The organism is Halorubrum distributum JCM 13561 (genome assembly GCF_000337395.1).
GTDB lineage: Archaea > Halobacteriota > Halobacteria > Halobacteriales > Haloferacaceae > Halorubrum > Halorubrum distributum.
This window is the reverse complement of sequence record NZ_AOJF01000023.1, coordinates 1-55,680: the sequence shown is the minus strand read 5'-3', so window position 1 is coordinate 55,680 and position 55,680 is coordinate 1. Positions and strand designations below refer to the sequence as shown.

The 55,680-nt window shown below is 69.1% G+C and carries 53 protein-coding genes and 2 tRNA genes (1 of these 55 only partly in view); 26 read left to right on the top strand and 29 right to left on the bottom strand.

Features of this window, described 5'->3' with window-relative positions; genetic code table 11:
* A protein-coding gene (locus tag C470_RS02640; protein ID WP_008365091.1) for a saccharopine dehydrogenase family protein crosses the window boundary here: on the top strand, positions 1–941 show its 3' portion. 325 nt of this gene lie to the left of the window's left edge; only the last 941 of its 1,266 coding nucleotides appear in the window; its start codon lies off the left edge, out of view; the stop codon is at positions 939–941.
* A 98-nt stretch (positions 942–1,039) separates the two neighbouring features.
* Here C470_RS02640 and C470_RS02635 read toward each other — a convergent pair whose 3' ends face one another.
* From C470_RS02635 to C470_RS02615, 5 genes are all read right to left on the bottom strand, one after another.
* Positions 1,040–1,960, bottom strand: coding sequence for an NAD(P)/FAD-dependent oxidoreductase (locus C470_RS02635; RefSeq protein WP_008365089.1), 921 nt, complete (start codon positions 1,958–1,960; stop codon positions 1,040–1,042).
* A gap of 246 nt (positions 1,961–2,206) precedes the next feature.
* Complete coding sequence (locus C470_RS02630; protein WP_008365087.1) at positions 2,207–3,112, bottom strand: 4Fe-4S binding protein; 906 nt, start codon at positions 3,110–3,112, stop codon at positions 2,207–2,209.
* Positions 3,113–3,238: 126 nt separating this feature from the next.
* On the bottom strand, positions 3,239–3,967 hold the full coding sequence (locus C470_RS02625; RefSeq protein WP_008365086.1) for a type 1 glutamine amidotransferase: 729 nt from the start codon (positions 3,965–3,967) through the stop codon (positions 3,239–3,241).
* Positions 3,968–4,098: 131 nt separating this feature from the next.
* The gene (locus tag C470_RS02620) at positions 4,099–5,103 is read right to left on the bottom strand and encodes an arsenic resistance protein (RefSeq protein WP_008365083.1); all 1,005 of its coding nucleotides are present in this window, start codon (positions 5,101–5,103) and stop codon (positions 4,099–4,101) included.
* Between the two features lie 458 nt (positions 5,104–5,561).
* Positions 5,562–6,533: a phosphoadenosine phosphosulfate reductase family protein gene (locus tag C470_RS02615; protein WP_008365082.1), complete on the bottom strand. Its 972-nt coding sequence runs from the start codon at positions 6,531–6,533 to the stop codon at positions 5,562–5,564.
* 137 nt (positions 6,534–6,670) lie between these two features.
* Between C470_RS02615 and C470_RS02610 the strand changes: the two genes are divergently transcribed.
* Positions 6,671–8,014: an alkaline phosphatase family protein gene (locus tag C470_RS02610; RefSeq protein WP_008365080.1), complete on the top strand. Its 1,344-nt coding sequence runs from the start codon at positions 6,671–6,673 to the stop codon at positions 8,012–8,014.
* A 36-nt stretch (positions 8,015–8,050) separates the two neighbouring features.
* Here C470_RS02610 and C470_RS16270 read toward each other — a convergent pair whose 3' ends face one another.
* The 5 genes from C470_RS16270 to C470_RS02590 all read right to left on the bottom strand — a co-directional run bounded on the left by C470_RS16270 (position 8,051) and on the right by C470_RS02590 (position 12,171).
* On the bottom strand, positions 8,051–8,218 hold the full coding sequence (locus C470_RS16270) for a hypothetical protein (RefSeq protein WP_008365079.1): 168 nt from the start codon (positions 8,216–8,218) through the stop codon (positions 8,051–8,053).
* Between the two features lie 134 nt (positions 8,219–8,352).
* Positions 8,353–9,417, bottom strand: a complete 1,065-nt coding sequence (locus C470_RS02605; protein ID WP_008365077.1) for a hypothetical protein — start codon at positions 9,415–9,417, stop codon at positions 8,353–8,355.
* On the bottom strand, positions 9,414–10,496 hold the full coding sequence (locus C470_RS02600) for a M48 family metalloprotease (RefSeq protein ID WP_008365075.1): 1,083 nt from the start codon (positions 10,494–10,496) through the stop codon (positions 9,414–9,416). Before C470_RS02600 ends, C470_RS02605 begins: the two co-directional genes overlap by 4 nt.
* Positions 10,497–10,521: 25 nt before the next feature.
* On the bottom strand, positions 10,522–11,289 hold the full coding sequence (locus tag C470_RS02595) for a hypothetical protein (RefSeq protein WP_008365073.1): 768 nt from the start codon (positions 11,287–11,289) through the stop codon (positions 10,522–10,524).
* Positions 11,290–11,313: 24 nt separating this feature from the next.
* Positions 11,314–12,171 carry a DUF7847 domain-containing protein gene (locus tag C470_RS02590; protein ID WP_008365071.1) on the bottom strand — a complete coding sequence of 286 codons (858 nt, stop codon included), beginning with the start codon at positions 12,169–12,171 and terminating at the stop codon, positions 11,314–11,316.
* Positions 12,172–12,259: 88 nt separating this feature from the next.
* Between C470_RS02590 and C470_RS02585 the strand changes: the two genes are divergently transcribed.
* From C470_RS02585 to C470_RS02575, 3 genes are all read left to right on the top strand, one after another.
* Positions 12,260–12,817 carry a TIGR04206 family protein gene (locus C470_RS02585; protein ID WP_004596069.1) on the top strand — a complete coding sequence of 186 codons (558 nt, stop codon included), beginning with the start codon at positions 12,260–12,262 and terminating at the stop codon, positions 12,815–12,817.
* A gap of 90 nt (positions 12,818–12,907) precedes the next feature.
* Entirely contained in the window at positions 12,908–13,840 is a 933-nt protein-coding gene (locus C470_RS02580) for a ZIP family metal transporter (RefSeq protein WP_008365068.1), read from the top strand.
* A gap of 39 nt (positions 13,841–13,879) precedes the next feature.
* The gene (locus tag C470_RS02575; protein ID WP_008365066.1) at positions 13,880–14,098 is read left to right on the top strand and encodes a hypothetical protein; all 219 of its coding nucleotides are present in this window, start codon (positions 13,880–13,882) and stop codon (positions 14,096–14,098) included.
* Positions 14,099–14,125: 27 nt separating this feature from the next.
* Here the strand turns inward: C470_RS02575 and aroC are convergent, their stop codons facing one another.
* A complete protein-coding gene (gene aroC, locus C470_RS02570; RefSeq protein ID WP_008365065.1) occupies positions 14,126–15,313 on the bottom strand; it encodes a chorismate synthase in 1,188 nt (395 codons plus the stop codon).
* Positions 15,314–15,518: 205 nt separating this feature from the next.
* On the opposite strand from aroC, the gene C470_RS02565 reads away from it, so the two are divergent.
* From C470_RS02565 to C470_RS02540, 6 genes are all read left to right on the top strand, one after another.
* On the top strand, positions 15,519–15,740 hold the full coding sequence (locus C470_RS02565; protein WP_004596061.1) for a hypothetical protein: 222 nt from the start codon (positions 15,519–15,521) through the stop codon (positions 15,738–15,740).
* 326 nt (positions 15,741–16,066) lie between these two features.
* Positions 16,067–18,772 (top strand): hypothetical protein, encoded by a 2,706-nt coding sequence (locus C470_RS02560; protein WP_008365063.1) that lies wholly within the window; start codon positions 16,067–16,069, stop codon positions 18,770–18,772.
* A 227-nt stretch (positions 18,773–18,999) separates the two neighbouring features.
* Positions 19,000–19,776 carry an enoyl-CoA hydratase/isomerase family protein gene (locus C470_RS02555; protein WP_008365062.1) on the top strand — a complete coding sequence of 259 codons (777 nt, stop codon included), beginning with the start codon at positions 19,000–19,002 and terminating at the stop codon, positions 19,774–19,776.
* Between the two features lie 501 nt (positions 19,777–20,277).
* On the top strand, positions 20,278–20,847 hold the full coding sequence (gene hpt, locus C470_RS02550; protein WP_008365060.1) for a hypoxanthine/guanine phosphoribosyltransferase: 570 nt from the start codon (positions 20,278–20,280) through the stop codon (positions 20,845–20,847).
* A gap of 316 nt (positions 20,848–21,163) precedes the next feature.
* Complete coding sequence (locus C470_RS02545; protein ID WP_004599793.1) at positions 21,164–21,388, top strand: hypothetical protein; 225 nt, start codon at positions 21,164–21,166, stop codon at positions 21,386–21,388.
* Positions 21,389–21,492: 104 nt separating this feature from the next.
* Positions 21,493–22,170 (top strand): DJ-1/PfpI family protein, encoded by a 678-nt coding sequence (locus C470_RS02540; RefSeq protein ID WP_008365058.1) that lies wholly within the window; start codon positions 21,493–21,495, stop codon positions 22,168–22,170.
* A gap of 25 nt (positions 22,171–22,195) precedes the next feature.
* Here C470_RS02540 and C470_RS02535 read toward each other — a convergent pair whose 3' ends face one another.
* Positions 22,196–22,504, bottom strand: coding sequence for a transcriptional regulator (locus tag C470_RS02535; protein ID WP_008365056.1), 309 nt, complete (start codon positions 22,502–22,504; stop codon positions 22,196–22,198).
* 130 nt (positions 22,505–22,634) lie between these two features.
* On the opposite strand from C470_RS02535, the gene C470_RS02530 reads away from it, so the two are divergent.
* Complete coding sequence (locus C470_RS02530) at positions 22,635–23,609, top strand: sugar phosphate nucleotidyltransferase (protein ID WP_008365054.1); 975 nt, start codon at positions 22,635–22,637, stop codon at positions 23,607–23,609.
* A gap of 30 nt (positions 23,610–23,639) precedes the next feature.
* On the opposite strand, the gene C470_RS02525 is transcribed toward C470_RS02530, so the two are convergent.
* A complete protein-coding gene (locus C470_RS02525) occupies positions 23,640–23,861 on the bottom strand; it encodes a hypothetical protein (protein ID WP_008365052.1) in 222 nt (73 codons plus the stop codon).
* A gap of 63 nt (positions 23,862–23,924) precedes the next feature.
* On the bottom strand, positions 23,925–25,391 hold the full coding sequence (locus C470_RS02520; protein ID WP_008365050.1) for a DHH family phosphoesterase: 1,467 nt from the start codon (positions 25,389–25,391) through the stop codon (positions 23,925–23,927).
* 210 nt (positions 25,392–25,601) lie between these two features.
* Here C470_RS02520 and C470_RS02515 point away from each other — a divergent pair.
* Both C470_RS02515 and C470_RS02510 read left to right on the top strand, forming a co-directional pair.
* Positions 25,602–25,675, top strand: a tRNA-Lys gene (locus C470_RS02515).
* An 81-nt stretch (positions 25,676–25,756) separates the two neighbouring features.
* Positions 25,757–26,494, top strand: coding sequence for an SDR family oxidoreductase (locus tag C470_RS02510; protein ID WP_008365047.1), 738 nt, complete (start codon positions 25,757–25,759; stop codon positions 26,492–26,494).
* 66 nt (positions 26,495–26,560) lie between these two features.
* Here the strand turns inward: C470_RS02510 and C470_RS16350 are convergent, their stop codons facing one another.
* Entirely contained in the window at positions 26,561–26,689 is a 129-nt protein-coding gene (locus C470_RS16350; protein WP_008365046.1) for a hypothetical protein, read from the bottom strand.
* Positions 26,690–26,787: 98 nt separating this feature from the next.
* On the opposite strand from C470_RS16350, the gene C470_RS02505 reads away from it, so the two are divergent.
* A complete protein-coding gene (locus C470_RS02505) occupies positions 26,788–28,080 on the top strand; it encodes an MFS transporter (protein WP_008365043.1) in 1,293 nt (430 codons plus the stop codon).
* Positions 28,081–28,115: 35 nt separating this feature from the next.
* Here the strand turns inward: C470_RS02505 and C470_RS02500 are convergent, their stop codons facing one another.
* The 3 genes from C470_RS02500 to C470_RS02490 form a co-directional block, all read right to left on the bottom strand.
* Complete coding sequence (locus tag C470_RS02500; RefSeq protein ID WP_008365042.1) at positions 28,116–28,835, bottom strand: class I SAM-dependent methyltransferase; 720 nt, start codon at positions 28,833–28,835, stop codon at positions 28,116–28,118.
* A 151-nt stretch (positions 28,836–28,986) separates the two neighbouring features.
* Entirely contained in the window at positions 28,987–30,096 is a 1,110-nt protein-coding gene (locus C470_RS02495; protein WP_004596019.1) for a guanosine monophosphate reductase, read from the bottom strand.
* Between the two features lie 78 nt (positions 30,097–30,174).
* Positions 30,175–31,341: a pyridoxal-phosphate-dependent aminotransferase family protein gene (locus C470_RS02490; protein WP_004596017.1), complete on the bottom strand. Its 1,167-nt coding sequence runs from the start codon at positions 31,339–31,341 to the stop codon at positions 30,175–30,177.
* Positions 31,342–31,515: 174 nt separating this feature from the next.
* Between C470_RS02490 and C470_RS02485 the strand changes: the two genes are divergently transcribed.
* Entirely contained in the window at positions 31,516–33,051 is a 1,536-nt protein-coding gene (locus C470_RS02485) for a sensor histidine kinase (protein WP_008365040.1), read from the top strand.
* A 63-nt stretch (positions 33,052–33,114) separates the two neighbouring features.
* On the opposite strand, the gene thrS is transcribed toward C470_RS02485, so the two are convergent.
* On the bottom strand, positions 33,115–35,091 hold the full coding sequence (gene thrS / locus C470_RS02480; protein WP_008365038.1) for a threonine--tRNA ligase: 1,977 nt from the start codon (positions 35,089–35,091) through the stop codon (positions 33,115–33,117).
* Positions 35,092–35,392: 301 nt separating this feature from the next.
* Between thrS and C470_RS02475 the strand changes: the two genes are divergently transcribed.
* Positions 35,393–36,373: a PLP-dependent cysteine synthase family protein gene (locus tag C470_RS02475; protein ID WP_008365036.1), complete on the top strand. Its 981-nt coding sequence runs from the start codon at positions 35,393–35,395 to the stop codon at positions 36,371–36,373.
* A 27-nt stretch (positions 36,374–36,400) separates the two neighbouring features.
* Here the strand turns inward: C470_RS02475 and C470_RS02470 are convergent, their stop codons facing one another.
* Both C470_RS02470 and C470_RS02465 read right to left on the bottom strand, forming a co-directional pair.
* A complete protein-coding gene (locus tag C470_RS02470; RefSeq protein ID WP_008365034.1) occupies positions 36,401–36,823 on the bottom strand; it encodes a CoA-binding protein in 423 nt (140 codons plus the stop codon).
* A gap of 82 nt (positions 36,824–36,905) precedes the next feature.
* The gene (locus C470_RS02465; protein WP_004596008.1) at positions 36,906–37,505 is read right to left on the bottom strand and encodes an RAD55 family ATPase; all 600 of its coding nucleotides are present in this window, start codon (positions 37,503–37,505) and stop codon (positions 36,906–36,908) included.
* A 332-nt stretch (positions 37,506–37,837) separates the two neighbouring features.
* Between C470_RS02465 and C470_RS02460 the strand changes: the two genes are divergently transcribed.
* From C470_RS02460 to C470_RS15525, 3 genes are all read left to right on the top strand, one after another.
* Positions 37,838–37,912, top strand: a tRNA-Arg gene (locus C470_RS02460).
* A gap of 140 nt (positions 37,913–38,052) precedes the next feature.
* Positions 38,053–38,232, top strand: coding sequence for a hypothetical protein (locus C470_RS02455; RefSeq protein ID WP_008365033.1), 180 nt, complete (start codon positions 38,053–38,055; stop codon positions 38,230–38,232).
* 462 nt (positions 38,233–38,694) lie between these two features.
* Entirely contained in the window at positions 38,695–39,354 is a 660-nt protein-coding gene (locus tag C470_RS15525; RefSeq protein WP_152418622.1) for a hypothetical protein, read from the top strand.
* An 80-nt stretch (positions 39,355–39,434) separates the two neighbouring features.
* Here the strand turns inward: C470_RS15525 and C470_RS02450 are convergent, their stop codons facing one another.
* Both C470_RS02450 and C470_RS15200 read right to left on the bottom strand, forming a co-directional pair.
* Positions 39,435–39,743 carry a hypothetical protein gene (locus C470_RS02450; protein WP_008365030.1) on the bottom strand — a complete coding sequence of 103 codons (309 nt, stop codon included), beginning with the start codon at positions 39,741–39,743 and terminating at the stop codon, positions 39,435–39,437.
* Positions 39,744–39,911: 168 nt separating this feature from the next.
* Positions 39,912–40,319, bottom strand: a complete 408-nt coding sequence (locus C470_RS15200; RefSeq protein WP_008365028.1) for a type IV pilin — start codon at positions 40,317–40,319, stop codon at positions 39,912–39,914.
* 203 nt (positions 40,320–40,522) lie between these two features.
* Here C470_RS15200 and C470_RS02445 point away from each other — a divergent pair, with 203 nt between their 5' ends.
* A complete protein-coding gene (locus C470_RS02445; RefSeq protein ID WP_008365026.1) occupies positions 40,523–41,299 on the top strand; it encodes a hypothetical protein in 777 nt (258 codons plus the stop codon).
* 22 nt (positions 41,300–41,321) lie between these two features.
* On the opposite strand, the gene C470_RS02440 is transcribed toward C470_RS02445, so the two are convergent.
* The gene (locus C470_RS02440; protein ID WP_008365024.1) at positions 41,322–42,704 is read right to left on the bottom strand and encodes an ATP-binding protein; all 1,383 of its coding nucleotides are present in this window, start codon (positions 42,702–42,704) and stop codon (positions 41,322–41,324) included.
* A gap of 96 nt (positions 42,705–42,800) precedes the next feature.
* Here C470_RS02440 and C470_RS02435 point away from each other — a divergent pair, with 96 nt between their 5' ends.
* From C470_RS02435 to C470_RS02420, 4 genes are all read left to right on the top strand, one after another.
* Positions 42,801–44,042 (top strand): hypothetical protein, encoded by a 1,242-nt coding sequence (locus C470_RS02435; protein ID WP_008365022.1) that lies wholly within the window; start codon positions 42,801–42,803, stop codon positions 44,040–44,042.
* Between the two features lie 46 nt (positions 44,043–44,088).
* Positions 44,089–46,707, top strand: a complete 2,619-nt coding sequence (locus C470_RS02430) for a PD-(D/E)XK nuclease family protein (RefSeq protein WP_008365020.1) — start codon at positions 44,089–44,091, stop codon at positions 46,705–46,707.
* Entirely contained in the window at positions 46,704–49,607 is a 2,904-nt protein-coding gene (locus C470_RS02425; RefSeq protein ID WP_008365018.1) for a UvrD-helicase domain-containing protein, read from the top strand. The genes C470_RS02430 and C470_RS02425 overlap by 4 nt, the downstream gene beginning before the upstream one ends.
* A 166-nt stretch (positions 49,608–49,773) precedes the next feature.
* Complete coding sequence (locus C470_RS02420; RefSeq protein WP_008365015.1) at positions 49,774–51,138, top strand: MFS transporter; 1,365 nt, start codon at positions 49,774–49,776, stop codon at positions 51,136–51,138.
* A 41-nt stretch (positions 51,139–51,179) separates the two neighbouring features.
* Here the strand turns inward: C470_RS02420 and C470_RS02415 are convergent, their stop codons facing one another.
* The 3 genes from C470_RS02415 to C470_RS02405 all read right to left on the bottom strand — a co-directional run bounded on the left by C470_RS02415 (position 51,180) and on the right by C470_RS02405 (position 53,701).
* Entirely contained in the window at positions 51,180–52,286 is a 1,107-nt protein-coding gene (locus C470_RS02415; RefSeq protein WP_008365013.1) for a radical SAM protein, read from the bottom strand.
* A gap of 512 nt (positions 52,287–52,798) precedes the next feature.
* On the bottom strand, positions 52,799–53,035 hold the full coding sequence (locus C470_RS02410; protein ID WP_004595992.1) for a hypothetical protein: 237 nt from the start codon (positions 53,033–53,035) through the stop codon (positions 52,799–52,801).
* Positions 53,036–53,290: 255 nt separating this feature from the next.
* Entirely contained in the window at positions 53,291–53,701 is a 411-nt protein-coding gene (locus tag C470_RS02405) for a DUF2249 domain-containing protein (protein ID WP_008365011.1), read from the bottom strand.
* Between C470_RS02405 and C470_RS02400 the strand changes: the two genes are divergently transcribed.
* On the top strand, positions 53,700–54,440 hold the full coding sequence (locus C470_RS02400) for a helix-turn-helix domain-containing protein (RefSeq protein WP_004595988.1): 741 nt from the start codon (positions 53,700–53,702) through the stop codon (positions 54,438–54,440). The two genes, C470_RS02405 and C470_RS02400, sit on opposite strands and share 2 nt — an antisense overlap.
* 42 nt (positions 54,441–54,482) lie before the next feature.
* Here C470_RS02400 and C470_RS02395 read toward each other — a convergent pair whose 3' ends face one another.
* A complete protein-coding gene (locus C470_RS02395; protein ID WP_008365009.1) occupies positions 54,483–55,088 on the bottom strand; it encodes a nitrous oxide reductase accessory protein NosL in 606 nt (201 codons plus the stop codon).
* A gap of 38 nt (positions 55,089–55,126) precedes the next feature.
* On the bottom strand, positions 55,127–55,680 hold a 554-nt coding region (locus C470_RS02390; protein WP_008365007.1), incomplete at its 5' end, for an ABC transporter permease.

The following is a 55,680-nucleotide window of genomic DNA, read 5'->3' as shown; positions in this document are numbered from 1 at the left end:
CCGGTACCGACTACTGCGATCTCACCGGCGAGGTGAACTGGGTGCGCGAGACGGTCGACCGGTTCCACGAGGCCGCGGTCGAGTCCGGCGCCCGGATCGTCCACAGCTGCGGGTTCGACTCCGTCCCCGCCGACCTGGGCACGCTGCTCGTCCAGTCGTTCGCGAGGGAGAGCTACGGCGCGCCCTGTGAGACGGTCCGGATCTACCTCGACGGCGGCAGCGGAAGCGTCAGCGGCGGCACGCTGGCGAGCTTCGGCGAGCTGTTCGAGGCGGCCGCGACCGACCCGCTCGCCCGGGAGACGCTCCGGAACCCCTACTCGCTGGCGCCGCGCGACGAGCGGAGCGGCGTCGACCCCGGCGAACAGCGCCGGCCGCGGCGGGACGCGCTGCGGGGCGAGTGGACGGCCCCCTCGCCGATGGCGCCGGTGAACGAGCGCGTGGTGCGCCGGAGCAACGCGCTCCTCGGCTACCCGTGGGGGCGCGAGTTCCGGTGTACCGAGGTCGTCCCGACCGGCACCGGGCTGCGGGGCGCTGCGACGGCGAGCCTCGTCGCCGGCGGTCTCGGGGCGTTCACGGCCGCCATGTCCGTCGGTCCGCTGCGCTCGGCGCTCCGACGGCACGTCTTCCCCGACCCCGGTGAGGGGCCGACGCGGGAGGAAGCGGAAGCCGGGAGCTTCCTTATCCGACTTCTCGGGCGCGGCACGGGCGCTGACGGTCCCTTCACCGTCGAGGCCGAGTTCGGCACCGACCGCGACCCGGGCTACGGCGCGACCGCGCGGATGCTCGGCGAGTCGGCCGCGTGCCTGGCGCGCGGCGACGTCGACTCCCCCTTCGACGGCGGCGTGTTGACCCCGGCGTCGGGGATCGGGCTCCCGCTCGCGGAGCGGCTCCGCGAGGTCGGGTTCACCGCGTCTGTCGGGGAGGCGTCTGACGACCGCTGATCCGCTGATCCGAGCGTCGGCTCGGAACCCCCGTCTGCCCCACACCGCTGGGGACACAGAGCCGATGGGCCCGGGCCACCCCTCGGCCAGTAAGCCGGTCAGGCCGGCTGCGAGTCCAGCTTCTTGTAGTCGATGTAGTCGGCGCCGCGGAGCTCCTCGAGCAGGTTGATCGCCGCGCGGGCGCCCTCGCCGACGGAGGTCGCGATCTGCTGGTGGCCGCCGGTGACGTCGCCCGCCGCGTACACCCGGTCGACCGCTGTCGACTGGTCGGGGTCGGTGACGATGTCGTCGCCGTCGACGGGGACGCCGAGCATCTCCGCGAGGTCGGTGCCACCGGCGGTACCCAACGCGACGAAGAGTCCGTCGACCGGAATCTCGTCTCCCGCCTTCGTCACGACGGCCTCGAGGACCTCTTCGCCCGTGAGCCGGTCGAGGTCGTCGGTGATGACAGGTATCCCGGCGTCGTCGACCCGCTTTTTGAGCTCCTCGCCGGCCTCGAACGACGACCCGTTGGTGAGGATTCGGACGTCGTCGGTGTAATCGAGCAGCATCAGCGCCTCCGTCGCGGCGTAGTTGTCGTTGCCGACGACCGCGACGGGGCTGTCGCGGTAGAAGTACGCGTCGCACTCGACGCAGTAGGAGACGCCGTGGCCCTCGTACGCCTCGACGTCCGCGATGGCCGGCCGCTCGTAGTCCGCGCCCGTCGCGATGACGACGCCGTCGACGACGTACTCGTCGACCGTCGTCTCGACGCGGTACCGCTCGCCCTCCGGCTCGATCCGCACGACCTCCTCCTCGACGATCTCGGCCCCGTACTTCCGGGCGTGTTCCCGCCCCAGATCGACGAGCTCCGGACCGGTGACGCCCTCCGGGAACCCGTAGACGTTCTCCATGGTGTCCACGTCCCGGGTCGTCCCGCCCCCGTCGTCAAACACGAGCGTTCGCTTGTCCGCGCGGGCCGTGTAGATGGCCGCGTTCAGTCCCGTCGGTCCGCCGCCGATGATCGCGACACCAGACATCTGTATTGTAACAAACGCACTATACTACCTTATGCGTTGCGCCCGCTGGGCGTGCAAGAGTCGACCCGCATCGGTCCGCCGTCGATGATTCCGGCCCCGAAGCGCTCTCGACGACCGGTTCTGTACTCCTCGACGCCCCCTTCCACTCGCCGACGATCGACGCGACCGGCACCAGCGCGGCCTCGTTGTGTAGGTTCCACACATTCCCGGCTGGGCGATGAAGGCGGGCCGTCGGGTCGCGGTCGGCTACTCTTCGTCGAGCGACAGCGCGTCCGTCGGACACTCCTCGACGCAGGCGGCGCACTGGAGGCAGTCGGCGTGATCGACGACGCCGTCGACCTCGCGGGTCGACCCCTCGAGACCGCCCGGCGAGAACACGTCGCCGTGGTCCGTGACCTCGCCCTCGGCGTACTGCCCCGGACGGATCTCCTGTCGGCAGACCGTCCCGCAGCGACCGCAGCTCACGCAGGCGTCCGCGTCGACCTCGACGCGCGGCGCCGGGTCGCGACCGAGCGCCTCCGCGACGCGGTGGACGGCGTGCGAGAGCGTCCCGGCCGGGCAGATCTGACACCAGGCCCGCTGGTGATAGGCGACCCCGAGGCCGACCGCGACGAGCGTGCTGACGCCGAGCATCGTCAGGAAGGGCACGCCGAGCGACCCGCCCTGCCGCCACGCGGCGTGGAGTCCTGTCCCCAAGAGTCCGAACGCCGTCAGGGCCACGGCCGCGCGGGTCAGCGGATGCTTGAACCAGTCCGGTGTCCGCCTGCCACGGCTGAACAGGCGGACGTAGCCGTCGAGCAGCCCGCCACGCGGACAGAGGTGATTACAGTAGAACCGGCCGCGGACGGCGCCGACGCCGACCGCCGCGGCGGCGCAGCCGACGACACCGACCCCCGCGACGAGCGGGTACCAAAACGCGGCCGCGAGCAACCCGACGAAGGCGACGCCGAGGTAGCGCTGCCAGCGTCGCCGTCGTTCGATCGAGTCATCGTCAACCGGCCGCCGGCGGATCGTGTCGAGCCCCCGCTTGTCGAACCACGGCTCCCCGTCGCGTACCCGTCTGACCCTCTCGACGAGTCGCTTCGTTCGCTCACCGGCCGTCACCGACCGCACCCCGTCCACGAGTTCGCTCGCTCGGTCTCGCAGGCTCATCTTCGACGCGGACGATCTTATCCGGCGCGTCAGACTTAGTAGTTTGGAAAGAACACAATTCTACACAAGGCTGCTGTGCCGTGCCGCTCATCCGTCGCGACTCCGGCCCGTCGCGAGGTTCGGCGGTCACCTCGTCCGAGGAGGGATCGGGCCCGCCCGGCGAACGGGCTGGTGGTTCTCGACGAGTCGCCGGGAGTTGCCGAAGACCCGCTTGCTCGTCCGCGCCGCCTCGACGGACTCGTCCGTGATCCCGTCCAGCACGGAGCGGATCCGATCGTCCGGAAGGTCCTTCCCCTCCGTCACCCAGACCGCCGTCTCGCGGTCGTACTCCGGGTGGAACTGTACTCCGTAGGTGCTCCCGAGGCGGAAGGCTTGGACGCCGTGGCCGTTGCGTGCGAGCGTCGCCGCGCCCGGGGGAAGTTCGGCGACGCGGTCGGAGTGCGTCTCGAAGCTGACGAACCGCTCCGGGAGCCCCTCGAACAGCGGGTCGTCGCCGAGGCGCACGATCCGCTCGTACCCGAGTTCGTACTCCGCCATGTCGACGACGCGCCCGCCCAGCGCCTGCGCGAGGAACTGGTGTCCCCAGCAGATGCCCAGCGTCGGGACGTCCGCCCGGTGGACCCGACGGATCCACTCCGTCAGCTCGTGGATCCAGTCGCGGTCGTCGTACGCCGAGGTCTGCGACCCGCTGATGACGACGCCGTCGAACCGCCATTCGGACGCCGACACCGACGGCGGGAACTCGCCCTCGCTCGCCTTGTAGACGACGACCTCCCCGTCGAGCTCCCGACGGAGGTTCGACTCCGCGGGCGTCTCCCCCACCGACGCGTCGATCACTGCGAACGTTACGCTCATGTGTCTACCGAGGCGCACTACGGCCAAATAAGTTTGTGTGTAATGTACTATACACACACTATCGATGTCGATCAGACGAGAGCCGGCTGCGCCCGTTCGGTGTGGACCGCGGCGGCGAGGCGCCCGCCCGCTCAGACGATCTCCGCGATCGCTTCGCGGAGGGACAGTCCCTCACCGACGACGTCGCGCCGGTAATGCATGTAGACCGCGCCGAGCGGGGGCTGGATGACGTACGCCAGCGCGATCGGTAACACCGCCCCGGAGGGCACCGCGTCCCCGGCGACGACGATCGCCAGCGCGATCGACAGGTTTCGCATGCTGGTCGCGTACACGAGCGCGACGCCGCGTCGCGGGTCGAGCAGCGTCCGTCCGGCGGCCGCGGCGACGCCGAGGACCGCCGCGTAAAACACCACCAGCGGGACGACCGTCACCGCCGACGCGACGGGGTCCGCGAGGATCTGCCCGGACCGCATCGTCATCGCGACGAACACGATCAGCATCACGCCGAGCGACGACAGTCCGCCGAACAGCGGCTTCAGGCGCTTGAAACCAGCTGTGGAATACCGGCGGAGCAACAGCCATCGAGTGGCCGTCCCGGCGGCCATCGGGACGACCACCACCTGCGCGAGCTGTCGGTACAGCGCCGAGGGGTCGAACCCGATGTCGGCCGGCACGAGCACGGAGAGGTACGCCGGGAGGATCACGATCGCCGCCAACAGGTTGACCGCCATCGCGACCAGCGCCGCCTCGAGGTCGCCGTCGGCGAGCCCGGTCCACGCGGCGGTCATCCCGGAGGTCGGGATGAGCGCGATGAAGTACAGACCGACGGCGTACTCGACGGATCCGCCGAAGAAGCCCCGCGAGAGGGCGACCGCGAACAGCGGCGCTGCGCCGAAGTTGATCAGCAGGCTCAACCCCACTGGACCGGCGTGGTCGCGGACGTTGATCACTTCCCGAAGGTCGATGTTGATCATCATCGGGTAGATCATCAGGAACAGGATCGGGACGACTGCGGCTCGCAGGAGCGCCTTCGTCCCCGAGCCCGCGACCTGGCCGAAGGCCAGCCCGGCGACCAGCGAGGCGACGACGACGTAGATGAGGTTCTCCTTGATTCCGGTGAGGAACGGCCGTATCATCTGAGGGACGTGTGCGGTTCGCGACGCGGGCGGTTGCCGTGGCGATACGCGCTCTTCATTCGGGCGGGCGTACGGTCAGTCATCTCTCGGGCATCCGGTCAGCCGGCCCTCGACGCCTCCGACCGGCTTCGGGACTCGATACACAGTAACGTGCGACACGACCAAAAATGTGTGGTTGGAACAATTCCACTGTCGCTCGTTCGGGCCGCCGTCCGTCGTGATTGTATCCGCATAAACGCGCACTGTGGGGCTGAATCAGCTGGCAGTCGCGAATGTGGAGAGTCGAATTTCGAGAACGCACCCCGACGCGAAGATGTTCGATATGTCCAATAATATGCCGCCGATCTGCCAGTTAAAACCGAACGAAGAGGTAGTTCTGCCCCGCGGGAGTCTCGACAGCGTGGGACTCAGATCGAAGAGAAGATCGTGGGTCGGCGGACCGCGCGTCGCTCGCGCGGTTACATGTAGCCGAGGTCGCGCAGGCGCTCCATCAGGTCCTCCTTGTCCTGGGCGCGGCCGGCGCGCTCGGTCGTGTCCTCGAGGTTCTGGAGCCACGCGGGCTCCTCGGTCGTCTTCTCCGTACTGACTTCGCTGCCGAGCGAGCGGAACCCGGCGAAGTACTTCGGCGAGATCGGCACGTCCTCCCGGGTGACCCCCTCGGGCAGGTCGTCGTCGGCCTGCGGGATGTACCCCTCGTCGGGGAACGCCTCGACGGTGTCCGGCACGACGAAGTTCCAGAAGGCGTCCCACACGTCGGCCTCCGCGAACTGGAGGATGGGCTGGATGCGGTCGTGCGGCGGGAACAGATCGGGGTCGTGGCGCGGCGAGAAGAACGTCTCGTCCGCGCGGGCCTCCTGCTCGTCCCAGCGGACGCCGGAGATGACGCCGTCGATGTCGTGCGCTTCGAGCGCGTCGTTGAGCGCGACCGTCTTCAGCAGGTGGTTCCCGACGTAGGTGTCCAAGAGGAACGGGAACGAGTCCTCCTCGAACTCCAGGATCTCCCGGATGTGGTGCTGGTTGTGCTCCGAGAGCGCGTCGACGGGGATGTCGTCGCCCGGTTCGAGGCCGTGTTCCTCGACGTAGTCGCCGACGTCCTCGTTGCGGGCGTACACGAGGTCGATATCCCACTCGTCGGCCCAGTGCTCGACGAAGTCGGTGATGTCGTCGAAGTGCTGGAAGTGGTCGATGAAGACGGCGGTCGGCTTCTCGTAGCCGTACTCCTCGGCGACCTGATTGATGAAGTACAGCGTCAGCGTGGAGTCCTTCCCGCCCGTCCACATCACCGCGGGGTTGTCGTACTGTTCGAGCCCGCGGCGAGTGACCTCGACCGCCTTCTCGATTTTGTGCTGGATCGACGGGTAGTCGTCGGGGGTCTCCCCCTCGCCGTCGGCGTAATCGACGTCGACGCTCGCCGGGAAGTCGTCGCTCATACGGCGTAGCTGTCGCCGCCGAGACGAATAGGCTTTCTGAATCGCGGCCGCCCGGAGGGGGTGCCGACCGGAGACCGCTCTCCGCCGCCGTTTCGCGGAACACAAGGGATATGCCGGCCGCCCCGGAATCACCGGACATGGGTCTGTTCGACCGGCTCCGCGGCGACGACGACGAGCGCGTCGTCTTCCTCGGGATCGACGGCGTACCGCTCGACCTCGTCGAGGACCACCCCGAGGTCTTCGAGAACCTGACCGAGATCGCCGAGACCGGCTCCGGGGGCCGCCTCGAGAGCATCGTGCCGCCGGAGTCGAGCGCGTGCTGGCCGAGCCTCACGACCGGCGTGAACCCCGGTGCCACGGGCGTGTACGGCTTTCAGGACCGCGAGCGCGACTCCTACGAGACGTACGTCCCGCTCGGGCGCCACGTGGAGGCGACCCGCCTGTGGGACCGCGTCACCGACGCCGGCCGCGACGCGACCGTGCTTAACGTCCCCGTCACGTTCCCGCCGTCGACGCGGATCCAGCGGATGGTCTCCGGCTTCCTCTCGCCCGACCTGGAGTCGGCGTCGAGCGACGAGTCGGTCCGCGAGACGCTCGACGGCTTCGACTACAAGATCGACGTCAACGCCAAGCTCGGCCACGACGACGACAAGACGGAATTCATCGAGAACGCGCACGCGACGCTCGACGCCCGGTACGAGGCGTTCGACCACTACCTCGCGGAGGACGACTGGGACCTCTTCTTCGGCGTCTTCATGAGCACCGACCGAGTGAACCACTTCCTCTTCGGCGACTACGCGACCGACGGCGAGTACGCCGACGAGTTCCTCGAGTTCTACCGACGGCTCGACGGGTACATCGGCGAGATCCGCGACTCGCTCGACGACGACACCACGCTGATCGTCGCCTCCGACCACGGGTTCACCGAGCTGAACTGGGAGGTGAACTTCAACCAGTTCCTCGCCGACGAGGGGTGGCTCTCCTACGCGGACGACGACCACGACTCGCTGACCGACATCGACGGCGACACGCGCGCGTACTCGCTCATCCCCGGCCGCTTCTACCTCAACCTCGAGGGCCGCGAACCGGAGGGCGTCGTCCCCGAATCCGAGTACGAGGCGACGCGCGAGGAGCTCATCGACGACCTCGAATCGCTCACCGGTCCCGACGGCCGGCGGGTGTGCAAGCGGATCGTGAAAGGCGAGACCGTCTTCGACGGCGACCACGACGACATCGCCCCCGACCTCGTCGTCATCCCCGCGGACGGGTTCGACCTCAAGTCCGGGTTCGGCGGGAAAGAGGCCGTCTTCACCGAGGGACCCCGCAACGGGATGCACAAGTTCGAGAACTCGCTTTTGTACTCGACCGATCCCGACCTCGACCTCACGGACGCGAATCTCTTCGACGTGACGCCGACGGTCCTCGACCTGCTGGACGTCGACGTCGACGCCGAGTTCGACGGCGAGAGCCTGCTGGGCTGAGGGCGCCGAGGTCGGCCCGCTCGGCCGATCTCGTCGCTACCCGAGCGGCGACCACCGCTCGCCCGGCGTCGCGCGGAACCCGTACGCCGTGTCGCCGTCGAGGGCGACCAGCCGCCCGCCGAACGCGAACACCTCCTCCGGCTCGACCCCGTCCGGGAACGGCGCCTCCCACTCCACCGATCCGTCGGCGCCGACTGCGACCATCCGCGCGTCCGTCTCGCCGTTGAAGCCGCCCCCGTTCTCCGTGAGGTACGCGCCGGTCGCGTCGGCGGCGAGGTGGCCCGGGGGGAGGTTCGACCGCTCGAACGCGACCTCGCCCGCGGCGACGTCGACCGCGGTCAGCGTCTGCCCCCGCGAGTAGTAGAGCCCCCCTGTCCGGACGGGACCGCGGTCGGGCGGGCGCTCGGAGCGCGCGCGTCGAGCGCGAACCGACGGTCGAGGGTCCGGTCGTACCCGGTGAACGACGCGTCCGGAGCCCCGACCGCGACGGTCCCGTCGACGGCGACCAGCCACTCGTGGGTGCCGGCGACCGCGCGCTCGGCGATCCGACCGCCGCCTCGATCGTATCCGACGATCGCCGCCCGGTCGCCACCGACAGCCGCGTCTTCGGGAGCGAGCGCCCACACGGTCTCGCCGTCGACCGCGACGCGCGACATCGGGTCGGCGACCGCCCCGACGCTCTCGCCGGTCCACAGGTCCGGGACCGCGAACGACGGATCGCCCGTCTCTGCGTCGACGACCGCGATCCCGCTCGGCCCGACCGCGAGCGCGAGCGCGTCGCCCGCACGGACGCCTCGCAGGGTCGGGCCGGCCCCGTGCCCCCCGTCGGCCGTTTCGCCGTCTTCGGACCCGTCCGTCCCGTCGTCCCCGGAGCCGGCCGCGAGGAGCGACCCGGCGTCGACCCGCCAACGGACCGGGTCGTCGGTCGATCCCCCCGTCGTCTCGCCGCCTCCGGACGGGTCGGTCGCCGCCAGGGCTCCCCCGTCTGAGAGGTCGACCGCCGTCAGTCGACCCCGTTCGACCGGGAGGAACGCGGCGTCGTCCGCGACCGCGGGTTCGCCGACGACCTGTCGCTCCGTCTCGCCGACGCTCCGGACGGTTCCGTCCGAGGTGAGGACGGAGACCGCCGCGTTCGAGACGTCGCGCCAGACCTCCGTCTCGAAGTCGTAGCTGCGCCCGGACCGGTTCTCGACGGTGACCAGTCGGTCGGCCGTCGCGCGGTGCCAGACGTCGCCGCCGAACGCCAGCCCGCCGGCCCGGAGCGTGGCCTCCCACGCGAGGTCGCCCCCGCCGGGGACGTAGCCGCAGCCGGCGGTCACCGCCGCGAGCGCGGTCGCCGCGCCCGCGAGGAACCGGCGTCGAGCGGCGGCCGGCCGTCCGCGCCGTCCGTCGTCACCCGTCACGCCTCCTCACCCGCCAGCCGGCGGAGCCGGGCGATCCGCTCTCCGGTCGGGGGATGCGTCTCCGGGAACACGTCCGTGCTGACGAGCTCCTCGTCGCCGAACGCGCGGGCTTCGAGGGGAGCGAGGTACAGCGCCTCGGCGCCGCCGTCGAGCTCGCGGAGGTCCCGGTCGGGCACCTCGGGCATCGCCTCGTCGACGGTCCGGAGCGCGCTCGCCAGCGCGGCGGGCGAGCCGGTGATCTCCGCCGCGCCGCGGTCGGCGGCGTACTCGCGGTACCGCGAGAGGACGCGGTGGATCAGCACGCTCCCGAACCAGAACATCGCGGAGACGGTGAGCGTGAGGAGCGCGCTGACGGTGATCACCACGAGGCCGACGGCGAGCGCCCGGCCGTCGCGGTCGCCCCCGCCTCCCCCGCCGAACCGGAGGAGGTTGTACAGGCCGTAGAGGACGTAGAACGCGGCGATCGCGACGTAGTAGGTGACCGTCGGGAGCACCCACGCCACCGTCATCAGGCTCGCGTCGCGGTTCGCGAGGTGCGACAGCTCGTGGGCGAGGACGGCGTCCAGTTCGGCGTCGTCGAGCCGGTCGAGGAGCCCGGTCGTGACGACGACGGTCCCGTCGTTCGGCGTCCCGACCGCGAACGCGTTCGGCAGGTCGGTGTGCTTGACCGCCACGTCCGGCGCGGGCAGGTCGGCCTGCGCGGCCAGCCGCGTCACCGCGGCGTGGAGCTCTGGGTACTCGTCGGGTGAGACGCGCCGCGCGCCGACCGACCGCAGCACGGTCCGGGGGCCGTACCGGTACTGAGCGGCCAGCCCGCCGAGGACGACGACCGCGAGGAGGACGGGGTCGACGTACACCTCGCCGGTGTACGGCCGCTCGTTCGCCCACTCCAACAGGGGCAGGCCGACCGCGTTGATCAGGAAGACGAACGCGTACACGAACGCGAACGGGAGCGCGATCACCAGCGCGGTCGCGACGATCATCCGGACGCGGAGCCCCCGGTCGGAGCCGTGCGCGCCGGGGCCGTCCGCCGAGGCCGGTCGCTCCGCGCCGCCGACGAAGGGAATGGAGGGCGACATCGATCGACCGGTTCGACGCCGAGAATTAAATGCTCTCGGTCGGCCGCGAGCACCGCAGACAGAGGATCCCGGTCCCGGCCCAGTTCACGTGGTTCGACCCGCAGTGCGGACACTGGTGGCCGTCGTTGTTGTACTCCGTCGTCCCCCGCGGCGCGGCGAAGTGGGCGTCGTCGACCGCGCGCTCGACCAGCCCGGGAAACCGCCGCTTCTTGAATCGGGCGCGGTGGGCGAGGAACTCGCCGGGCCGGCTCGGGTCGCTCCCGTGGAGGTCCTCCCACTTGATCGCGATCTCGCCGTCCGCCTGCCCCCGCGCGACCTGCTTGATCGTCGCGGCCGCGGCCCCGAAGAGGGGGGTCGTCGCGAGCGCCTGCGGGGAGTCGATCTCCTCGCCCGCGGCGGCGTACCGCTCCGCGGCGTCGTCGTACGCTCCGTCGGCGCCGCCGAGCCCGCCCGCGACTCGGAAGTCGGCCACGAACTCGCCGAGGCAGGCGGCCTGTCCCGGTGTCGAGAGGACTGACTCGAAGTCGCGGGCGGCGGCGATCCCCTCCGCCGCGCGTCGGCCCGCGCGTTCGTCGACGCCGGCGACCCGGTAAGCGACCGTCGCGGCGAGCAGCTGCTGAAGCCCCTGTCCGACCCACCCCTTCTCGTCCGGTTCGAACGGGTCGAGTTCGGGGCGCGGGTCGGCGAGCACGCGTCGCCCGCCGCGGGTGTAGCGGTCCCCGGCGCGCTCGTACTCCCGGGTCGCCAGCGCGTCGACCGCCGCGTCGTGGTGGCCGCCGTCGTCGGTGTTCACACGGTCCGTACGGCGGGCGGCGAGTTACGCTTGACGCCCCGCCGCGGGCGTCCGGTCCGAGCAGGCGCGGTAGAACGCCACGGAGTAGGTCACCCACAGCGCGCCGAGGACGCCGGTGCCCGCGATCACCCCGATCCCGACGCCGACGGCGCCGAGCGTGCCGACCTCGACGGTCGGTACCCACGCCGGGACGGTTTCGATCCCCGGCGGCGGTGCGAGCGACAGCGACGCGGCGGCGACGAGGAGGCCGAACGCCGCGCCGCCGGCGGCCAGGAGGACCGTGTAGAGGAACGCGGCTCCGAGGTTCGACCGCACGACGCGGACGCTGCGGCGGAACCCGGCGACGAGTTCGGCGCCGTCGACGACGATCGCGTGGGCGTAAAACTGGAGGAAGAAGGTGACGAGCAGGTACGCGGCGCACAGGCCGACGACGATGATCGCCAGCACCGCGAGGAGCGTGACGTCCTCGGCGGGGACGACGAGGAACCCGGCGGGCTCGCTCGCGGCGCTGCCGGCGATCCCGAGGAGGGCGCCGAAGAACGCGAGGAAGCCGAACGCGAGGCTCACCCCGAGCAGCGCGAGGTACGCGACCAGCAGCGGGAGATAGTGTTCCTTCCCCCCCGCGACGAGCGTCGCGAGGCGCGTCGTCCCGTCGAGCGCTTCGTCCGCCATCGCGAGCAGGCCGCCTTGGAAGAGGGGAGCGACGAGGATCAGGGCTCCGAACGTCAGCGCGGACACCGCCGCGGACAGCTCCGGGTTCGCCGTCGGCCCCACGATCAGGTCTGGGAGCTGTGCGAGCGCGAACAGCGCCGAGACGGCGATGAGGACGGGGTTTCTCGCGACGCTACCGACGGCCGGACGGATCGAGCGGAGGGCTGGCATGAGCGGTGCTTCTCGCGGTGGGATGTAAAAGCCTCCCGGCGTCCGCGAGGTCCCGACCATACTTACTCGCGGGCGTCGAAGCGCTCCCATGGAGGAACCGGACGGCGCTTCCCGCCCGGCGGCGGAACCGACGCCGCCGCCCGCCTCGCGGTCGGAATCCCCGTCGATCAGCGGCCGCGTCGAGTGGCTCCTCGTCGTCGCGCTGCTCGCGGTCCCGATGGCGGTCGTTCCGGGCGGCGACGACGCCCCGACGCTGGTGAGCCTGTGGGGGTTCGTGACGCTCGGCGGCGACGGGAGCGGGCTCGGCGGCTACCCCGTGTGGGCGTACTTCCTCGACCAGCCGCGGCCGTTCGCGACGCTCCCCCCGTCGATCCGGGCGTGGCCGCTCGCGCTCGGCTTCCACCTGCTCGCGGCCGGCAGCGCCACGAGCGGCGTCGCGCTCGGCCGCGAGGACCGCCGGGTCACGGGCGGCCTCCTCGTCCTCGCGGCGGCCGCGACGCTGTGGGTGGCCGCGGGGCTGGGCGTTCGGTTCGGCGTCGGCGCGACCGCCGGCTGGTTCGCCGTCCTCCCCGCGAGCGCGCTCGTGACGCTCGTCCTCGCGGTCGCGGCGTACGGACGGGACCTCCGCGGGATCGCGGTCCGGTAGCCCCTCGTGCGGCCGGTAGCCGCACACGCGGCCGGCCGGGCCGCGACCCGGCCGGGCGCATTTATGTCCCCGGCCCCGGAATCCGCGTCCATGACAACGCTGTCGGGGCTCTTGACTATCACCACCGTCGCGGGGCTCGCGACGGGACTGGGGGCGCTGCCGGTGTTCTTCCGCTCCCGCGTCACCCACCGCGTCTACGACGCGGCGCTCGGGCTCGCCGCGGGGCTGATGGTCGCCGCCAGCGTCTTCGGCCTGATCATCCCCGGACTGGAGGCGGGGACGCTCACGGCGGTGATGACCGGCGTGTTCCTCGGCGGCGTCGCGCTGCTCGGCGGGAACTACGCGATCCCGCACCTCCACGCGCAGTACCGCGAGTGGCTCCCCGAGGGCGGCGCCACCGGCGACGACGTCGAGTCGATGCCGACGAGCGACGAGGGGCTCGGGATGACCGCGGACGACCCGTCGATCGGGAGCGGCGCCGACTCGGCCGGGGACGCCGGTCACGCGGCGTCGGAGTTCATCTCGGACGCAGACGCCGCGGCGACCGCCGAAGCCGACGCCGCCCGCGAGGTAACTCTCCGGAAGGCGCTGCTCATCGGCGGCGCGATCACCCTCCACAACGCCCCGGAGGGGCTGGCGATCGGGGTCGCGTTCGCCTCCGGGCTGGAGGAGGTCGCGCTGCTGCTCGCGGTCGTCATCGGGCTCCAGAACGTGCCCGACGGGTTCGCCTTCGCCGTCCCGATGGCCGACACCGGGATGCCGAACGCTCGCGTCCTCTGGTACACGACCCTCTCGGGAGTGGTCCCGCAGGTCGTCGCGTCTCTCTTCGGCTTCCTGCTCGTCTCGGTCGCCGCGGGGCTGTTCCCGATCTCGTCCGGGTTCGCGGCGGGGGCCATGCTCGCGGTGGTCTTCCGGGAGCTGATCCCCTCATCGCACGGGCACGGCCACGCCGACGCCGCGACCGGCGCGTTCCTCGTCGGGTTCGTGCTGCTCGTCGTCGTCGACGCGGTCGTCGTGGTGTGAGCCGCGCGCCCCCGCGACACTTCTTCAACGAGGCGCGCGTTGCCTCCGGACGTACCCGCGACCGTTTCGACGGCCGACGCCGACGAGACCTGCGCGTACTGCGGCTCGCGGATCTCCGATCACGACCCGATCCGCGTGCGCGGCTGCGACGGCTGCGGCTCGCCGACGTGCTTCTGTAACTACGCGTGCCTCTCGGCGCACGCCGACGAGCAGGACCTCAGCGCGGGGAACGCCTGCGAGTGGTCGCCGGGGGAGTAGAACGGCGGGGCTGCGAGTGGTCGCCTGTTACTCGTTCTCCGGGCTGCTCGGGTGGTACTCGGTGTCGTACTGCCCCGGGTTCCCGTCGACGCGGTCGGGGTTGATCCGGCCGGCGAGCAGCATGAAGTCGAGGACGGTACAGTACAGCATCGCCTCGACGACGGGGACCGCCCGCGGCGGGAGGACGGGGTCGTGGCGGCCGACGACCTGGATCTCCTTCTCCTCGCCAGTCTCCCAGTCGGCGGAGCGCTGCTTCTTGGGGATGGAGGTCGGCGCGTGCCACGTCGCCTCGCCGTAGATCGGTTCGCCCGTGGTGATTCCGCCCTGAAGGCCGCCGTGGTCGTTCCCCTCGGGGACGGGGTCGCCCTCCTCGCTCTCGACGTGGTCGAACGACTCGCCGTCGTCGAACGTCCAGTCCTCGTTGCGCTCGCTGCCAGTCACGTCGACGGCGTCTTTCCCCAGCCCGAACTCGACGCCCGTCGTCGCCGGGATGGACAACATCGCCTGTCCGAGCCGGCTCGGGAACCCGTCGAAGCGCGGCGCGCCGAGCCCGCGCGGGACGCCGCGACACTCGAAGTAGATGGAGCCGCCGATGGAGTCGCCCTTCTCCTGGTACTCCTCGATCAGCTCCTGCATCTCGGCGGCCGCGTCCGGGTCGGCGCAGCGCACGTCGTTCTCCTCGCTGTTCGCGAGGAGCTGCTCGAAGCTCACCGGGTCGGCCTCGACGTCGCCGATCCGGTTGACGTGCGCTTTGATCTCCACGTCGTGGTCGGAGGCGTCGAGGACCTGTTCGGCGACCGCGCCGGCCGCGACCCAGTTCACCGTCTCGCGCGCGGAGGAGCGCCCGCCGCCGCCCCAGTTGCGCGTGCCGAACTTCGCCGAGTAGGTGTAGTCGCCGTGCGAGGGGCGCGGCGCCGTGACGTACGGCTCGTACTTGCCCGAGCGCGCGTCCTTGTTCTGGATCACCATGCCGATCGGCGTGCCGGTGGTGTAGCCGTCCTGGACGCCGGAGTTGACGACGACCTCGTCGGGCTCGCCCCGCGAGGTGGTGATCATCGACTGGCCCGGCTTACGCCGGTCGAGCTGCGCCTGAATGGCCTCCTCGTCGAGCTCGACGCCCGCGGGCACGCCGGAGACGGTGACGCCCATCGCGTCGCCGTGGCTCTCGCCGTAGGTCGTCAGCTGGAAGAGTCGGCCGAACCGGTTCCCGTTCATACCCTCACGTGTGGCCGGGGGCATATAGGGGTTGCAATCCGCGCAACGGAGCGGTCGGGGTTCCTCGGGAGCGGTCGAGGTTCGTCGGGAGCGGTCGCGGTCGGTTGAGGGCGGATGGCGGCGGTCGGGTGGCGTCGGACGACGTAACGCGGCGCCCCGCCGCGCGACCGATGGGGGTATGTAACGGGAACGCGTTGGTGAGGGCGTGCGCGAACGTCTCACTTCGGACCTCGGCGTGTACGCCATCTCGGGGCTGTTCTCGCTCGTCGTCTTCGCGTTCGCCCTCTGGCTCCTCTCGCGGACGCTCCCCGGCGGGCTCGCGAGCCGACAGCTCGGGGGACTGATCGTCGGCTACCTGCTGTTCGTCGGCGTGTACACGACCGCGTGGTTCATTTACACCGGGATCGACAGCCGCGAAGAGGTGTGAACGATCCGTCCTCCCGCAGAGAGCGACGCTGACGGCCGGCGATGGCACAACGGGAGCGGCCGACACGCGGAGACTACAACGAGGCTTTGATTCATCGACCGTTTTTATACGCAGTGCCGGTATGCTCGGGTATGGTACGGCCCTCCCGTCGCCGCTTCCTCGGAGGAAGCGCCCTGACGCTCGCAGCGCTAACAGGTGTTCTCGCCCCCGAAACGGACCCGCGTATCGCTGATCGGCCGCGAGATCTTGCCGTCGATATCTCGGGCTCGTTCGCCGACGCATTCCTCCCCGTTCCGGTGGGAGAGGCCCTTTCAACGACGTACGCGATGGTCCTCGCGGAGCGCGTCGACGCCGACACGGAAGAGGACCTGAGCTATCGCGCTCGGTCTGTGGCCGAGCGGCTCGACATCGAGGTCGACGAGTTGGCTGCGACCGTCGCAATCACCCCGTCCGAACGTGGGACCCAACTGGTGACGGCAGCTGGCGGGTTCGATCGCCTCGACCGCGGCGAGACGATCGCGGTCGGCGAGGGGGACGCCGCGTCGAACGACGACCTCCCCGACGACGTCGAGACGACGGACGATCTCCCTGCGGGCTGGCGACTCTCCGAGACAGATGAGGCCGCGTTGATCACCGGTGAGGGCGTGGCGGCCGCCGCGACCGGCGGTGGGTATTCGCCGCGTCCTCGCGGTCGCTCCGGCTCGTCGGGAGCCGACAGCAGTGAGCGCCGAATCGAGGCCGCTCGCGCTGCCGGCCGCGCAGCCGTCGACGAGGTCGACCGCTTCGCGGAATCCTCCCTGGGGACGGCTGCCCTCCCCCGGCTCGGTGGATTCGAAACAGTGCTTCTGGCTCCCGACGCGGCCGGCGGTCCGTTTCCGCTGTCGGTTCCCGACGACGTGGACGCGTTCGCCGCCGGCTTCGAGACCGACCCAAACGATCTCAGGGACATCGACGGAACGGCGGAGAACGCATACGTAATCCGTCCGGCTGCGGATAACGACGAGCTCGCCGACGAGACCGTCAGGCGACTCGTCCGGACCATCGATCCCGCCGACCCCGTCGAGATGGACATCACGCGTACCGAGGGCGTCGTGCTCGTCGACGCCGTCGTCGAGGCTCCGCCAGAGATCGATCGTGAGGCGTCGCCGGACGCCCACGTCCGCTCGCAGTTTGACCGCGCCGCCGGCACCGTGACGTTCGAGCACGTCGAAGGCGAGGCGGTGCCGGCCGACGAGCTGGAGGTGTGGCACGACGGCGAGGAGGTCAGCGACGCGGTCCTCGACGGCGAGGAATTCGCGGCGGGTGACGAGATCACCGTCGAGACCGGACTGATCGCGACCGTCATGCTGCGGTGGTTCGACCCGGACGAGAACGTCTACGACACGTACGCTCGCGAACAGGTCGACCGCGAGGCGTTTTCCGTCGAGTACGACATGAGCGCCGAGACGTTGGAACTCACCTACGAGGCCGAGCGCACTGCCGACGCGAGCAGCCTTCGGCTGATCCACCGCGGCGAGGATGGCGTCCGAACAGTCGGCGAGGAGTTCACCGACGGAACGCTCGAACCCGACGACACGGCCAGGGTCACGGACGTGTCGATCGGCGACAGCGTACAGCTGGAGTTCGACGTTGCGCAACCGATGGGCGGCGCCTCGCTCGTCTATTACCGCGCCCGCCCCCCGCGCGTTTGGATCCACTCGCACGCCGAGGAGGGGACCACGGTCAGGTACGACGGCGAGGAGTCTCGACCCGCTGACGCGTTCGTGACCCTCGTCGACGGCGAGCCAACCGACAAACAGTTCGCCGACGAGTACGACACGCTCTCAGGCGACGAGGACCTGGTTCTCGGTGAACTTCCGCTGGGGAGTACGGTCGCGGTCGAGTGGCGCGAGCCGGACGAGCCGGTCGTCATCGCCGAACACGAGGTCGTTCCGAACACGCGCGCGTCGATCGAGTACGATCCAGACGCCGGCGAGATTACGGTCCAGCACCGAGGCGGCCGGACCCTTCCCGCGTCTGAGTTGGAGCTCCAGGTCGGTCGCACCCCGGCCGACGTCCAGCCGGCGGACAAGCTCGACGAGTTCGGTCCGGACGACTCGTTCACTGTCCAAGTACCGCCGCTCTCTCGGGTCCGACTCGTGTGGACCGGCGGCGACCGCGAACACCACATCGGCGGTACGACCACGGCACGCGACGCGGTCGCGGCGACCTACGATGCCGACGCCGAGGCGATGACGATCGAGTACGTCGGCGAACAGCCCGCCGATCCCGAGCGACTGCGCGTGTCGGTGAACGGCGTCGGTGAGTTCCGAGGCCGAGAAGCGGATCAGGAGTCGGCGTTCGCTGCCGAGCACGACGAACTAACCACGGGGGACACGGTCACGGTCGACGACGTGGGGCTCGACGACACCGTGGTCGTCAGCGTTCACACCGAGTTCGAGAACGGGTCGGCGACCAGCTCCGTCGGTCACTTCTCGGCGGCACCCCGCCGCGGATTCGCCGTTGATGACGGTGGCCCGGGTAGCGACGGATCGGGGACGACGCTCCGCTACGTCGGCGAGGTCCGCCGCGACGCCGACGCTTTCCGGGTGCTGATCGACGGTGAGCCCGCCGCCGACCAGCCCACTGACGAGACGGACCGACTGACCGGTGGGGAGACGCTGTCGCTCGGTGAGCTGTCCAGCGGCACAACGATCACCGTCGAGTGGACCGCCGGCGACGAGACCCGAACCGTGACCGAACACGTGATTCCCCCGGAGGCGACGTTCGAGGTCGCGTACGAATCGGCTGACGACGGCGAGGGAGGCGTCGTGACGTTTACCCACGCCGGCGGTGACGCACTCGACGCTGACCGCCTCGACGTGGTCGTCGAGCCCGCGACCGACGGACTGCGCCCCTGGGACGCCGACGCTGACGAGGTGACCGCCGGTGACGAGACGAGCGTCACGGTCGACTCGGAGCCGGGGATGGCCGTCGTCGTCTTCAACGAGAGCGAAGTTCTCCACCGCGAACCGCTTCACCAGAACAGGTAGGGCGGTGTTGTAACTCGGCGCGACTCCGAAGGAGGAGTAAGAACCGGTCCGCAGACTCTCGGGGTACTCGCCCCACGCCTCGTACGTTTCGACCCGCTCGCCTTTCGACACCCTCTCGTCGGTCCCCGGGTCGAAGAACTTGAGTTCGCCTTCCTCCGGCATCGACGTCATCGACCTGCGGGATCCGCCTGCCGAACCGTTTTCACGCCGCCCCGCGACGGGCCCGTATGACGCGGGACACGATCGAGTTCGACGTCGACGACCGCGGCGTCGCGACGATCACCGTCGACCGACCGGAACAGCTCAACGCGCTCACCGCCGAGACGCTCGAAGCGATCGAGGACGCGCTCAACGAGGCCGCCGACCGGGACGCGCGCGTCCTCGTGATCGCCGGCGCGGGCGACGAGGCGTTCGTCGCGGGCGCGGACATCTCGCACATGGTCGACCTCTCGACGCCCGAGGCGCAGGCGTACGCGGAACTCGGCCACCGCGTCGCGGACGCGATCGAGACGTTCCCCGCGCCGACGGTCGCCGCGGTCGACGGCTACGCCTTCGGCGGGGGCTGTGAACTCGCGCTCGCCTGCGACCTCCGGGTCGCCGCCGAGAGCGCGGTCCTCGGACAGACGGAGATCGACCTCGGGATCATCCCGGGCTGGGGCGGTACCCAGCGGCTCCCGGCGCTCGTCGGCGACGAGGTCGCGCGCCGGCTGATCTTCCTCGGCGAGCGGATCGACGCCGAGGAGGCGGCCGAGGTCGGGTTCGTCGGCGAGGTCGTCGCCGACGCCGAGTTCGACGACCGGATCGACGAGCTGGCCGGCGAGCTGGCCGCGAAGCCCGCGACCGCGCTGCGCGCCGCGAAGGAGGCGCTCAACGCGGCCGGCGAGGGGTCGGCGGCGACCGGGCTCGCCTTGGAGCGCCGGGCGTGGGCCGGCCTGTTCGGCACCCACGACCAGCGCGAGGGGATGGAGGCGTTCTTAGCGAAGCGCGAGCCGGAGTTCGAGTAGCCGACCTCCGACGGAATCGGATCTGTTGTGCGGTGGCGCGTGCCTGCGAGCGGCCGCCATCGGCGGCCGCGAAGTCAGCACGCGCGAGGGGGTCGGCCGGTCGGAGCGAAGCGGAGACCGGCCGACGAGGCTGGGGAGGTGAGAGGTGCGGTCGCTGTGCGGGGGCGGGACTCAAAGGGGCAGCCGCGAGGACGTCGCAGACGACGTAAGCACCGCAGGGAGCGAACGAAGTGAGCGACCGAGGAGCGCAACGAGTGTGCGGCGTCCTCGCGGCTGGGGCTTTGGCGGTGTTCTTTGCCGATCTACCAGCAACCATTTATAACCGAGCGGCTGGGGCTTTGGAGGTGGTTGCGGTCGACTCGCAGTCAACTGTTTATAAATAAGCAGTTGGGGCTTTGGAAGTTGCCACCGTCAATTCGCAGCCATTCACCTACCGTGCGATCGCGGTCCACGGAGCCCGGGGATCGCCACGCTTTATTAATCCGCCCGAGTACCGGCGACATGGACCAGTTGCGGCAGTCGCTCCTCGACGCGCCGATCATCGAGAAAGGCGAGTACCAGTACTTCGTCCACCCGATCAGCGACGGCGTCCCCATGCTCGAACCGGAGCTGCTCCGGGAGATCGTCATCCGGATCATCCGGAAGGCGGAGCTGGAGAACGTCGACAAGATCGTCACCCCCGCCGCGATGGGGATCCACATCTCCACCGCGCTCTCGCTGATGACCGATATCCCCCTCGTCGTCATCCGAAAGCGCCAGTACGGCCTCGACGGCGAGGTCCCGCTGTTCCAGGAGACCGGTTACTCGGAGTCGGAGATGTACATCAACGACGTCGAGGAGGGCGACCGCGTGCTCGTGCTCGACGACGTGCTCTCGACGGGCGGCACGATGAAGGCCATCCTCGACGCGCTCACCGACGAGGTCGGCGCGGAGGTCGTCGACGTCGTCGCCGTGATCAAGAAGGCGGGCGAGAACGAGCTCGACGAGACCGACTACAACGTGAAGACGCTGATCAACGTCACCGTCGAGGACGGCGAGGTCGTCGTCGTCGACGCCCAGGGCGACGAATAAGTCGGTATCCGTAGATCGGTGGGGACCACCGCTAAATCTCAACTAGCCCGTTTATAAACAGTCGATAACCGATCGACAGCGAACACCGCCAAAGCCCCAGCCCCTTTGAGTCCCGCCCCGCACAGCAACCGCAGCCTCACGCCTCCCCAGCCTCGCCGTTCGCTCCGGGCTCCCTTCGGTCGCCCGTCGCTCACGGCGTCCCTCGCACGCGCTCCTCGCGGCCGCCGAGGGCGTCCGCTCGCAGGCGCGCGCCAACCGCACCGCCTCGGAACACTCTGTGGACCCCGTCTCCAGAAAACCTATTGTCGAACTCCAGATGATCGGACACATGGACCCCGTACTCGCGGTCTTCCTCCTCGCAATGGGAGTTCCGAACGCGCTGTGGCCGTACAAGTTCGCGAGATTCGAAGAACAGATGGACTCGATCGGGAGCAAGCGGTCGTGGTCCGAGGTCGAACCCGCGGACTGGAAGGTGACGCTCACCCGCGTCGTGGGGGTCGGAATGGCCCTTTTCGGGCTCGCAGGTCTGGTCGCCGGCTAAAAACGAGCGGCCGCCACGCGATCGGTTTATAAACCCCGCGCCGCCCCTCGTCGCTGCCGGGCGCGGGCGCCTTTTATGTCGAGGTCGCGAATGGTAGGGTACACATGACTAGCGCACTGTTCGTCGTGAGCGAAGAGGGCTACTGGGCCGAGGAGTGTATCGAGCCGCTGACGACGCTCGAATCCGAGGGCGTCGACGTGACCGTCGCGACCCCGTCCGGGTCGCCGCCGGTCGTCGACGAGCGCTCGCTCGACCCCGAGGCCGCCGGAGGCGAGGAGCGGGTCGCGGAGCTCCGCGAGGTCGACGAGGAGCATCCCGAGCTCAACGACCCCGAGCCGATCGCGACGGTCGCCGCCGCCGACTACGACGCGGTCGTCTTCCCCGGCGGGCACGGCACCGTCTGGGACGTGAACCAGGACCGCCACGCCCGCCAGCTACTTCTCGACGCTGTCGCGGGCGAGGCGGGCGTCGCGCTCGTCGTCTGTCACGCGGTCGGCATCCTCGCGTTCACGAACGAGGCCGACGGGACGCCGCTCGTCGAGGACCGCGCTATCACCGGGTTCCCCAACGAGTGGGAGGCGGACATCGTCGACGAGCACGACGTGATGCCCGACGGCCGCAAGCTCCCGTACTGGGTCGAAGACGAGGTCGTCCTCGCGGGCGCCGAGTTCGACGCCGAGCTCGACGCCGACACAAGCGTCACGGTCGACGGCGACCTGATCACCGCCCGCGGCCCGGGCTCGTCGGCGGCCGCGGCCGCGACGCTGCTCGACGAGCTGTAGGCGCCCGACCGGCTTTCGGGCCTTCTCAACGGATCACGAACGCCGGCTCCTCGATCCGCTCGCTCTTACACTCGGGACACCGCGAGGGCTCGTTGACCGGGTCGTCGAAGCCGTCGAACCCGCACTCCCGACAGGTCGGCGGCGCGACGAGGAACTCCTCGTCGGCTCCGCCGTCGCCTTCTTCGGATCCGCTCTCGTCGGCGACCGACCGCGAGACGTGTTCGAGGTGTTCGTACACGGTCGGCGTCGGCAGCGACAGCGTCTCTGCGAGGTCGCTCGCGGTCCGGGGATCCTCACGGAGCGCGTCGGCGATCCGCTGACGGGTCGTCTCCATGGACGGCCTTCGACGGCGACGAGCAAAACCGTCGGGGATCGTGACGCCGGCAGTTCGCACCGACGCCGCGAGCCACTCGACCGATGACGCGGGCGCAAGAAGTATGTCACCGGGGTGAGACGGGGAGCGTATGAAAGCCGTCGTACTCGCGGGTGGCTACGCGACCAGGCTCTGGCCGATCACCGAACACCGGCCGAAGATGTTCCTCCCGGTGGGGGACAACACCGTTATCGACGAGATATTCGAGGACTTGGAGGCCGACGACCGCGTCGACGAGGTGTTCGTCTCGACGAACGAGCGCTTCGCCGACACGTTCGCGGTGTACCTCGACGACAGCCCCTTCGAGAAGCCGACCCTGTCGGTCGAGGAGACCGTCGAGGAGGACGAGAAGTTCGGCGTCGTGGGAGCGCTCGAACAGCTCGTCGAGCGGGAGTCGGTTGACGACGACCTGATCGTCGTCGCGGGCGACAACATGATCAGCTTCGATCTGGGCGACTTCGCCGACTTCTTCGAGGACAAGGGGACGCCGACGCTGGCGGCCTACGACGTGGGCGACCGCGAGCGCGCGAAGTCGTACGGGCTCGTCCAGCTCGACGGCGACGAGGTGATCGACTTCCAGGAGAAGCCCGACGACCCGGAGTCGACGCTCGTCTCCATCGCCTGCTACGCGTTCCCCGCCGAGACGCTCCCGAAGCTCACGACCTACCTCGAAGACGGCGAGAACCCCGACGAGCCCGGCTGGTTCCTCCAGTGGCTCCAAGAGCGCGGGGCGGTCAACGCGTACACCTTCGACGGCGCGTGGTTCGACATCGGCACCGCCGACAGCTACCTCGACGCGGTCGAGTACGCCCTCGACGGCGGGACGCTCGTCGCCGACGACGCGACCGTCGAGAACTCCGACTTGGGCGACGTTGTCCACGTCATGTCGGGCGCGACGGTGACGGACTCGACGCTCGACCGCGCCGTCGTCTTCGAGGACGCGACGATCACCGACTCGAAGATCAGCAAATCGGTAATCGACGAGGGCGTCACGCTGGAGAACGTGGATCTCACCGGCGCGCTGATCGGCTCGTACACCTCGATCACCGAGGGCGACGACTTTTAACCCGCGCCGGTCCGCGGCGCCCTCCGGCTGTCAGCCGCCGTCGACTGCGCCGTCGGTGCCGGCCTGCGCGTGCGTGTGGTGGTAGCAGTCGAACGCGGGGTCGCCGCCGTCCCTCGACGGGTGAAAACACACCCGTCGGTAGCGCTCGTTGTCGAGTGAGTTCGCCACGAACCCGTCGGTGTGCCGCGAGACCGACTCGTACGGGTCGCCGCAGGCGGGGCAGGTCGCCGGCGGATCGTCGGGGACGTACATGCGGTGTCGCGTCCGGAGCTACGGCTCCGAGTCGGAAAACGACCACGGCGATGCGCACCGAGTTCAGGAGCCGTTCGAGCCGTCGCCGCTCCCGCCCTCGACGCCGAGCGCGTCGAACAGCTTCCGGCGGACCGCCTCCTCGGTGAGGTGGAGGAGCGTGTCGCGGTTCTCGCCGCTCGCCTCGATGCCGGTGAAGATACCGAGCGGGATCTCCAGCGACCCCTGCGTCGAGTGGCCGGCGGCGTCGCCCATCTCGGAGAACGCCTCGTCGAGGACGTTGCCGATGTTCAGCCGGATGTCCTTCGAGCGCGCCGCGAGGTAGATCTTCTCGTCGGCGATGCCCAGCACGGCCGTCGTCGTGATCCCCTCCAAGTTGAGGAGGTGTTGCGCGGCCTGCGCGAGCGCCTCGCGGTCGCGGATGAACCCGGCCGTCGAGAAGAGGTGACTGCCCTGGACCTCGCGGTTCTGGATCGCCTCCGCCAACACGTCCAGCGTCTCCGGGCTCATCGACGGCGACTCCACCTGCTCGAGCGTGTCGTGGTTCGCGAACGGGTGGAGGTACGCGGCGGCGGTCAGGTCCGCCGGGGTCGTGTCCCGCTTGAAGTCCAGCGTCTCGGCGCGGATCCCGTAGAGGAGCGCGGTCGCGACCGCCTCGGAGGGCGACTGGTCGAACTCCTGGAGATACTTCGTGAGGATCGTCGACGTCGAGGAGACGTTGGTCCGCACGTCGACGAAGCGCGCGTCGAACGGCACCTCGGCCTCCAGGTGGTCGAGGTAGATGTCGATCGCCACGTCGAGGTCGAGGTCCTCGGCGGCGGCCTTCGCGAGGTCGACCGCGGCGACCGTCTCGTACTCCGAGAGCGGCGGCGCTTCGCCGCGTTCGAGCAGGTCGATCCCGAGGAGGTTGACGAACGCCCGGTTCTCCTGATGGCCGACGTCGCCGGAGTAGACGATGTCGGCGTTGACGCCGAACGCCTCCGCGATCGCCTGAAGCGCGGTCGCGGACGCGATCGAGTCCGGCTCGGGGTTGTCGTGGGTGAGTATCGCCATCCGATCGCCGCCCTCCTCGATTATTTCCGCGAGCTGGCGGGCCATGTACTCCAGCTCGCCCGTCTCCAGCGACTGGAGCGCGCTGTCGGCGATCACCGTCGAGGGGTTGATCACCACGTCGGCGCCGCGCTCGCGCAGCTCGTCCTCGCTGACGGGGTCCGACGCCCGGACGACGACGTAGTGGTCGCCGCCGGTCTCCCTGACCGCGGAGACGGCCGCCTTGTTCGCCTCCACGTCGCTCGCGAGGATCAACACGATGTCGCGGTCGTCGAGTTCGTCGACGACGTCGGGCTCGGCGATGTCCTGGACGCGCGCGTTGAGGTCCTGGTCCCGGAGCGCCTCGACCCGGCTCTCGTCGCGGTCGAGGATGAGGACGTCCTTCCCGCGCTCGGTCAGTTCCTCAGCGACGGCGTGCCCGACGCTCCCACAGCCGAGGATCGCGTACCGGGTCCGCGCGGATCCGGATGCCCCACTACTCATTGAAGGGATTTCCGCGGCACGACACTTAACGAGTGCGCTCTCGCGGTCCCGCGACCTCGCGGGAGCCGCGGAGTCCGTCGGTTCCGGTCGTCGGATCGTCTCCGGACCGAGACGGTCCCGTCGCGCTCGTGCGATTCGGATGCCGCTACGGAACCGCCAGCGTGGTCGAATGAAAAGGCCTTTTACCGTGACAGGGATACAGTCTCGTGAGGGCCGGTAGCTCAGTTAGGGAGAGCGACGGACTCTTAATCCGTCGGTCGCGTGTTCAAATCGCGCCCGGCCCGCTTTTAAGCCGCCTCGTGCTCGTCACGGGCACGACTCGTCCGACGCGACCTTTTATCTCCGCGCTCTCCGATCGGACGCCCATGACGGACCTCGACGGCGCGGCGGCGGTGATCACCGGCGCGAGCTCGGGAATCGGCGAAGCGACGGCGCACGCGCTCGCGGAGCGCGGCGCGAACCTCGTCCTCGTGGCGCGGCGGCGCGACGCGCTCGAATCGGTCGCGGACGACGTGCGGTCCGAGTACGGCGTCGAGGCGGTCGTCGCCGACGGCGACGTCCGCGAGTCGGCGACGTCGGCGGCGGCGGTCGAGGCCGCGGTCGAGGCGTTCGGCGGCCTCGACGTCGCCGTCGTCAACGCGGGGCTCGCCCGCGGGAGCGACGTGGCGACGATGACCGACGAGGAGTACTTCGCGATGCAGGAGACGAACGTCGACGGGGCGTTCTTCCTCACGCGCGAGGCGCTCCCGCATCTCAGGGAGAGCGAGGGGACCCTCGTTGCGGTCGGCAGCTTCGCCGGGGAGTTCCCGCGATCGTTCAACCCCGTGTACGCCGCGACGAAGTGGTGGATCCGCGGGTTCGCGCACAGCGTCGCGGCACAGGCCGGCGACGACGGCGTGGCGGTCTCGGTCGTCAACCCCTCGGAGGTCCGGACCGAGTTCGGCAGCGAGGAGGGGGAGCCGTTCGCGGAGCGGTTCGAGCCGGGCAGCGTCACCGAGCCGGCGGAGGTCGCCGAGGCGATCGCCTTCGCCGCGTCGCGGCCGGGATCGTCGGCCCACGAGATCGACCTCTACCGCCGGGACAAGTACGCCGACACCATGTGAGCGGGGAGAGCGGGACTGCGCGCGAGCGCGCCGATGTGGAACGTGACGACGGCGGAACGCGCCGGCTCAGCGGTCGGGCGACGTCTCGTCAAGGCGGTCGATCGGGGCGCCGCATTCCGGACAGGAATCGTCGGCGCGCGCCACCGCGAGGTCGCACTCCGGACAGAACTCCCGGTCGCAGGCTCGGTCGCCCATGTCCGGGGCCGACGACGCCAACGGGCAAATAGCTTCGGCGCGCACCGCCGCGGCCTTCGAACCGAAATTCCTTTTAAATCGCTGCGCGCCGATCCGGTGTGAGCAACGCGACGGCCGGGGCGAGCCGAACGCAGTTCTGGGCGCTCTACCTCACCCGATTCGCCGAGGGATTCGGATTTATCACGCTCATCACGCTGTTGGGGACGTACATCAACGCGCTCGACCCGCAGGCGACGACGGTGCTCGGCGTTACGGTCTCCGCCGGGTTCGTCATCGGGATGTACACGACGGGGTTCACGCTCGCGCAGACCGTCGCCGTGGTCCCGCTGGCGTGGGCGGGCGACCGGTTCGACAAGCGGACCGTCCTGCTGGGCGTGCTCGGGGTCGGCGCCGTCGTGTACGCGCTGTTCCCGTTGGTCGACTCCTCCGGCTCGTTCATCCTCGTCCGCGCGCTCCAGGGGCTCGTGGTCACCGGCGCTGGGCTGATGACGCTGTCGCTGGTCGGGCAGATCGCCGACGTGGGAGCGCGCGCCGACAAGATCGGGAAGGCGAACGCCGCCTCCTTCGCGGCCTCGATCGTCGGGTCGCTGTCGGCCGGCGCGATGTACGACGCGGTCGGCTTCGGCCCCATCTTCGCGGTCATCGCGGCGTTGATGGTCGCCGCGTGGGCCGTGACGTGGCTCTTCCTCGACGACGACGACACGCGCGTCGAGGGGTTCCCGTTCTCGGACCTGGCCGTCAACCGGCGGATCCTCACGATGACGACGTTCCGCGCCCAGTACGCCTTCGCCGTGACGATGGTGCGGACGTGGGTCCCGATCTACGTCAGCACGGAGATGGCCGCCGGCGGCCTCGGCGTCACCGGGATCGCAATCGGCGTCACCGTCACCGCCGAGAAGGCGACCAACATGGTCGGCCAGCTGTTCACCGGGCGGCTCTCGGACGCCTACGGCCGGTCGCTGTTCGTCTTCGCGGGCGGCGGCGCCTACGGCCTGGTCGCGATGGCGATCCCCTTCTCGGCCGCTATCGGGACCGCGTTCGGCGCGGGCGTGACGCTCCCGATCCTCGGTGACCTCCCGCCGGCGTACCTCCCGCTCGTCGCCTTCTCCGGGCTGCTCGGCGTCGCCGACTCCTTCCGCGAGCCGGCAAGCATGGCGCTGTTCGCCGACGAGGGGACCGACGACGGCGGCGTCGCCTCCAGCTTCGGTATCCGCGAACTCGTCTGGCGACCGGGCTCCGTGGCCGGGCCGCTCATCGCCGGCTGGCTGATGGTCGAGGTGAGCATGGGCTCCGTCTTCTACGTCGGCGGCGCGTTCGCGATCACCGGCGTGCTCGCCTTCCTTGCGATCCTCGTGCGGGACCACGGCCGCGCGGCGCTGACTGCGTGGTAGGGCGCGGGGTCGCGGATTCGAGCGCGCGGGGCTCCCTACCGCTTCCGGAGCGCGGCCCGGTAGTGCGGGCCGTCGCCCGACCCCTCGCGGTCGACCGCGTCGACCGCCCAGCCGGTCCCGATCGCCGCCTCGCGCAGTCGATCCGGCGAGAAGAGCGTAAAGCGGAGCGTCGGGTCCTGCTCTCCCTCGTACGCGAACCACATGACGCGGCCCGCGAGCCCCGGCGTCGGGTCCTCGCGGTAGCCGAGGAGGTCGGCGGTCGCCGGGTGGTCCGGGTCGTAGCAGTCGATCACGGCGGTCGCGGCGGGCGTCGTCACGTACGCGAGGTCGCCGAGGAACGCGGAGAGCCCGCGCATCGAGCCGGCCAAGCCGATCTGCGTCCCGATCGCGAGCGCGGAGGCGAACCGGTCGCGCCCGAACGACTCCCGGAGGGCGAACATGTCGCCCTCGCGGGGACCCGCGACGCCGCGCTCGCGCATCGTCTCGACGAGCGCCGGACTTGATTCGACGGCGACCGTCTCGAACCGCTTTTGGAACCACAGCGCGTGGCGACCCGCGCCCGCGCCAAGGTCGACGAGGGGGCCCTCCAGCCGCGACGCAAGCCACGAACCGGCGTCGCTCTCGGGGTCGAATTCGCCGAAGTAGAAGTCCTGTATCGGATGCTCGCGCGTCTCCGCGCCATCGCCCTGTACGAGCGGCTCCATCCGCTCGCCGCGGTGGTGGTCGCGGATCGCGCGTCCGAACGCGTCGGCCATGTGGCGGGCCTGGCCGCCGCGCGGCAAAAGCGGTCCGTGAGATCGCCTCGCAGTGACACACACGGGCGGACGCCGCCTCCGAGCGGTGGTGGTTCCTGAGACTGGCCACCTGACCGGCCGTTCCGCCGTCTGACCCGCCGCGGAGCGCGGTTCAGTCGTCGCTCTCGGCGGTCGATTCCGCAGTCGGGTCGGTGACTCGCTTCGTCTCGCTGTCCACGCTGATCCCCTCCCAGTCGTCGTCGGTGTGGAACCCCTCGCGCTCCTTCGCCCCGGGGGCGACGCGGATGAACTCGGCCCGCTCCCGGGCGCGTCCGATCGTGTGACCGCCGCAGTAGGAGAGCCCCGAGCGGATCCCCTGACAGAACTCCTCGGCGACCGTCGCGACCGGCCCCTTGTACGGCGTCAGCGCCTCGACGCCCTCGTCTGCGCCCACGTCCGCCCCCTTGTCGTCGCGGGCCTCGGCGGCGGCGGTCGTCGCCATCCCGCGCGACCGCTTGTACCGCGTGCCGTCGACCTCGACGACCGCGCCCGGCGCCTCCTCCGTGCCGGCGAAGAGGCTGCCGAGCATCACCGTGTCGGCGCCCGCCATCAGCGCCTTCACCGCGTCGCCGGACGTGCGGATCCCGCCGTCGGCACAGATCGTCACGTCCAGGTCCTCGGCCGCGGTCGCGCAGTCGTCGACCGCGGTCAGCTGCGGGACGCCGGCGCCGGCGACCTTCCGCGTGGTACAGTGCGACCCCGGACCGATGCCGACCTTCACGCAGTCGGCGCCCGCGGCCGCGAGGTCCTCGACGCCGGCGGGCGTGGCGACGTTGCCGGCGATCAGGTCCGTCTCCGGGAACGCGTCCGCAATCTCCTCGACCGCCGCGACCGCCCTGTCGAGGTGCCCGTGCGCGACGTCGACCACGAGCGCGTCCACGTCGGCCGCGACCAGCGCGGCGCTCCGGGCCTCGTAGTCCTCGTTGATGCCGACCGCGGCGGCGACGCGCTCCCCGGCGCCGACCACCGCCTCGACCTGCGCCGCCTGCTCGTCGACGGTGAGGAACCGGTGGAGGACGCCGATCCCGCCGGCCCGGGAGAGGCCGATCGCCAACTCCGCCTCCGTGACGGTGTCCATCGCGGCCGAGACGAGCGGCGTCTCCAGTTCGACGGTCGGCGTGAGCGGCGTCGAGAGGTCGACGTCGCTCCGGCTGTCGACCGGCGACCGCTGGGGGACCAACAGCACGTCCCCGTAACTCAGTCCGGTTCGTAGATCGTTCATACCCTTACCGAGGAGAGGGACGGACACGCAAAAACCCCTCGATGGTCGGGGGCCCCGAAAACGCGCCGCGGCGACCGCTCAGAACCCCTGTTCCGCCAGCGCGTCCTCCAGCGCCGCGAGGACGTACTCGACGTTCTTCGGGCGGGCGGAGTAGCCCATACAGCCGATCCGCCAGATGTCGCCCTCGAGATCGCCGAGGCCGGAGGCGATCTCGAGGTCGTACTCCTCCAAGAGGTGGTCGATGACTGCGCCGTCGTCGACGCCGTCGGGCACGCGCACCGCGTTCAGGCTCGGGAGCCAGTACTCGTCCGGGGCGTTCATCTCGAGGCCCAGCTCCTGTAGGCCCGCCTTCAGGTCGCCGGCGACCTCGCGGTGGCGGTCCCAGCGCGACTCGATCCCCTCCTCCGCGACGAGGCGGAGCGCCTCGCGGAGCGCGTACACGTTCGTGATCGGCGCGGTGTGGTGGTACGAGCGGTCGTCGCCCCAGTACCCCTCGAGCAGCGAGAGGTCGAGGTACCACGACCGGGGTTGCTCCTCGCGGTCGAGCACCTTGTCCATCGCGCGGTCGTTGAGCGTGAGCGGGCTCGCGCCGGGCGGACACGAGAGGCACTTCTGGGGCCCCGAATACGCGACGTCCACGCCCCACTCGTCGACGCGCATCTCGACGCCGCCGAGCGAGGTGACGCAGTCGGCGATCACCAGGGCGTCGTGGTCGTGCGCGATGTCGGTCAGCTCGGGGACGCTCGGCTGGAGGACGCCCGTCGACGTCTCCGCGTGGACGAACCCGAACACGTCGGGCTGGTGCTCGTCGAACGCGCGCTCGACGTCGACGGGGTCGAGGGGTTCGCCCCACGGGGCGTCCACCTCGACGACGTGGCCGCCCGCCCGCTCGGCCATCGACTTCATCCGGCCGCCGAAGTAGCCGTTCGTCGGCACCAGCATCGTGTCGCCCGGCTCGACGAGGTTGCCGATCGCGGCCTCCATCGAGGCGGAGCCCGTCCCCGACACCGGGATCGTCCACTGGTTGTCGGTGCGGAACGTGTAGCGCAACAGCTCCTGGACCTCGTCCATGATCTCGACGAACGAGGGGTCGAGGTGGCCCACCAGCGGCGTGCTCATCCCCTTCAGTACGCGCGGGTGGACGTCGCTCGGGCCGGGCCCCATCAGCGTGCGGTCCGGCGGCGTCAGCTCTCCGACTTCGGGCGCTCGGTCGTCGACGCCGGGCTCGGCTTGCTGGTTCGACATACGTGATCCCCGGACGAGCGAACGCAAAAAGCCGACGGAAGGGGCGGCCCCCTGCCTCGTTACACGTTCTGTGCGCCGCCGCGCGCCGCCGAGTCGACGGGCCGGAGCGGCGCCCAGCCGCGTCTTATCCCGAATCCACCCTAACTTAACCGTCCGCGACACGTGCGCCCTGACATGAGCGACGGCGCGGGCGAGTCGGCGTCGAACAAGGACCTCCGGACGGTGCTCGACCGGATGTCGGACGGGTTCTTCACCCTCGACGGCGACTGGCGGATCGTGTTCGCGAACGACCGGGGCAGAGAGATCCTCCGGTCCGCGATGACCGAGGACGCCGTCGGCCCGGACGGCTCGGTCGAGGGCGCGAACATCTGGGAGTCGATCCCGGAGTCGACGGAGACCGTGTTCTACGACGAGTACCACCGCGCCATGGAGACGCAGGAACCGGTCTCGTTCGACTCCTACTACGAACCGCTCGACACGTGGTTCGACGCGCGCGCGTTCCCGTCGGACGAGGGGCTCTCCGTCTACCTCCGCGACGTCACCGAGCGACGCGAGCTGGAGCGGCGCCAGGAGGAGAGCCTCCGCGCGATCCAGCGGCTGTACGCGGTGTCGTCCGACCAGGACCGCACGTTCGAGGAGAAGGTTGCCGAGATACTGACGATCGGCTGCGAGTACCTCGACGTGCCGAACGGCTTTCTCACGCGTATCGAGGACGACACCCAGCACGTCGAAGTCTCGCACGCCACACACCCCCTGTTACAGCCCGGCGAGACGTGTCCCCTCGACGAGGCGTACTGTAAGCGGACGCTCGAACGCGAGCAGCTCCTGACGATCGTCGACGCCTCGGCGGAGGGGTGGGCCGGCGACCCCGCGTACGAGACGTTCGGGCTGGAGACGTACGTCGGCGGCCGCGTCGAGGTCGAGGGCGAGCGGTTCGGCACGCTCTGCTTCGCCGACACGAGCGCGCGCGACGAGCCGTTCACCGACTCCCAGCAGACGTTCGTGGAGCTGCTGACGCGGTGGGTGAGCTACGAGCTGGAGCGGCGGCGCGCGGCCGAGCGGCTCGCGAGCGAGCGCGACCGGCTCGACGAGTTCGCGAGCGTCGTGAGCCACGACCTCCGGAACCCGCTCACGACCGCCCGCGGGCGGATGGACCTCCTCACCGACGACTGCGAGAGCGAACACGTCGAGCCCGTTCGGCGCGCCCTCTCGCGGATGGACACGCTCATCGAGAACATCCTCACCCTGTCGCGCGAGGGGGGCGGCGTCGACGAGCTGACCCGCGTGGACCTCGCCGCCCTCGCCGCGGACGCCTGGGAGACGGCCGACACCCGGGGCGGGACGCTCCGCGTCGCGGGCGACGGCTACGCCCTCCGCGCCGACGAGCAGCGGCTCAGGCAGCTCCTCGAGAACCTGTTCCGGAACGCCGCGGAGCACGGGGCCGTGGGGAGGGAATCCGACGATGTCGCGGTCGAGGTCGGCCCCCTCTCCGACGGAGACGGGTTCTACGTGGCCGACGACGGCCCGGGGATCCCGGCGGAGGACAGGGACCGCGTGTTCGAGTCCGGGTACACGACGACGAGCGACGGCACCGGGTTCGGGCTCGACATCGTCTCGCAGATCGCGGACGGACACGACTGGGCGGTCAGCGTGACCGAGTCGGCCGACGGCGGGGCGCGGTTCGAGTTCGCCGGCGTCGACCGGATGTGACGGCCGGCGCGCCGCGAGGGGCGCGCGGCGTCGCCGGTCACCGACCGACGCTCAGTTCCGCCGTCACTCGTCGTCGACGAAGTCCGGCTCCGTCCGCTTCTCCGCGCGCTCCTCGACGAGGTGGTCGACGAACTCGTCGAGGTCGACGTCGCCGCGCTGGTTCTCGAAGCGGTCGCGGACCGAGACCGTGCCGGCCTCCTGCTCGTCGTCGCCGACGATGACCATGTACGGGAGCCGGTCGTCGTGGCCGGCGCGGATCTTGCGGCCGACGGTCCAGTCGCGGTCCTCGACCTCGACGCGGAAGCCGGCGTCCTCCAGTTCGTTTTTCACGCGGTGGGCGTAGCCGAGCGTCTCGTCGGAGACGGGGAGGATCCGGACCTGTTCCGGCGCGAGCCACAACGGGAAGTTGCCGTCGAAGTGCTCGATGAGGACCATGAAGAAGCGCTCGTAGCTGCCGTACAGCGCCCGGTGGATCATCACCGGCTGGTGGTCCTCGTTGTCCTCGCCGGTGTAGGTGAGGTCGAAGCGATCGGGCATGTTGAAGTCGAGCTGGACGGTGGGCCCGTCCCAGACGCGGCCGAGGGCGTCCTCGAAGCCGAAGTCGATCTTCGGGCCGTAGAAGGCGCCGTCGCCGGGCTCGACGTCGTAGTCGTAGCCGCCCGATTCGAGCACGTCGCGGAGCTGCTCCTCGGCGGACTCCCAGATCTCGTCGCCGCCGACGGACTTGTCCGGGCGGGTCGCGAGGGCGACCTCGACCTCCAGGTCGAGCGTCTCGACGACCTCGAAGATCATCTCGATCACCGACTCGATCTCCTGGCGGATCTGGTCCGGCCGGACGAACAGGTGGCCGTCGTCGATGGTGAACGACCAGACGCGCGAGAGCCCCGACAGCTCGCCGCGCTGCTCTTTCCGGTACACCTTCCCGTTCTCGAAGTACCGCTGCGGGAGGTCCCGGTACGACCACGACTGCTGGTCGAAGATGGTCGCGTGGCCCGGGCAGTTCATCGGCTTCAGGCCGTACTCCTCGTCGTTGACGTCGAGGAGGAACATGTCGTCCTTGTAGTTCTCGTAGTGGCCGGACTGCTTCCACAGCTCCGTCCGGAACACGTGGGGGGTCTCGACCTCCTCGTAGCCGTGGTCGCGGTTGAGCTCGTTCGCGAAGTCGGACAGCTCGCGGAGGACCGTCTTCCCCGGCGGGTGGTACAGCGGCAGGCCCGGGCCGGTCACCGTCGGGATCGAGAAGAGGTTCATCTCCTGGCCGATCTTCCGGTGGTCGCGCTCCTGGGCCTGCTCGCGGAGTTCGAGGTACTCCTCCAGGTCCGACTCGCTCGCGAAGGCGGTGCCGTACACGCGCGTCAGCGTGTCGTTCTCCTCGTCGCCGCGCCAGTAGGCGGCCGACACCTCCAGCAGGGTCGCGGCGCCGATCTCGCCGGTCGACTCGACGTGGGGGCCCTGACAGAGGTCCTCCCAGTCGTCCTGGACGTAGAAGGTGACCTCCTCGCCGTCGGCCTCCTCGTCGAGGATCTGTCGCTTGTACTCGTTGTCGGCGTAGATCTCCGTCGCCTCTTCGCGCGACCGGACCTCGCGCTCGATGTCGTAGTCCGCCGCGATGATCTCGTCCATCTCGTCTTCGATGGCGGCCAGGTCGCCCTCGTCGACGTCGACGTCGGTCACGTCGTAGTAGAAGCCGTCGTCGGTCGGCGGGCCGATCGTCAGGGTCGCCTCCGGGTGGAGCCGCTGGAGCGCCTGCGCGAACACGTGGGCCGCGGAGTGGCGCAGCACCGTGAGGTACTCGTCCGACTGGTCGGTGACGATCTCGATCCGCGCGCCGTCGTGGACCTCGGCGTACTTCTCGACGAGTTCGCCGTCGATCTTCCCCGCGACGGTGTCGCGACCGAGCCCGGGGCCGATCTCGAAGGCGACGTCCTCGACTGTCGACCCCGCCGGAACGGTCAGCTCTGATCCGTCCGGCAGGACGACCGTCACCTCGGCCTCCGCATCGGTCTCGCTCATACAGCATCGGAGCCGGACGACCGGCATAAGCCTGTTCGATCCGCGGCGCGGAGTCACACGGTCGGACGGTCGGGGCGGTTCGCAACGGTCGGGGCGGTTCGCAACGGTCGGGGCGGTTCGCAACGGTCGGGGCGGTTCGCAACGGTCGGGGCGGTTCGCAACGGTCGGGGCGGTTCGCAACGGTCGGGGCGGTCCGCCACGGTCGGGGCGGTCCACTGCGACCGTCACCGCGGTCCCCGCTCCCGGCAATTCACGCCGCCGCTCCGGAGCGCCGGATCCGGCGGGTACGATGGCAACACACAAATCCGGCGGCAACGTTTGCCGGGCTATGACCGATCACCGAGAGCCCCTGTCGTCCGTGTTGGAGACGATCGGGGAGACGCCGCTCGTCGAGGTCCACGACGCGCCGGACCCGGTGCCGGTGTACGCCAAGCTGGAGTCGTTCAACCCCGGCGCGAGCATCAAGGACCGCATCGGGAAGTACATGCTCGAACGCATGCTGGAGCGCGGCGACGTCCCCCAGGGCGGCACCGTGATCGAGCCGACCGCCGGCAACACCGGGATCGGGCTCGCGCTCGCGGCCAAGCAGCTCGGGCTGGACGCGATCTTCGTCGTCCCCGAGCGCTTCTCGGTGGAGAAACAGCAGCTCATGCGCGCGCTCGACGCCGAGGTCGTGAACACGCCGAGCGAGGACGGGATGGGGCTCGCGATCGACCGCGCCCACGAGATCGCCGACGAGCTCGACGACGCCGTCGTCCCCCAGCAGTTCTCGAACCCCCTCAACGCGGAGGCGCACTACGAGACGACGGCGCCGGAGATCGACGAGGCCCTCGACGGCGAGGTCGGCGCGGTCGTCGCGGGCTGCGGCACCGCCGGGACGCTGATGGGAATGGCCCGCTACTTCCGCGAGGCGGACCCGGACACCCACGTCGTCGCGGTCGAGCCCGCCGGGTCCGCGTTCCGCGAGTTCCTCGGCGAGGACGTCGAGCACGAGGAGTACAAGACCGAGGGGATCGGCACGCACGACACCGAGCGCAACGACCTGTTCGACCCGACCCTCGTCGACGAGATCCAGGCGATAGCCGACCGCGACGTCCACGAGGAGATGGGTCGGCTCGCGGCCGAGGAGGGACAGCTCGTCGCCTCGTCGGCGGCCGCGAACTCGCTCGCGGCGAAGCGGGTCGCCCGCGACATCCGCGACGGCGAGATCGACGCCCCGCACGACGCGGTCGTCACCGTGTTCTGCGACTCCTCCGAGCGCTACCTCTCGAAGGGCGTCTACCGGTCCTTCGAGGAGTGGGAGGGGTAGTCCGGGAGCGCCGTCCGCCGCCGTCCCCTATCCGCGTAGTCGGCCGTGTTCGACCTTGAGACAGCGGTCTTGTACCACGTCGATGCCGTCCTCTTCGGCGGCGGCGGCCGCCTCGTCGTGACTGATCCCCAGCTGGAGCCACAGCGCGCCGGCGTCGCCCCGTTCGGCGTGTCGCTCGCGGACGGCGTCGACGATCTCCGGAACCTCCTCGCTCGGCCGGAACACGTCGACGAGGTCGATCTCCTCCTCGACGTCGCCGAGCGCGTCGTACGCCGGCTCGCCGAGGACCTCGTCGGCGAACGGGTTCACCGGGATCACGCGGTACCCCTGATTCTGGAGGTACGCGGGCACGTCGTGCGCGGCTTTTCCGGCCGTCGTCGAACAGCCGACGACCGCTATCGTCTCCGCGTCGAGCAGGCGGTCGAGGTTCGCGTCGTCGGTGATGGGCATGGCTCCCCGTACGGTCGCTACACGATTAAGCGATCCCACGGTCACCGCGGCCCGGGAACCGGCGCGGGCCGCCGTCTCCCGCTCAGGGGAGCCGGATATCGGGTTCGCCGTCCTCGGGGACGGTGACGATCCCGTCGAACAGCTGTTTCAGCGTGTTCATCGCCTGGTCGTCGTGGGCCGTCGAGTCGATGCTGTACAGCCCGAGGCCGTCGACGCTCTGGACGCGGCCGGTGAACACGTGGAGGAACCGGAACACCGTCTGGAGGTCGGAGTACATCAGCAGCGTCGACAGCGAGTGGGCCATCACGCGGTTCCGCTCGATGCCGCGGTCGCCGAACGCCTGGAGGAACTCGGAGAGCTTGATCCCGATCCCCGTCATGTCCACCGGCGAGGAGGCGTACTTGATCCGGTCGGACTCGCGGGTCTCGCCGCCCTGCTGGCGGGTGACGCAGTCGACGACCGCGACGGGCTTCCCCTCGTAGGGCGTCCGCTTCTCGTAGTCGCGGAGCACCCGGTCGGCGCCGTCCTTAGTGGTGACGACGATGGCGCCCTCGTCGCGGTCGGTTCCCGCGGCGAGGATGTCCATCATGATGGACCGCTTCCCGCTGAGCGGCGGGCCGGTCAACAGGATGTTGGTCCCGGGTTCGACCTCGGCGTCGAAGTGCGGCGTCAGCTCATACATGGACGCACCTCGGGGGCGACGTCGTCGGCGCGAGCCTCTCGTTCGGCCGCGAGGCCGTACGACCAGGACACATCTACTACCGAAACATGCCCGCTCCGAATAATATTCTTTTTGATCGCCCCTTGCGAGGCGACGATGCGTCTCGACGCGGTCGTGGACCGGATCAGCCGCCGAATTCCGGTCCGAGAGCGGGACCGCCCGCCGACGGATCGCGGGGATGTGTCACGTCTTCGAATTGATCGACCGCCCGGACCGGCGCGGAACCGTCGGACTGCGCGGCGGCGATTTCGGATCGCGGGACTTAACACGCTCTCGGAAGTACACGACGATGAGGGCGCTTAGCTCAGTTTGGACAGAGTGCTTGGCTTCGGACCAAGTTGCCACGGGTTCAAATCCTGTAGCGCCCACTTACTCACCGAGCGTTTTCACGACTACTGCCGATTCTACCGTAGCGACTCGCTACGCCACGGAATCGCTCGAACTGATCGCGTTCTGCTAGGCGAACGAGATCCACATCGACGAGCGCGAGGCACACCTTCGAGTTCGGATGGGGAACATCGCGGATGAGTCTTGGTCGGAGCTGGTGACGCGGCTCAAGCGGTACTGGGTCGGTGCGGGTCGCGATCCGGAGCGGCTGAAAGAGGCGGTGTCGCACTACCGGGACGCGTCGGGACCGAAGATCCGGCCGGTGCGGAGCGCGTGGGGGAAGGGTCAGACGCTCCGGTAGCGCGGCCCCTCGTGAGTAGAAACACTACCCAGATCCTCTTTTCGCGGCCGTTTTTGCTTGGATCGACCCTCTCGACCGGCGGGTTCGCGACGATCTCGACCGCAACACAAGCGCGGGTCCGGACTCGACGAGCTGCTCGTCGACGCCGAACCGACACCGGGGGGGTCGGTTGGCGGTTAGGGGGGTGGCTAAGGCCACAGATTCTAAGGTACCCCACAGGCTACGAACCGAGGGTTGCTCCACATATACGCTCAGGAGCGATCCATGCTGTTTTACTAGAGGGATACTTTTAATTCGACACTTATCATTGATATTTATATATTGACAAACAGAGCTGAGTTATCGACTGTGAATCCTTCATTGACTAGGCAGTACCTGTACTATCAGATACTTCCGCACTTAGTCGAGCCTATTCAAATACTGGACCAGTTTCTAGATGATAACACACATATATTCACACTAGTGGGCGTCTTCGCCGCTTTTACAATATATCTTCAAACAATAGGGGAGCGAATTGGAAATCAATCGTTCATCAACTACGGTCTAGTTGTTGGATTTCTAATTGTGGTTTTCCTGTCGCTTCTTGTCCTGGCAAAAATGTTACCGTATTATTATCATACATCCTCGGTAATCATGTCGACTGAAACTTGGGGTTTGAGTATATTTGGATTCTTTTACATACAAGTTATTTCTCTAACAGTCGGTGTGATAGCTCAGTTTGAGCAGGTACTTTCAGCATATCTCGTGATATTTTCCGTTATTGCTGGACAATTACTCGGATTAGGGGTATCGATGGGTTATGTGAGTATTGTCGGTAAAATATCGAACTATCTGGATCGACTTGATTACCCTTTCCTCTGGGTCGCGGTATTTGTCATGCTCTACGCTGGTGGGTTAGTAGGGACTAACTTGCCACAAATTTCACAAGTAGACGAAATTGACGGGTTAGTTACTTTGGCACAAGCGTACTCATTCGGGATATATACCGCATATATTATGTATGTATTTGTTACCGGACTCGTCGCCATCGTGGTTGTAGTATATACTCCAAAGTGGATATGGAAACAACGTGACATAATTATCAAATTGCTTACTGGAATTCATCGATTGATTCCGATCTGAATATAACTGTTTTGTACTGAGGGTTTCAGGAACCACCACAAAATCACACTTCAAACTGATCTCTCTAAGAGTATCTCAACTCATCCTAATTGAAGTAGTCTAGATGGGATTTGCGCCTCACGACTGTGAGACCGATGATGCGTTTCACCCGGCTTCGTCCAGTTGTCGATTTCAAGCGCCCGAGCACGGACCGTCCGCAACGAGACGACAGTTATCTCTCTCCCCTCGGCTCGGTACCACACGAGCGCGTACCCGCCGTCAGCGTCCGCGAGCGCCTCGTGCTGGTCCTCCCAGAACTTGAACGTCGGTCGCACGCCGTTGACCATCGACCCCTTCACGTCCCACGGCCAGCCGTCCTCGTCGCTCGCGTCGAATTTGAGCCCGTCCACGACCGGATAGTCGAGCGTGAGCGGGTAGCAGTCCGTCGCCCACAGCTCGATGTGTTCGGTTGTGTGGTCGCTCGGCTCATACCCACTGACTGCGAGGGTTCAATACCTCTGGACGGGGTTCTTGCTCAAAACTCAAAAGCCGCGAAAAATGGAATACGAGCTACGCGATTAGCTGAAGTCGTACGTGTCTTGGAAGATTGCGTTTCCGCTCGGATCGTGAATAATCCGAACTTCAACTTCCTCGCTCGGTGCACTGATGGTTATATTTCTTTGATCCCCACTCTGCCAAGTTCCTGCTGAGAAGCTCCCGCTTCTATTGCCGTCAACTGAGACCGTGAGATCCGACGCTTCGATTGACTGGCCACCGGTTTTAGTCACGTAGAGCGTCGTATTGGTTGTTTCATCGTCAATTGTGAAACTTGCCTGCGGCGCGGTGTCACCTAACTGATCGCCGAGTCCGAGAACGAACGTCCCGATAACGGCCGCCAGGATGACGGTAATCGCGACCATGAGGATGACGCCGATGACGGGACTCACTGCCCTGTCGTCCGCGTTGGATTGGTTGCTTGGTTTCATTGTTTGAACCCAGCGGCCACCGACGAACGAGGTTTCGGGGACTCAGACGCGGTCGTTGACGCGTAAGACAACCCTCCGCTCGTTCAGATCGGTTGCTGGTTGTAAAGATAGAGGCGAGACCTCCTTATGTAGTTAATGCCATGAATATCAATGGTGAAAATTGGACGGGTAGGGTCAAACTCGTTGACGTAATCACAGCAACTATGGAACCCACGGCGAACGCCCTCTCCCGGACGTATAGCGACCGCGTGTATCCGGACCCGTGGGAGAAGGTCCTCGATTACCGCCGCGTCCGCGAGTACGCCGCCGAACACCCGACCGCCGGCCGCGTCCGTGTCGGGCGGGCGCTCGACCTCCCCGCCGAGCGCGTCCGCGGCTGGCTCGAAGACGCCGTTCCCGATCCGGTCCGAGGGATCGACACGGCGACCGACCGCGGCTGGCTCGACCCGGATCCCGACGGCGAGACGGCCGCCGCGCTCGTCGACCTGCTCGCGCACGTCCTCGCCGGCGGGAGCATTCCGACGGGGAACTACGTTCCGGCGGTGACGCCCGGGAACCGGGTGGACGCGGCGGAGATTCGAGCGGCCTTCGAGCGCGTCGGCGTCGAGACGCGCACCCGCAACGCCGACACGCCCGGCCGCGCGACCGAGGTCGTCCCCACGTGTGACGGCACGGTCCTCGGTCGGTGTCTCGTCGCGATGGGCGCGCCGACCGGCGCGAAGACGTCGCTCGACCACCTGCCCGCGGTCGTGTGGGACGTCCCTCGGCCGGTCCGGCGGTCGTTCGCGCGGACCTACGTTCGCCACCGCGGGCTGAACTACGCCGACAAGTCGACGACGCGCGTTCAGGTCGAGCGGCCGAGTTCGTTCATCGCGGAGCTGCGCGAGGTGCTCGACGACGTGATCGACGAGCGCGTGACCACGGCCGACGCCGGGCTCACCATCTCCGCGGCCGCAGCCCGCGAACTCGGCGTCGAGTAGCGCCGCCGGGTCAATCGTTCGACTACAGAAGAGCCCTCATTTCGCTCAGCCCGAACAGCGACCAGTCCTCATCTAAGTCGGTATCGAGCTCATCGACGAACCCGCTCTTCGAGAACAGCGCGAACTCCTCGTCGCGCGTGTCCGGTCCCCAGCGAACGTGCTCGGCTTTCTCCCGCAGCTGCGACACGAGGGCCGGGCCAACCGGCTCGCTCGTCCATTTACATTCCGCGAACAGAATCCGGTCGGCGTCCGGGGCGAGCCCGACGATATCGATCTCGTCTCCGCCGTACCACCACCGCCCCACCTCGGAATACGAGTCGAGTTCGCCGCGACGGATCGCTTCCCAGACTACCTCTCGGCAGACAGCTTCGAACGTGGTTGCGACGTGGTCGGGGAGATTCGGCTCGATCGTTCCGTCGTAGACGACGTCGGGTGCTTCTTCGATGCTGGAGCGATTCGGTTCGACGAACCGGAACCAGAACCGGAGGAACTCGTCTGCCACGTGATACCGCGACCGCTTGGACTGCTTTGCCGACGCCGTCACGGGCACTTCGCGGCCGATCAGCCGCAGTCGTCGGAGGGTCTGGAGATACTTCGACAGCGGCCCCGAACCGATGCCGGTCGTCCCCGAGATCTCGTTGGGTGTCGTGTGCCCGGTCGCGATCGCCTCGAGAATGCTCATGTATCGCGCGGGCTTCCGTAACTCAGTGCGGAGGAGGAATTCGGGTTCGTTGTAGAGAACGGCCGTCGGGGAGAGAACCTGCGTCAGAATGTTCTCCTTGAGGGGTTGGTCGTAGTCGAAGCGGGTGAGATACATCGGGGTGCCGCCCGTGACCGCAAACGACCGGATCGCATCCTTGATATCGTAGGCGATGACCTCCCTGGCCTGCCGGAAAGAAAACGGCTGTACGTCGATTTGGCCCGTTCGACGACCGTACAGCGGGCTCTCGTGGCCGAGCACCTCTGACTCCATCGTGCTGACGCTGGATCCGCACAGCACCAGCATCGACTCTGTCTTTTGGAGTTGCTCGTCGACGAAGGACTGGAGGTAAGACGGGAGGGAATCGTTTTCCTCCACGAGGTAGGGGAATTCGTCGATGGCGACGACGAGACGTTCGGCGGCGAGTTTCTCGCCGAGGTAGTCGAGGGCCTCGTCCCAGCCGTCGATTCGTGGCACGCGGTCGTCGAAGTAGTCGGCGACCTTCTCGACGAATTTCTCGCGCTGCCGATCTTCGGCTTCCTGGGCCGCCAGGAAGTAGATGTGCGGTCGGTCGGTACAGAGTTGCTTGAGAAGTTCGGTTTTGCCGACACGACGTCGGCCGTAGACCACGTAGAACTCGTGCCCCGGTGACTCGAACGCCGTGTCGAGGGCGTCGAGTTCCGCCGTCCGGTCGTAAAAAGTCATACTCTGGATAATGATTATTGCGATAATGACTTATAGCTTCCTCCCGCGCTCACCGATACCACCCATCTTCATGAGCCGGTGATGGCACTATCCACCATGGCAAGCGCGGCGTCACCGCTCTCGGAACCGCGCGTGTTGGCGCACGCGAAGCGCCGGCTGTTCCCCGACGACGCGGACGACGGGTACGCGGTCGTCGACACCCAGTTCTCGTCCGACCGATGGCTCGCCGACGAGTCCATCGATCCGGCGATCGCGGACGAACTGGCGCCGTTCAACCACGTCCGCGTCGGCTCCGGCTACCCCGACCTCGTCGGCGTGCGGCTGTTGAGCGACGAGCTTCTGGCCGTGGACCGACTGGGCGACGACCCGCCGCTGGTGGTCGTCGAGGCGAAGGGCCACACGAACCGGAGCGACGCCGACGTCGAGCGCGGCATCGTTCAGGCGTACGACCGGCTCCACGAGGCGAACGCCGCGTACGTCGCTGTCCCGGCGGACACCGTCTCGCAGTCCGCCAGGACCCTCGCTCGCGAGCTGAACGTCGGCCTCCTCGGCGTGACCCCCGACGGCGCCGTCGATCCGGTCGAGACGCCGCGCGTCGTCGGGAACCGAACGACGACCGAGACGACGGCCATCCGGTTCCAGGCCAGCGCGCAGGGCGTCGCCGGCAAGTCGTTCGGCCTCAACCACCCGAAGAACTACCTCGCGTACCCCCTCGCGGTCTCCCACGAGCGCGACACGGAACGGGTCCTCGCGGAGCACGTCGTGCGCGCCACCGACGACGCCCGGACGGGGGCGGCCTTCCTGAACCTCATCGACGACCACCCCGAACCCGCCCGGCTGACGCCGCTCGGCCGGGAGGTCGTCAGGTTCGCGCTGCGGGAGTACGGGTCGGTCGAGGCCGCGATAGCGACGTTCGACGACTGGAAGCGCTCGCGGGAGCGCTTCTGTGACCTAGCGCCGAAGTGGGGCATGCTCACGAGGCGCGTCGTCTACGAGTACCCGGCGACGCAACTGCTCGTCGAGGAGCTCCAGCACATGCACGAGGACGGGATCACCGAACCGAGCCTCCCGGAGGTCGTCGAGTACCTCCACGCGCTACACCCGTCGTTCACGGTCGAACTGTTCGTCCGCGGGGACGACGACGTCCGGAGCCGCGTCCTGAACGCCGACGGGGAGTTACGGCGCGATCCCCTCGCCGACGGGGAGGTCTACCACTCGCCCACCGTGTTCCAGCTGAAGGCGGTGCTGTATCACGCCGGAATCCTGACGTCGCGGGGCGCGGAACCGTCGAATCTGGACCCCGCGGGCGACGTGTGGGCGTTACGCGAGTCGGTCTGATGTCGTCCCCGCTATCTTTTTGTGACTTGTCCGGGTCGCGGTAGTCGTGCCTATCCGGAGAGCGAAACCCGCGGAGACACTCTACGCGGAGGTCGCCGACTACGACCTCGTCGTGACTCCCGACGCCGCGCTGGCGAGCGCGATCAACCGCCGCCTCGACCGCCCGCACTTCGGGACGTTCGCGACCACGCCGCGCCGCCTCGCCGCCGGCCGGCGCGAGCAGGCGGAGGACCGCCGCGCGTTCCTCGAGCTGGTCACCGAGACGGACCACGACTGGAAGGCGGTCGCGTACGCCGTCGGGAACGTCCTCCAGTGTTGGGAACACACGGGCCGCCTCGACGCGATCTTGGAATACGACGCGTACGTCGACGACGCGACCCGCGAGGTCGTCGAGGTGATGCGGACCCTCCGCACGACGTCGAAGCGGCTCAGCGAGTACACGGTCGACGGGGACCGGTCGGTCACGGGGGATCGGTCCGACGAGGAGGACCAGTCCGTCGCCGTCGTCGGCCACGACCAGCTGACCGAGCTGGAGCGGAGCGTCCTCCCGGAGGAGTTCGACCGCGTCGACCTGTTCGCCGACGAGGCGTTCGACCACCCGCCCTTCCACGTCTTCGAGTCGGCGACGGACGTCGTCGCCGCGCTCCTCGACACGGTCTCTGCGCGCAACGCCGAGCACGTCGCGGTCGTCCTCGACGGCGGCGGGAAGTACTCCTCGCTCGTCGAGTCCGCGTTCGAGGCCGCGGACGTCCCCTTCTACGGCGGCCCGGGGTTCGCCGACGACCCGCACCACCGGGCGTTCGTCCGGCTCCTCCGGCTCTGCTTCCGGGGATCCGAGACGACCGTCGGCGACGCCGCCCCGGTCCTCTCGCAGCTGGGAATCGACGCGCCGATCGCCGACCGCGAGCGGCGACTGGCGGCCGTCGACCGACCGGGCGTGGCGTGGCTGCGAACGTTCCGCGACCGTGTCGAGAACCGGACGTTCGCGGAGGCGCTCGACGCGTACGCGTCCGAGGCCGGCGTCGAACTGAGCCGGCTCGACGAGGAGCTGGGGAGCCTCGGCCTCGCCGACGAACCGGTGACGGACGGCGCCGTCGACCGGCTCGCCTACTACCTCCAGACGTACGAGGTCCCGGTCGACAGGGACAACGAGGGCGTCCTCCTCGCCGACGCGAAGTCCTCCGCGTACGTCGACCGCCCCGTCGTCTTCCACCTCGGCATGGGCGAGGAGTGGACGCACTCGGCGCCCCAGCGGCCGTGGGTGGACACCGAGACGCAGTTCGACCGCTACGTCGGGAGCTTCCAGCGCCTGCTCCAGAGCGGCGACCGGCAGTACTACTTCGTTCAGGACGCGGCCGGCGGGGAGCCGATCACCCCCTGCCTGTACCTCGGCGACCTGCTCGACGAGGAGTTCGAGCGGTTCAGCGACCTCGACTCGGTCGAACACCGGCGGCGGCCGCGGTCGACGGGCGCGGGCTTCGACCGACGACCGACCGGGGTCGACCCCCAGTCGGTCGAGACGGTCAGCCAGTCGACGCTCAACAGCTACGTCAACAGCCCGCGGGACTACCTCTTCGGGCGGCTCCTCGACTCCCCCGACCAGGAGCGGTTCGTCGAGGGGAACCTCTTCCACGACTTCGCGGAGTTCTACGTGAACCACCCGGACGTCGTCGCTGCGGCCGACGCCGACGACCTCGTCGACGCCATGCTTGACGAGGCCGAGGCGTTCTTTTCGGCGGCCGAGGAGCCGCTCCGCCGCCGGACGTACCGCATCGGGCTGGAGCTGATAACGGAGTACCTCGACGACGAAGGGCCCGAATCCGACGACTTCCTCACGCCGGCGTCGGGGTGGGGGACCAACTTCTTCGCGGAGCACTTCGACGAGCCGGCCGACTCCCCGCTCACCGAGCGCTGGTTCGAGGACGAATCCCTCGGCGTGAAGGGGAAGATAGACCTCGTGCGGTCGCCGACCCGCCTGCTCGATTACAAGAGCGGGCGCAAGAAGCGACTCACGCAGGTCGTCAAGGGCGCGGCGCTCGACCCGCCGGCCGACGCGCCGAACTTCCAGGCCGCGCTGTACCTGACCTACTACCGGACCGTCCGCCCGGACGAGCGCATAGAGTTCACGTTCTTCCACTTCCTCGAACCGATGGCCGACGCCGTCGCCGGCGACGCCGACCTTGACGACGCGCTCACGACCGTCACCTACCACCCGACCTCGTTCGACGAGTACGTCGGGTCCCGAGAGGCGTACGAGCGGCTGCTGGACGGCTACACGGACTGCCGGGAGACGTTCGAGGACCTCGGCTACGCCGCCTACGAAGAGATCGTGGCGCCCCTGACGTTCCCCGAGACGACGGACAGGGGCGAGCTGCGCGACTCCGAGTTCGCCGAGCGATTCACCGCCGCGGTCGACGCGGCGACCTCCGGAGACGTCGACGCCGAGAAGGGCTCGGACCAGGCGATTCGGGAGTTCAACGGCGTCCGCAAGCGGGCGTTCTTCCGCGAGGACCTGGACGCCTTCGAGGCGTTCGTCGACGAGCGACTCGACGAGCTCAACGCCCGGCGGGCCGGCGAGGAGCGGTTCCCCGTCGACGGGCTCGGGGGCGAGCCGAACTACCGGCGCGTGGACAACCGCGACCTGCTTTTGGGGGGCGACCGATGAGCGAGCCGACGCCGAACGACGCCCAGCGGGAGCTGATCGAGTCCACGGAGGGACCGTACCTCGTCGACGCCGGTCCCGGGACGGGGAAGACGTTCGCCGTCACCCGTCGCTACGGGCGGATCGTCGACCGACCCGACGTGGAACCGGAGGACGTGCTGCTGGCGACGTTCACGCGGAGCGCCGCGACGGAGATGAAAGAGCGGATCGTCGACCACAGCGGGTACGGGCTGCGGGAGCTGGCCGACGCCCCCATCCGGACGTTCCACTCGCACTGCCACGAGCTCCTCCAGGAACACGGGTACGCGGCGCCGACGCACCTCGGCCTCGACGAGCGGATCACGGGCTCGACGCGGATCCTCGAAGACGAGCTGATCGAGGCCGAGCGGTTCCGCGAGTTCTTCGGCGGCTTCCGCGACGACCACCCGGAACACGCCGACTTCTATCGCGTCCTCTCCGCGCCCGGCGAGCTGCTCGACCTGATCGAGGAGCTCGCGTCGAAGGGGATCTTCCCGACGACGGACGGGTGGTACCGGGACGGGGAGTCACACCTCGACGGCGACTTCGCGGCGTTCGAGGAGCGGTTCGACGCGGCGAATCGCCCCCGGAACGACGGCCGGAAACAGTCGAAGCTGCGCGAGGACCTGAGCGGCTTCGGCCGGGACAAGGCGTACCGCGCCGACGCCCCGTCGAAGTCGACGCTCCGGGGCGGCCGCGGGACGAAGCGGCTCGACGACGACGTGGCGCGGCAGGTCTTCTACGAGGAGCGCGACGGGCTCAAGGCGTTCGTTCACGACGTCTACGTCGAGTACCTTCGGTTCGCGCTGCGCCGCAACTACCTATCCTTCAGCTTCCTCCAGCTGTTCGCGTTCGTCCTCCTCTGCGAGGACGAGCGCGCCCGGGAGGCGGCGACGTTCGAGTACGTCATGGTCGACGAGTTCCAGGACACGAGCGAGGTACAGTTCAAGCTCGCGCTACTCCTGTCCGGAACTGACAACGTCTGCGTCGTCGGCGACTGGAAGCAGAGCATCTACTCGTTCCAGTACGCGGACGTGCGCAACATCTCAGAGTTCGAAGACCGGCTGGAGCGGTTCGCCGCCGACCTCAACGACGACGCGGATCGGGTCCCGTTCGACTCCCCCGACCCGACCCGGATCGAACTGCGGGAGAACTACCGGTCCACCGAGTCCGTCATCGACCTCTCCGAGCGAGCGATCGTGACGCCGGCGTCGAGCGGCGACACGGTCGAGACGAGCCCCGACGACGTCGTCGGCCTCTCCTCGAACGCCGCCTTCGACAACACCGTCGTCGAGGGGATCCGCCACGAGGACGAACACGAGGCCGTCCTCTCGAAGGTCCAGGAGATCGTCGGCAGCGACGAGTACGCCGTGGAGGGCGAGGACGGCGAGCCGCGCCCGCCGGAGTACGGGGACGTCGCGGTGTTCACGCGGACCAGAGACTACGGCCGGGAGCTCCTCGACGTCGCCGCCGAGTACGACTTCCCGGTGGCGTACGACGGCGGGATCGAGCTGTTCCGGACCGACCCGGCGAAGCTCCTGCTCGCGTGGCTCCGAATCGTAGAGTCGGACGCCGACCGCGGCTGGGCGGTGGTGCTCGAACGGGCCGGGTACGCGTTCGACGAGATCGATCACGCCCTGGAGACGGGGTCGTACCCGACCGAGCCGGCGGGGTTCCGCGACGAACTCCGCGCGCTGGAGTCGCTCGGCGCGGTGGCGCGCCGCGTCTTCGACCGCTACGGGTACACGGGCGACGTCGCGGACGTCCTCCTCCACACGCTCCAGTCCGTCCACGACGCGACGACGGCCACCCGCGGCGACGTGATCCGGCACATCGAGCGCGGCGTCGAGACCGGAAGCACCGTCGACGTCCGCGCGACCGCGGGCGACGACGCGGTGACCGTTCAGACGATTCACACCGCGAAGGGGCTGGAGTACCCGATCGTCGTCATGGCGAACATGAACGAGGGGCGCTTCCCGCCGCGGGCCGGCGGGTCGAGCGTGATCGGGTATCGGGACCCGGTCGGTCTCCGGCAGCGGAAGATCTACTCGGAGGAGGGCGCTCATCCGCACGTGTACGACAACTGGCGGCACGACGTCATCAGGCGCTGTCTGCCGCGCGAGTACGGCGAGGAGCGGCGGCTGCTGTACGTCGCGGTCACGCGCGCGGAGAGCCACGTCGTGTTCGCGGCCGGCGAAGACCCGAACACGTTCCTCGAGGAGCTTCCGGTCGCCGTCGAGGCAATCGAGCCGGAGGTCGAGCCGCTCGACCGCGGTGAGCCCGCAGACGCGGAGCTGCCGTTCGCGGTGACCGCGCCGGCCGGGCCGATCGGTCACTCACCGCACTCGCTGATGGACGAGTCGGTGTTCGAGGAGGCGGGCGAGCGGACGGAGGCCGGCCCCGAGCCCGAGGCGGACCCGGAGACCCGGGGGATGGACTTCGGCTCGCGGGTCCACGACTTCGCGGAGGCGTACGCGCTCGGCGACGAGGAGCTGCCGTCGAACGACCACCTGCGTGCCCACGCGCGACGGATCGTCGAGCTGCTCGACGGCCTGTCGGGCGAGAAGTACGTCGAGGAGCCGGTGACGCTCCCGATCGACGTCGACGGCCGCCGCGTCACCGTCTCGGGGATCGCCGACCTCGTCCACGTGACGGCCGACCGGGTCGAGGTGATCGACTACAAGACGGACTCCACGCGGCGCGCCCAGTCGGAGTACCGCAAGCAGCTCAGCGTCTACTACCACGTCCTCGACGAGTGGTTCCCCGAGAAGGCGGTCGAGACGAGCCTGTTCTACACGAGCGACGGGACGCGCGAACGGATCGACCCGCACTCGATCGAGGACCTGCGGACGCTCGTCCGGGCGGCCGAGTCGGAGTCCGACTGACGGAGGCGGATACCGAGAGACGGAGCCGGACGCCGAGTGACGGCGAGCGGCGGAGTCGGATTTTTGTCGGCTCGAACCGGAGAGGAAGTGTGACCGTTTCCCTCGCGCTGCCGGCCCGGATCGGAGCCGACGACCGCGACCGTCTCGCGACGCGGGGGGAGGACGCGTGAGCGAAGGCGCGGCGGGTACCGAGACGGAGGGGTCCGGCGCGCTCGACGCGTTCAGGCGGTTCTTCGCGCTGGAGCGAGACGTCCTCGTTCTGTCGGTCGCGATGTTCGCCTTCAGCCTCGGCTTCCAGATGACGAACCGGTTCCTCCCGGAGTACCTGGTCGCGCTCGGCGCGTCCGGGTTCGTCGTCGGCCTGTTCGGCACGTTCGGCAACGTCATCTCCGCGCTGTACCCGTACCCGGGCGGCGCCGTCTCGGACCGGATCGGCTCGCGGTACGCGCTGACGCTCTTCGGACTCCTGTCGACGCTCGGCTTCCTCGTCTGGCTGGTCGCGCCGGGCGTGGGCCCGATCACGGTCGGCGGAGTCACCGTCGAGCCGTGGGTCTGGATCTTCGTCGGACTGCTACTCGCGCAGGCGTGGAAGTCGTTCGGCCTCGGCGCGACGTTCGCGGTGGTGAAACAGGCGACGGACCCCTCGCGGCTGGCCGCGGGGTTCGCCAGCACGGAGACGTTCCGCCGGACGGCGTTCCTCGTCGGGCCGGTGCTGGCCGCCGTCCTCATCGGGCTTCGCTCCGAGTTCACCGTGAGCTTCCAGTTCGTCCTCGCGGTCGCGGTCGTCTTCGGCGTCCTCGGGACGCTCGTCCAGCACGTCCGCTACGACGCGAGCGGCGACTCCCTCGGCGACTCGTTCGCGGGCCTCGACCAAATTCGTCGGGACCTCCGCGAGATGCCCGAACCCCTCCGGCCGCTGCTCGTCGGCGACACGCTCGTGCGGTTCGCGAACGGGATGGTGTACGTGTTCTTCGTGCTGGTGGTCACGCAGTTCTTCGAGGTCGGCCTCGACGCGACGGTCGCGCTCGGCGGGTTCGCGTACGACGTGAACCTCTCCCCGCAGGCGTTCTTCGGCTACCTCCTCGGGGTCGAGATGCTCGTCGCGCTGCTGATCATGGTCCCCGCGTCGAAACTGGCGGAGCGCGTCGGACTGAAGCCGGTGGTCGCGGTCGGCTTCGCCGTCTACGCCGTCTTCCCCGTCGTGCTGATCTACGCGCCGACGCTGGCGGGGTCGGCGCTGCCGCTCTGGGCGGTGATGGTCGCCGTCTTCGCGTTCTCCGGGCTTCGGTTCGCGGGGCTGCCGTCGCACAAGGCGCTGATCGTCGGGCCGGCGGAGCGGGGAACCGGCGGCCGCGTCACCGGGACGTACTACCTGATACGGAACGCGATCGTGATCCCGAGCGCGGCGGTCGGGGGGTACCTGTGGGACTTCGTCAGCCCCGAAGTCGCGTTCACCGTCGCGGCCGTCGTCGGCGCCGTCGGCACCGGCTACTTCCTCGCGTTCGGTCGGGAGTTCGAGGCGTACGCCTGAGTGCGAACGCGGGCGAACGACCGCGAGCGTGGCGCTCGTGGTCAGTCCGCCGGTTCCGGCGAGTCACCGCCGTCGCCCCCGCGCTGCCGCTCGGGGAGCGGCCCGTCGTACCCCTCGGGGACGTAGGGACACAGCGGGTCGCTGCCGGTCGGGTCGCCGGTGGCGGCGTAGGCGCGGGACCGGCTCCCGCCGCAGACGTGGCGGAACTCGCAGGCGCCGCACTTCCCCGAGAAGCCGTCCGGGTCGCGGAGGGACTCGAAGAGGTCGGAATTGCGGTAGACGTCGACGACGGACCGCTCGCGGACGTCGCCGGCCGACTCGGGGAGGAACCCGGACGGGTACACCTCGCCCGTGTGGCTGACGAAGGCGAACCCGCGCCCGGCCGTGACCCCGCCCCGCCGTCCCGCGGCGCCGTCCGCCTCGCCCGCCTCCGCCCGCTGGATCCCCACCCGGCGGTAAAAGGGCGCTTCCGTCGTCTTGACGCCGAACCGCTCTTCTTCCGAGACCTCGTGGAGCCACGCCATGGCGTCCTCGGCGCGCTGGGGGGAGACCGGGTCGAGGACGCGGCCGCGACCCACCGGAACGAGGAAGAAGACGCTCCAGAGGACGGCGCCGAGCTCGCGGACGCGGTCGCGGATCGCGGGGAGGTCGTCGACCGTGTCCGCGCAAACCGTGGTGTTGACCTGGAGCGGAATCCCGGCGTCGCGGGCGGCGCGCGCGGCCGCGACCGTGTCCTCGAAGCTCTCCTCGCCGCGGAACGCGTCGTGGCGCTCGCGGGTCGGGCCGTCGAGGCTGAGCGCCATCCGCGCGATCCCGGCGTCCCCGAGGTCGCGGACGCGCTCGGGCGTGAGCGACCGGGTCCCGCTCGGCGTGATCGTCATCCTGAGCCCGAGGTCGTCGCCGTACGCGACCAGCTCCGTGAGGTCGTCGCGGGCGAGGGGGTCGCCCCCGGAGAGGACGACCAACTGCCCGTTGCCGAACGCGGCGGCGTCCTCCAGCAGTCGCTTCCCCTCCGCGGTCGTCAGCTCGTCGGGATGCCGCTGCGGGTTCGCGTCGGCCCGGCAGTGCCGACACGCGAGCCCGCAGGCCTGCGTGACCTCCCAGACGAGGACCAGCGGCCGCCGGTCGGTGTCGAGGTCGTCGAACATCGCTCGCCTCCCGCTACGATCCCGATCCGTTTGGGGTCGTTCCCGAACGTGTTCCCCCGGGTGACAGCGAGCCGGCGGGAGGAGGTGGATCAGGCCGGCGGCCGCGATGCGACACTTGACTACCCGCGATCAACCGCGACGATCGTTTATCAAAGGCGATGCGGTCGGCGCGTGGCTCCGAATGGCCGACAGGCCATGAGGAACACCCGCGAGGTCGTCGGGGTTCGCCCGACTGACAGGGCGAGAGCGAAGCTCTCGCTTACAGCCGGACGTAGTCCGGCGACGAGGCCGGAGAGGCGCGAGGTGCTGCGCCGTGCTGTGCGGGCGGGACTCGACGGCGCAGTCACCGGCGGCGGAGCCGCCGGCCGTCACCGAGCGACCGGGGCTTCAGCGGTGTTCGCCGCGGCAACGTCGCCCGGTTATAAACACACGGCCCTGTTGAAATCCTCAGTGACTGAGCTACTCGTCCCCGTTGCGGTCAATACGGGGAACTCACGACTCAGTCGGCAAGCTCAGTCCGCTGCGTCCGGATTCTCGCTTGGTCGAAGCACCGTGTAGAGGAGGAGTACAAGTTCCGTAAGCACGACTACGCCCCCGATTGAGCGAGCGGCAGTCGATATCCCCGTCGTGTAACCACGTACCGCGACAGCGATATCGCCAAGCGCCGCGACTCCGAGCGCGAGCAAAAATACGATTACGAGGAGCAGATAGCGAATCGACTTAAGCGGTTCGTCTGTTTTGGAGGGCATCGGGGTCAGTTCGATCGGTGTTTTTGATAACTTTTCTGAAACCGTAACCGACTGACCAGTTCGCGGACCTCACCGCGCAGTCGTTTCAGTCGAGGATGTGTCGGAGAGACGGGACCTCGACGGAGCCCACGGTCCGAGACGTCTGACGATTACTGTTCGCGCGCTCGTGCCGGGCGGGCCGCGCTCGCGCGCCCCGACCCCACCGAAACCGCCGGTCGCGATTCGTCGGGTCGCGGTTCGTCGGGTCGCGATGCCTCAGGTCGCGGTCACGTCGTTTGCGGCCGCGTCGCCCTCGTCGGCGCGCTCGCCCGAAACCGTCGTTTCGCCGTCCGCCGGCCAGATCGCCGTGACGACCGCGTCGGTCGCGTCGGTGTCGACCGCGGCGTACGCGAACCCGCGGTCCTCCAGCCGCGGGAAGAGGAACTGCGGCGTCCGGTCGTTGTACTGGACCAACACGTCGCCGTCGCCGAGCGTCTCGACGCGTTCGAGCGTCTCGCGCAGCGGCTTCGGCGGCCCGAGGTTCCGGACGTCGAGGGAGACGGCTTCACCGTCCGTCGGCGCGTCCGTCCGCTCGGCCACCGCGCGCTCGACCGCCGCCGGATCGTCGGGTTCGGAGCTCATGTCTCGACGGACGGACCCGATCCCCGGGCCGTTTGTGACGAACATGTTCCGGCGGGCGCGGAGCCGAAGGTACTTCCACGCCGGCGCCGAAGCGGCGGGTATGGCACAGGCACGCCTCCGCGTGACGATTCCGGACGGGCCGTGGGTCGGCGACGTCTCGCGGGAGCACCCGGACGCGCGGTTCCAGGTGTTGACCGCGACGCCCGAGGACGGCGCGGGGTTCGCGCTGGTTCGGGTCACCGCGGACGACACGGACCCGATCCTCGACGCGATCGACGACCACGAGACGATCACCCACTCGTCGGTGATGGCCGAGGACGACGGAATGGTCACCGTTCAGGTCGAGGCGCTCGTCCCGCTCTTACAGACGGTCGCCCGCCGGGCGGGCGTCCCCATCGAGATGCCGGTCGAGATCTGCGACGGCGTCGCCCGCGTCGACGTGACCGGCGACCACGAGCGCGTCGCGAAGTTCGGCGACGCGCTCCGCGACGTGGGCGCGGAGTTCGAGGTCGAGTACGTCCAACAGCGCGTCAACCCCGGCGGGTCGCTCACCGAGCGCCAGCGCGAGGTCCTCTTCGAGGCCGTCGACCGCGGCTACTACGACGTCCCCCGCGAGTGCACGCTCACCGAGGTGGCCGAGCACGTCGGCATCGCGAAGTCGACCTGTAGCGAGGTGCTCCAGCGCGTGGAGCGCACCATCGTCCGGGAGTTCGTCGACGACCTCCCGCGCCGCCCGGTCGACTTCGAGTCGCCCGAGGACGACGGGATCGAGCGGATTCAGTAGCGGTCGAGCGGCATCGAGGACCTGAGCGGCGTCGGAGCTATCCTACAGCGAGGAGACGAGGTCGGCGGTGACCGCATCGGCCTCGACGAGCCGCCCGCCCTCCGCCTCGACGAACGACTCCGCCGCCCCGCGGTCGGAGAACGGGAGCAGGTCCGGGCCCATCGCACCGACGACGCCCGTTTCCACGGCGTAGGCGGCCTCGTCCCAGCGGACGAACGCGTCCGGAGCGACGTGCGAGGAGATGATTCTGTCTCCGGCCGTCTCGCGTATCTCGTAGTCGACGGCGGCGTAGTCGGTGACGTAGGTTCCGATCGGCTCGCGGTCCCGGTCGACGGCGGCGTCGCGCTCGATCACGAGTTCCGCGAGGCTGTCGTACCACGCGGGACCGTCGCGGTCCGGCGGGTGATCGCCGGCGTAGAACACCTGCCCGCTCGGTCCGCCGTGGTCGGCGATGACCATCCCGCAGGCGTCGCAGGCCTTCCCGCCGCCGAGCGACACCGGGTCGGCGGGTTCCGTCTGCGCCGGCTCCGGGTCGTCGCCGAGGCAGCCGGCCGTCGCGCCGACGGTCGCCGCGGCCGCGAGGCCGCGCAGGAACGCTCGGCGAGCGTAATCGGTCCGTCGTTCGGCTGATCGCGTGTGGTGGCACATTGGTTGTGTCGGTTTTTCGGAGAAACGGAGGGAGCGGTTCAGAGCCGCCGCCGGCGGACCAGTCGCGCCGCGACGGCGACGGGGACGACGGTCCACGCGACGAGCGACGCCGCGAGCGCGACCGTCGACAGCCCGCTGCCGGCGAGGACGGCGGTGAACCCCCCGCCCGCGGTGGTGCCGAGCCCGCTCAAGACGAACACGCGGAACGCGCTCACCGGGTTCGACAGCACCAGCGCCGACAGCGCGGCGTCCGGCAGCTCGGTGGCCGCGACGATCCCGAGCGCGAGCAGGTCGTGGACGAGCACGAACCACACCCACACGAGCAGCGCCGCGCCGAGCGCGTGCGTCTTCTCGCGGGCGACCGTCGACAGCAGCAGCGCGACCGCGAGGAACGCGGCGCCGACCCCGACCGTTCCCCCGAGGAACCCCAGGAACGCGGACAGCGAGCCGGCCCCGAACTCGCGGACGATCAGCGCGCCGCTGAAGCCGAAGCCGAGGACCGTCGCGCCCGCCAGCACCGCCAGCCGCCCGAGGTACGTCCCGGCGACGACCTCGCTCCGGCGGACCGGCAGCGAGAACACGACCGCGAGCC

Excerpts from the sequence above, each read along its gene's own strand:
- C470_RS02560 (WP_008365063.1), top strand. The coding sequence starts at position 16,067 with ATGGTCCTCGCGGAGCGCGTCGACGCCGACACGGAAGAGGACCTGAGC.
- C470_RS02410 (WP_004595992.1), bottom strand. The coding sequence starts at position 53,035 with ATGCCCTCCAAAACAGACGAACCGCTTAAGTCGATTCGCTATCTGCTC.
- C470_RS02625 (WP_008365086.1), bottom strand. The coding sequence starts at position 3,967 with ATGAGCGTAACGTTCGCAGTGATCGACGCGTCGGTGGGGGAGACGCCC.
- C470_RS02635 (WP_008365089.1), bottom strand. The coding sequence starts at position 1,960 with ATGTCTGGTGTCGCGATCATCGGCGGCGGACCGACGGGACTGAACGCG.
- C470_RS02495 (WP_004596019.1), bottom strand. The coding sequence starts at position 30,096 with ATGAACGATCTACGAACCGGACTGAGTTACGGGGACGTGCTGTTGGTC.
- C470_RS16350 (WP_008365046.1), bottom strand. The coding sequence starts at position 26,689 with ATGGGCGACCGAGCCTGCGACCGGGAGTTCTGTCCGGAGTGCGACCTC.
- thrS (WP_008365038.1), bottom strand. The coding sequence starts at position 35,091 with ATGCCGGTCGTCCGGCTCCGATGCTGTATGAGCGAGACCGATGCGGAG.
- C470_RS02510 (WP_008365047.1), top strand. The coding sequence starts at position 25,757 with ATGACGGACCTCGACGGCGCGGCGGCGGTGATCACCGGCGCGAGCTCG.
- C470_RS02580 (WP_008365068.1), top strand. The coding sequence starts at position 12,908 with ATGACAACGCTGTCGGGGCTCTTGACTATCACCACCGTCGCGGGGCTC.
- C470_RS02485 (WP_008365040.1), top strand. The coding sequence starts at position 31,516 with ATGAGCGACGGCGCGGGCGAGTCGGCGTCGAACAAGGACCTCCGGACG.
- hpt (WP_008365060.1), top strand. The coding sequence starts at position 20,278 with ATGGACCAGTTGCGGCAGTCGCTCCTCGACGCGCCGATCATCGAGAAA.
- C470_RS02535 (WP_008365056.1), bottom strand. The coding sequence starts at position 22,504 with ATGGAGACGACCCGTCAGCGGATCGCCGACGCGCTCCGTGAGGATCCC.
- C470_RS02500 (WP_008365042.1), bottom strand. The coding sequence starts at position 28,835 with ATGGCCGACGCGTTCGGACGCGCGATCCGCGACCACCACCGCGGCGAG.
- C470_RS02490 (WP_004596017.1), bottom strand. The coding sequence starts at position 31,341 with ATGTCGAACCAGCAAGCCGAGCCCGGCGTCGACGACCGAGCGCCCGAA.
- C470_RS02405 (WP_008365011.1), bottom strand. The coding sequence starts at position 53,701 with ATGTTCGTCACAAACGGCCCGGGGATCGGGTCCGTCCGTCGAGACATG.
- C470_RS02590 (WP_008365071.1), bottom strand. The coding sequence starts at position 12,171 with ATGCCAGCCCTCCGCTCGATCCGTCCGGCCGTCGGTAGCGTCGCGAGA.
- C470_RS02445 (WP_008365026.1), top strand. The coding sequence starts at position 40,523 with ATGGAACCCACGGCGAACGCCCTCTCCCGGACGTATAGCGACCGCGTG.
- C470_RS02465 (WP_004596008.1), bottom strand. The coding sequence starts at position 37,505 with ATGTATGAGCTGACGCCGCACTTCGACGCCGAGGTCGAACCCGGGACC.
- C470_RS02440 (WP_008365024.1), bottom strand. The coding sequence starts at position 42,704 with ATGACTTTTTACGACCGGACGGCGGAACTCGACGCCCTCGACACGGCG.
- aroC (WP_008365065.1), bottom strand. The coding sequence starts at position 15,313 with ATGAACGGGAACCGGTTCGGCCGACTCTTCCAGCTGACGACCTACGGC.
- C470_RS02455 (WP_008365033.1), top strand. The coding sequence starts at position 38,053 with ATGGGGAACATCGCGGATGAGTCTTGGTCGGAGCTGGTGACGCGGCTC.
- C470_RS02525 (WP_008365052.1), bottom strand. The coding sequence starts at position 23,861 with ATGTACGTCCCCGACGATCCGCCGGCGACCTGCCCCGCCTGCGGCGAC.
- C470_RS02555 (WP_008365062.1), top strand. The coding sequence starts at position 19,000 with ATGACGCGGGACACGATCGAGTTCGACGTCGACGACCGCGGCGTCGCG.
- C470_RS02400 (WP_004595988.1), top strand. The coding sequence starts at position 53,700 with ATGTTCCGGCGGGCGCGGAGCCGAAGGTACTTCCACGCCGGCGCCGAA.
- C470_RS02470 (WP_008365034.1), bottom strand. The coding sequence starts at position 36,823 with ATGCCCATCACCGACGACGCGAACCTCGACCGCCTGCTCGACGCGGAG.
- C470_RS02630 (WP_008365087.1), bottom strand. The coding sequence starts at position 3,112 with ATGAGCCTGCGAGACCGAGCGAGCGAACTCGTGGACGGGGTGCGGTCG.
- C470_RS02395 (WP_008365009.1), bottom strand. The coding sequence starts at position 55,088 with ATGTGCCACCACACGCGATCAGCCGAACGACGGACCGATTACGCTCGC.
- C470_RS02600 (WP_008365075.1), bottom strand. The coding sequence starts at position 10,496 with ATGTCGCCCTCCATTCCCTTCGTCGGCGGCGCGGAGCGACCGGCCTCG.
- C470_RS16270 (WP_008365079.1), bottom strand. The coding sequence starts at position 8,218 with ATGGTCGCAGTCGGCGCCGACGGATCGGTGGAGTGGGAGGCGCCGTTC.
- C470_RS02610 (WP_008365080.1), top strand. The coding sequence starts at position 6,671 with ATGGGTCTGTTCGACCGGCTCCGCGGCGACGACGACGAGCGCGTCGTC.
- C470_RS02540 (WP_008365058.1), top strand. The coding sequence starts at position 21,493 with ATGACTAGCGCACTGTTCGTCGTGAGCGAAGAGGGCTACTGGGCCGAG.
- C470_RS02425 (WP_008365018.1), top strand. The coding sequence starts at position 46,704 with ATGAGCGAGCCGACGCCGAACGACGCCCAGCGGGAGCTGATCGAGTCC.
- C470_RS02520 (WP_008365050.1), bottom strand. The coding sequence starts at position 25,391 with ATGAGTAGTGGGGCATCCGGATCCGCGCGGACCCGGTACGCGATCCTC.
- C470_RS02585 (WP_004596069.1), top strand. The coding sequence starts at position 12,260 with ATGGAGGAACCGGACGGCGCTTCCCGCCCGGCGGCGGAACCGACGCCG.
- C470_RS02415 (WP_008365013.1), bottom strand. The coding sequence starts at position 52,286 with ATGTTCGACGACCTCGACACCGACCGGCGGCCGCTGGTCCTCGTCTGG.
- C470_RS02435 (WP_008365022.1), top strand. The coding sequence starts at position 42,801 with ATGGCAAGCGCGGCGTCACCGCTCTCGGAACCGCGCGTGTTGGCGCAC.
- C470_RS02545 (WP_004599793.1), top strand. The coding sequence starts at position 21,164 with ATGATCGGACACATGGACCCCGTACTCGCGGTCTTCCTCCTCGCAATG.
- C470_RS15200 (WP_008365028.1), bottom strand. The coding sequence starts at position 40,319 with ATGAAACCAAGCAACCAATCCAACGCGGACGACAGGGCAGTGAGTCCC.
- C470_RS02475 (WP_008365036.1), top strand. The coding sequence starts at position 35,393 with ATGACCGATCACCGAGAGCCCCTGTCGTCCGTGTTGGAGACGATCGGG.
- C470_RS02620 (WP_008365083.1), bottom strand. The coding sequence starts at position 5,103 with ATGATACGGCCGTTCCTCACCGGAATCAAGGAGAACCTCATCTACGTC.
- C470_RS02615 (WP_008365082.1), bottom strand. The coding sequence starts at position 6,533 with ATGAGCGACGACTTCCCGGCGAGCGTCGACGTCGATTACGCCGACGGC.
- C470_RS02530 (WP_008365054.1), top strand. The coding sequence starts at position 22,635 with ATGAAAGCCGTCGTACTCGCGGGTGGCTACGCGACCAGGCTCTGGCCG.